At 67.4% G+C, this 55,664-nt stretch carries 54 protein-coding genes (1 of these 54 cut by a window edge); 21 read left to right on the forward strand and 33 right to left on the reverse strand.

Annotated elements, in window-relative coordinates:
* Nucleotides 1-1,341, forward strand: partial view of a PepSY domain-containing protein gene (locus EGM71_RS18565; protein ID WP_188486287.1) — the 3' portion only. 1,182 nt of this gene lie to the left of the window's left edge; only the last 1,341 of its 2,523 coding nucleotides appear in the window; its start codon lies beyond the left edge, outside the window; the stop codon is at nt 1,339-1,341.
* 45 nt (nt 1,342-1,386) lie between these two features.
* On the opposite strand, the gene EGM71_RS18570 is transcribed toward EGM71_RS18565, so the two are convergent.
* On the reverse strand, nt 1,387-3,924 hold the full coding sequence (locus tag EGM71_RS18570) for a methyl-accepting chemotaxis protein (protein WP_188486288.1): 2,538 nt from the start codon (nt 3,922-3,924) through the stop codon (nt 1,387-1,389).
* A 202-nt stretch (nt 3,925-4,126) separates the two neighbouring features.
* On the opposite strand from EGM71_RS18570, the gene EGM71_RS18575 reads away from it, so the two are divergent.
* A complete protein-coding gene (locus EGM71_RS18575; protein WP_188486291.1) occupies nt 4,127-4,966 on the forward strand; it encodes an arylamine N-acetyltransferase family protein in 840 nt (279 codons plus the stop codon).
* An 80-nt stretch (nt 4,967-5,046) separates the two neighbouring features.
* Here the strand turns inward: EGM71_RS18575 and EGM71_RS18580 are convergent, their stop codons facing one another.
* Complete coding sequence (locus EGM71_RS18580; protein ID WP_188486292.1) at nt 5,047-5,418, reverse strand: VOC family protein; 372 nt, start codon at nt 5,416-5,418, stop codon at nt 5,047-5,049.
* Nucleotides 5,419-5,500: 82 nt separating this feature from the next.
* On the opposite strand from EGM71_RS18580, the gene EGM71_RS18585 reads away from it, so the two are divergent.
* Entirely contained in the window at nt 5,501-6,217 is a 717-nt protein-coding gene (locus EGM71_RS18585; RefSeq protein ID WP_188486294.1) for a transporter substrate-binding domain-containing protein, read from the forward strand.
* Between the two features lie 39 nt (nt 6,218-6,256).
* On the opposite strand, the gene EGM71_RS18590 is transcribed toward EGM71_RS18585, so the two are convergent.
* Nucleotides 6,257-7,156 (reverse strand): LysR substrate-binding domain-containing protein, encoded by a 900-nt coding sequence (locus EGM71_RS18590; RefSeq protein ID WP_188486296.1) that lies wholly within the window; start codon nt 7,154-7,156, stop codon nt 6,257-6,259.
* Between the two features lie 98 nt (nt 7,157-7,254).
* Between EGM71_RS18590 and EGM71_RS18595 the strand changes: the two genes are divergently transcribed.
* Nucleotides 7,255-7,434, forward strand: coding sequence for a hypothetical protein (locus EGM71_RS18595; protein WP_188486298.1), 180 nt, complete (start codon nt 7,255-7,257; stop codon nt 7,432-7,434).
* Here the strand turns inward: EGM71_RS18595 and EGM71_RS18600 are convergent.
* Together EGM71_RS18600 and EGM71_RS18605 are read right to left on the reverse strand one after the other, a co-directional pair.
* Nucleotides 7,431-8,978 (reverse strand): alkaline phosphatase, encoded by a 1,548-nt coding sequence (locus EGM71_RS18600; protein ID WP_188486300.1) that lies wholly within the window; start codon nt 8,976-8,978, stop codon nt 7,431-7,433. The two genes, EGM71_RS18595 and EGM71_RS18600, sit on opposite strands and share 4 nt — an antisense overlap.
* 136 nt (nt 8,979-9,114) lie before the next feature.
* Complete coding sequence (locus EGM71_RS18605; protein ID WP_188486302.1) at nt 9,115-9,864, reverse strand: hypothetical protein; 750 nt, start codon at nt 9,862-9,864, stop codon at nt 9,115-9,117.
* A gap of 175 nt (nt 9,865-10,039) precedes the next feature.
* Here EGM71_RS18605 and EGM71_RS18610 point away from each other — a divergent pair, with 175 nt between their 5' ends.
* Nucleotides 10,040-10,813 (forward strand): D-alanyl-D-alanine carboxypeptidase family protein, encoded by a 774-nt coding sequence (locus EGM71_RS18610; protein WP_188489907.1) that lies wholly within the window; start codon nt 10,040-10,042, stop codon nt 10,811-10,813.
* A 13-nt stretch (nt 10,814-10,826) separates the two neighbouring features.
* On the opposite strand, the gene EGM71_RS18615 is transcribed toward EGM71_RS18610, so the two are convergent.
* Both EGM71_RS18615 and EGM71_RS18620 read right to left on the reverse strand, forming a co-directional pair.
* Entirely contained in the window at nt 10,827-11,420 is a 594-nt protein-coding gene (locus EGM71_RS18615; RefSeq protein ID WP_188486304.1) for a TetR/AcrR family transcriptional regulator, read from the reverse strand.
* A gap of 16 nt (nt 11,421-11,436) precedes the next feature.
* On the reverse strand, nt 11,437-12,033 hold the full coding sequence (locus EGM71_RS18620) for an NAD(P)H-dependent oxidoreductase (RefSeq protein WP_188486306.1): 597 nt from the start codon (nt 12,031-12,033) through the stop codon (nt 11,437-11,439).
* A gap of 126 nt (nt 12,034-12,159) precedes the next feature.
* Between EGM71_RS18620 and EGM71_RS18625 the strand changes: the two genes are divergently transcribed.
* Nucleotides 12,160-12,693: a hypothetical protein gene (locus tag EGM71_RS18625; protein ID WP_188486308.1), complete on the forward strand. Its 534-nt coding sequence runs from the start codon at nt 12,160-12,162 to the stop codon at nt 12,691-12,693.
* A 73-nt stretch (nt 12,694-12,766) separates the two neighbouring features.
* Here EGM71_RS18625 and EGM71_RS18630 read toward each other — a convergent pair whose 3' ends face one another.
* Nucleotides 12,767-13,594: an isocitrate lyase/PEP mutase family protein gene (locus EGM71_RS18630; protein ID WP_188486310.1), complete on the reverse strand. Its 828-nt coding sequence runs from the start codon at nt 13,592-13,594 to the stop codon at nt 12,767-12,769.
* 156 nt (nt 13,595-13,750) lie between these two features.
* Here EGM71_RS18630 and EGM71_RS18635 point away from each other — a divergent pair, with 156 nt between their 5' ends.
* From EGM71_RS18635 to accC, 5 genes are all read left to right on the forward strand, one after another.
* Nucleotides 13,751-14,479 (forward strand): DOPA 4,5-dioxygenase family protein, encoded by a 729-nt coding sequence (locus EGM71_RS18635; RefSeq protein WP_188486312.1) that lies wholly within the window; start codon nt 13,751-13,753, stop codon nt 14,477-14,479.
* Between the two features lie 389 nt (nt 14,480-14,868).
* On the forward strand, nt 14,869-15,318 hold the full coding sequence (gene aroQ, locus EGM71_RS18640) for a type II 3-dehydroquinate dehydratase (RefSeq protein ID WP_188486313.1): 450 nt from the start codon (nt 14,869-14,871) through the stop codon (nt 15,316-15,318).
* Complete coding sequence (locus EGM71_RS18645) at nt 15,315-15,740, forward strand: lysozyme inhibitor LprI family protein (RefSeq protein ID WP_188486315.1); 426 nt, start codon at nt 15,315-15,317, stop codon at nt 15,738-15,740. The genes aroQ and EGM71_RS18645 overlap by 4 nt, the downstream gene beginning before the upstream one ends.
* Before the next feature lie 54 nt (nt 15,741-15,794).
* The gene (accB, locus tag EGM71_RS18650; RefSeq protein WP_049443248.1) at nt 15,795-16,274 is read left to right on the forward strand and encodes an acetyl-CoA carboxylase biotin carboxyl carrier protein; all 480 of its coding nucleotides are present in this window, start codon (nt 15,795-15,797) and stop codon (nt 16,272-16,274) included.
* Nucleotides 16,275-16,284: 10 nt separating this feature from the next.
* Nucleotides 16,285-17,652, forward strand: a complete 1,368-nt coding sequence (gene accC / locus EGM71_RS18655) for an acetyl-CoA carboxylase biotin carboxylase subunit (protein WP_006473295.1) — start codon at nt 16,285-16,287, stop codon at nt 17,650-17,652.
* 128 nt (nt 17,653-17,780) lie between these two features.
* Here accC and EGM71_RS18660 read toward each other — a convergent pair whose 3' ends face one another.
* Nucleotides 17,781-18,155, reverse strand: a complete 375-nt coding sequence (locus tag EGM71_RS18660; protein ID WP_005419699.1) for a hypothetical protein — start codon at nt 18,153-18,155, stop codon at nt 17,781-17,783.
* A complete protein-coding gene (locus EGM71_RS18665) occupies nt 18,152-19,117 on the reverse strand; it encodes a hypothetical protein (protein ID WP_188486317.1) in 966 nt (321 codons plus the stop codon). Before EGM71_RS18665 ends, EGM71_RS18660 begins: the two co-directional genes overlap by 4 nt.
* 163 nt (nt 19,118-19,280) lie before the next feature.
* Between EGM71_RS18665 and prmA the strand changes: the two genes are divergently transcribed.
* The 3 genes from prmA to fis all read left to right on the forward strand — a co-directional run bounded on the left by prmA (nt 19,281) and on the right by fis (nt 21,402).
* Nucleotides 19,281-20,201, forward strand: coding sequence for a 50S ribosomal protein L11 methyltransferase (prmA, locus tag EGM71_RS18670; protein ID WP_100474102.1), 921 nt, complete (start codon nt 19,281-19,283; stop codon nt 20,199-20,201).
* A 42-nt stretch (nt 20,202-20,243) separates the two neighbouring features.
* Complete coding sequence (locus EGM71_RS18675) at nt 20,244-21,011, forward strand: DUF3426 domain-containing protein (RefSeq protein WP_188486319.1); 768 nt, start codon at nt 20,244-20,246, stop codon at nt 21,009-21,011.
* A gap of 115 nt (nt 21,012-21,126) precedes the next feature.
* The gene (gene fis / locus EGM71_RS18680) at nt 21,127-21,402 is read left to right on the forward strand and encodes a DNA-binding transcriptional regulator Fis (RefSeq protein WP_005419706.1); all 276 of its coding nucleotides are present in this window, start codon (nt 21,127-21,129) and stop codon (nt 21,400-21,402) included.
* Nucleotides 21,403-21,644: 242 nt separating this feature from the next.
* Here the strand turns inward: fis and EGM71_RS18685 are convergent, their stop codons facing one another.
* The 6 genes from EGM71_RS18685 to EGM71_RS18710 are packed head-to-tail and all read right to left on the reverse strand — an operon-like array spanning nt 21,645 to nt 27,445.
* Entirely contained in the window at nt 21,645-22,640 is a 996-nt protein-coding gene (locus EGM71_RS18685; protein WP_188486321.1) for a phosphatidate cytidylyltransferase, read from the reverse strand.
* Nucleotides 22,637-23,266 carry a lysophospholipid acyltransferase family protein gene (locus tag EGM71_RS18690; protein ID WP_014038692.1) on the reverse strand — a complete coding sequence of 210 codons (630 nt, stop codon included), beginning with the start codon at nt 23,264-23,266 and terminating at the stop codon, nt 22,637-22,639. Before EGM71_RS18690 ends, EGM71_RS18685 begins: the two co-directional genes overlap by 4 nt.
* Before the next feature lie 13 nt (nt 23,267-23,279).
* Complete coding sequence (locus tag EGM71_RS18695) at nt 23,280-23,717, reverse strand: hypothetical protein (RefSeq protein WP_188486323.1); 438 nt, start codon at nt 23,715-23,717, stop codon at nt 23,280-23,282.
* Complete coding sequence (locus EGM71_RS18700) at nt 23,714-25,042, reverse strand: phosphatase PAP2/dual specificity phosphatase family protein (RefSeq protein WP_188486325.1); 1,329 nt, start codon at nt 25,040-25,042, stop codon at nt 23,714-23,716. Before EGM71_RS18700 ends, EGM71_RS18695 begins: the two co-directional genes overlap by 4 nt.
* Nucleotides 25,042-26,793 carry a bifunctional alpha/beta hydrolase/class I SAM-dependent methyltransferase gene (locus tag EGM71_RS18705; RefSeq protein WP_188486327.1) on the reverse strand — a complete coding sequence of 584 codons (1,752 nt, stop codon included), beginning with the start codon at nt 26,791-26,793 and terminating at the stop codon, nt 25,042-25,044. The genes EGM71_RS18700 and EGM71_RS18705 overlap by 1 nt, the downstream gene beginning before the upstream one ends.
* Nucleotides 26,794-26,827: 34 nt before the next feature.
* Nucleotides 26,828-27,445, reverse strand: a complete 618-nt coding sequence (locus EGM71_RS18710) for a CDP-alcohol phosphatidyltransferase family protein (RefSeq protein ID WP_188486329.1) — start codon at nt 27,443-27,445, stop codon at nt 26,828-26,830.
* Between the two features lie 224 nt (nt 27,446-27,669).
* On the opposite strand from EGM71_RS18710, the gene purH reads away from it, so the two are divergent.
* From purH to purD, 3 genes are read left to right on the forward strand one after another with little or no spacing between them, the layout of a single operon-like run.
* Nucleotides 27,670-29,253, forward strand: a complete 1,584-nt coding sequence (gene purH / locus EGM71_RS18715) for a bifunctional phosphoribosylaminoimidazolecarboxamide formyltransferase/IMP cyclohydrolase (RefSeq protein WP_188486331.1) — start codon at nt 27,670-27,672, stop codon at nt 29,251-29,253.
* 16 nt (nt 29,254-29,269) lie between these two features.
* Nucleotides 29,270-30,148 (forward strand): hypothetical protein, encoded by an 879-nt coding sequence (locus EGM71_RS18720; RefSeq protein WP_188486333.1) that lies wholly within the window; start codon nt 29,270-29,272, stop codon nt 30,146-30,148.
* A gap of 58 nt (nt 30,149-30,206) precedes the next feature.
* Nucleotides 30,207-31,490 (forward strand): phosphoribosylamine--glycine ligase, encoded by a 1,284-nt coding sequence (gene purD / locus EGM71_RS18725; protein ID WP_188486335.1) that lies wholly within the window; start codon nt 30,207-30,209, stop codon nt 31,488-31,490.
* A gap of 503 nt (nt 31,491-31,993) precedes the next feature.
* On the opposite strand, the gene rpoH is transcribed toward purD, so the two are convergent.
* The 6 genes from rpoH to rhlB all read right to left on the reverse strand — a co-directional run bounded on the left by rpoH (nt 31,994) and on the right by rhlB (nt 38,228).
* On the reverse strand, nt 31,994-32,869 hold the full coding sequence (gene rpoH / locus EGM71_RS18730) for an RNA polymerase sigma factor RpoH (RefSeq protein WP_006473441.1): 876 nt from the start codon (nt 32,867-32,869) through the stop codon (nt 31,994-31,996).
* A gap of 278 nt (nt 32,870-33,147) precedes the next feature.
* Nucleotides 33,148-33,861, reverse strand: a complete 714-nt coding sequence (ung, locus tag EGM71_RS18735; protein WP_188486337.1) for a uracil-DNA glycosylase — start codon at nt 33,859-33,861, stop codon at nt 33,148-33,150.
* A complete protein-coding gene (locus EGM71_RS18740) occupies nt 33,858-34,700 on the reverse strand; it encodes a response regulator (RefSeq protein WP_099604709.1) in 843 nt (280 codons plus the stop codon). Before EGM71_RS18740 ends, ung begins: the two co-directional genes overlap by 4 nt.
* Before the next feature lie 7 nt (nt 34,701-34,707).
* On the reverse strand, nt 34,708-35,655 hold the full coding sequence (gene ftsX / locus EGM71_RS18745) for a permease-like cell division protein FtsX (RefSeq protein ID WP_087923798.1): 948 nt from the start codon (nt 35,653-35,655) through the stop codon (nt 34,708-34,710).
* 3 nt (nt 35,656-35,658) lie between these two features.
* Nucleotides 35,659-36,345, reverse strand: coding sequence for a cell division ATP-binding protein FtsE (gene ftsE / locus EGM71_RS18750; protein ID WP_005419728.1), 687 nt, complete (start codon nt 36,343-36,345; stop codon nt 35,659-35,661).
* 158 nt (nt 36,346-36,503) lie between these two features.
* Nucleotides 36,504-38,228, reverse strand: coding sequence for an ATP-dependent RNA helicase RhlB (gene rhlB / locus EGM71_RS18755; RefSeq protein WP_188486338.1), 1,725 nt, complete (start codon nt 38,226-38,228; stop codon nt 36,504-36,506).
* A gap of 511 nt (nt 38,229-38,739) precedes the next feature.
* Here rhlB and trxA point away from each other — a divergent pair.
* The 3 genes from trxA to EGM71_RS18770 all read left to right on the forward strand — a co-directional run bounded on the left by trxA (nt 38,740) and on the right by EGM71_RS18770 (nt 42,824).
* The gene (gene trxA, locus EGM71_RS18760; protein WP_005411275.1) at nt 38,740-39,069 is read left to right on the forward strand and encodes a thioredoxin; all 330 of its coding nucleotides are present in this window, start codon (nt 38,740-38,742) and stop codon (nt 39,067-39,069) included.
* Between the two features lie 228 nt (nt 39,070-39,297).
* Nucleotides 39,298-41,040 carry a transcription termination factor Rho gene (gene rho / locus EGM71_RS18765; RefSeq protein WP_188486340.1) on the forward strand — a complete coding sequence of 581 codons (1,743 nt, stop codon included), beginning with the start codon at nt 39,298-39,300 and terminating at the stop codon, nt 41,038-41,040.
* 209 nt (nt 41,041-41,249) lie between these two features.
* Nucleotides 41,250-42,824, forward strand: a complete 1,575-nt coding sequence (locus EGM71_RS18770; RefSeq protein WP_188486342.1) for a sensor domain-containing diguanylate cyclase — start codon at nt 41,250-41,252, stop codon at nt 42,822-42,824.
* A gap of 39 nt (nt 42,825-42,863) precedes the next feature.
* Here EGM71_RS18770 and EGM71_RS18775 read toward each other — a convergent pair whose 3' ends face one another.
* The gene (locus EGM71_RS18775) at nt 42,864-43,754 is read right to left on the reverse strand and encodes an energy transducer TonB (protein WP_188486344.1); all 891 of its coding nucleotides are present in this window, start codon (nt 43,752-43,754) and stop codon (nt 42,864-42,866) included.
* Nucleotides 43,755-43,834: 80 nt separating this feature from the next.
* On the reverse strand, nt 43,835-45,565 hold the full coding sequence (gene aceK, locus EGM71_RS18780) for a bifunctional isocitrate dehydrogenase kinase/phosphatase (protein ID WP_188486346.1): 1,731 nt from the start codon (nt 45,563-45,565) through the stop codon (nt 43,835-43,837).
* Nucleotides 45,566-45,795: 230 nt separating this feature from the next.
* On the opposite strand from aceK, the gene EGM71_RS18785 reads away from it, so the two are divergent.
* On the forward strand, nt 45,796-46,533 hold the full coding sequence (locus EGM71_RS18785; protein WP_223224501.1) for a KilA-N domain-containing protein: 738 nt from the start codon (nt 45,796-45,798) through the stop codon (nt 46,531-46,533).
* A 75-nt stretch (nt 46,534-46,608) separates the two neighbouring features.
* Here EGM71_RS18785 and EGM71_RS18790 read toward each other — a convergent pair whose 3' ends face one another.
* The 9 genes from EGM71_RS18790 to EGM71_RS18830 form a co-directional block, all read right to left on the reverse strand.
* Nucleotides 46,609-46,968, reverse strand: a complete 360-nt coding sequence (locus EGM71_RS18790) for a hypothetical protein (RefSeq protein WP_005419760.1) — start codon at nt 46,966-46,968, stop codon at nt 46,609-46,611.
* A 53-nt stretch (nt 46,969-47,021) separates the two neighbouring features.
* The gene (locus EGM71_RS18795) at nt 47,022-47,438 is read right to left on the reverse strand and encodes a roadblock/LC7 domain-containing protein (protein ID WP_049446748.1); all 417 of its coding nucleotides are present in this window, start codon (nt 47,436-47,438) and stop codon (nt 47,022-47,024) included.
* Complete coding sequence (locus EGM71_RS18800) at nt 47,431-47,979, reverse strand: GTP-binding protein (protein WP_188486350.1); 549 nt, start codon at nt 47,977-47,979, stop codon at nt 47,431-47,433. The genes EGM71_RS18795 and EGM71_RS18800 overlap by 8 nt, the downstream gene beginning before the upstream one ends.
* A complete protein-coding gene (locus EGM71_RS18805; protein ID WP_188486352.1) occupies nt 47,972-48,937 on the reverse strand; it encodes a hypothetical protein in 966 nt (321 codons plus the stop codon). The genes EGM71_RS18800 and EGM71_RS18805 overlap by 8 nt, the downstream gene beginning before the upstream one ends.
* 308 nt (nt 48,938-49,245) lie before the next feature.
* Nucleotides 49,246-51,468, reverse strand: coding sequence for an NADP-dependent isocitrate dehydrogenase (locus EGM71_RS18810; protein WP_188486354.1), 2,223 nt, complete (start codon nt 51,466-51,468; stop codon nt 49,246-49,248).
* A gap of 363 nt (nt 51,469-51,831) precedes the next feature.
* Nucleotides 51,832-52,344 (reverse strand): hypothetical protein, encoded by a 513-nt coding sequence (locus EGM71_RS18815; protein ID WP_032130280.1) that lies wholly within the window; start codon nt 52,342-52,344, stop codon nt 51,832-51,834.
* Nucleotides 52,345-52,386: 42 nt separating this feature from the next.
* Nucleotides 52,387-52,680, reverse strand: a complete 294-nt coding sequence (locus EGM71_RS18820) for a LysM peptidoglycan-binding domain-containing protein (RefSeq protein WP_005419771.1) — start codon at nt 52,678-52,680, stop codon at nt 52,387-52,389.
* A gap of 215 nt (nt 52,681-52,895) precedes the next feature.
* The gene (gene queF, locus EGM71_RS18825; protein WP_188486356.1) at nt 52,896-53,714 is read right to left on the reverse strand and encodes an NADPH-dependent 7-cyano-7-deazaguanine reductase QueF; all 819 of its coding nucleotides are present in this window, start codon (nt 53,712-53,714) and stop codon (nt 52,896-52,898) included.
* Nucleotides 53,715-54,264: 550 nt separating this feature from the next.
* Nucleotides 54,265-55,584 (reverse strand): M20 family metallopeptidase, encoded by a 1,320-nt coding sequence (locus tag EGM71_RS18830; RefSeq protein WP_188486358.1) that lies wholly within the window; start codon nt 55,582-55,584, stop codon nt 54,265-54,267.
* Nucleotides 55,585-55,664: the final 80 nt, after the last annotated feature.

The following is a 55,664-nucleotide window of genomic DNA, read 5'->3' on the forward strand; positions in this document are numbered from 1 at the left end:
GAGCAGCTGGCCTGGCGTGCGGCGGCGCAGCTGCAGGCGGCCGGCCATGCGGTGCAGGTGCTGCCGCTGGCGCGCATCGATGCCGCGCACCTGCTGCGTGCATCGAACGCGCTGTTCGTGCTGAGCACCTTCGGCGACGGCGAGCCGCCCGACGCCGCCCGGCGCGCAGCGCGGCAGTTGCTGGCACAAGCGCTGGACCTGTCGGGCCTGCAGTTCGGCCTGCTCGCGCTGGGTGACCGCCAGTACCCGCATTACTGCGGCTTCGGCCGCCAGGTCGATGGCTGGTTGATCCGCAACGGCGCGCACGCACTGTTCGAGCGCATCGACGTCGATGCCGCCTCGGTCCCGGCGCTGCGCCAGTGGCAGCAGCAGCTGGGTGCGCTGACCGGCATCGCCACCGATGACAGCGTGCTGCCTGCCGCTACGCAGATGCACGAGTGGCGCCTGCTCGGCCGCGATCGCCTCAATCCAGGCAGCGTTGGCGGTGCCATCTGGCGCATCCGTCTTGCGGCACCGGCCGAGGTGCAGTGGCAGGCCGGCGACATCCTGCATATCGCCCCCCGCCACAACGCGCGGCATGCCAGCGCGGTGTTGAAGGCCCATGGGCTGGATGCGCAGCAACCCCTGCTGGTCGACGGCCATCCGCGCACGCTGTTGGCACTGGCCAGCGAACGCGAGCTGCCCGATGCCGATGCCGCACTGGCGGTGCAGGATGCCTGCCTGTGGCTGGGCGGGCTGCCGCTGCTGCCGGGGCGCGAGTATTCGATCGCTTCCACTGTCGACGATGGCGCGGTGGAGCTGGTGGTGAGGCTGGTGCATGACGCCTCCGGTCGTGCCGGGCTGGGCTCGGGATGGCTGTCACTGCATGCACCGATCGGTGCATGCATCGTTGCCCGCGTGCATCGCAACCCCGGTTTCCATCGCGTCAGTGGTGTGCCGATGGTGCTGATCGGCAACGGCACCGGCATCGCCGGCCTGCGCAGCCTGTTGCGCGAAGCCGCCCACGCAGGCGACCACGGGCACTGGCTGCTGTTCGGCGAACGCCAGCGTGCGCACGATTTCCTGTTCGCCGAAGAGATCGAAGCGTGGCAGGCCCAGGGCCATCTCGCGCGGGTGGACCTGGCGTTCTCGCGCGATGGCGACGGCGGGTATGTGCAGGATCGCCTGCAGGCGGCCAGCGATACGCTGCGCGACTGGATGCAGCGTGGTGCGGTGATCCACGTCTGCGGTTCGCTGCTGGGCATGGCCGAAGGCGTGGACCAGGTGCTGCGTACCGCGCTGGGCGATGAAGTGGTGGAAACGCTGCTCGAGGACGGGCGCTACCGCCGCGACGTGTACTGAGCCATTCGGTGGTGCCGGCCAGCGGCCGGCACTACTGGGGCAGATTCAGGCCGCCGCGCGCGCCTGGGGCATCGACTGCAGGCGGAACGCGCCCACCGCTTCGGCCAGAGCGTGCACCTGGGCCTGCATCTGCGCCGTCGAGGCACCGGCCTCTTCCACCAGGCTGGCATTGCGCTGGGTGCTGGCCTCCATCTGCACGATGGTCTGGTTCACCTGCGCGATGCCGGCATGCTGGTCCTGCGACGCACTGCGGATACCAGCCAGCAGGTCGGCCAGCTGCTGCACGCTGCCGACGATCTCGCCCATCGTGGTGCCGGCCTGCTCGGCCTGCTGGTTGCCCTGCCCGACGCGCGCCACCGAATCCTCGATCAGTCCCTTGATCTGCTTGGCCGCCTCGGCACTGCGCTGCGCCAGCAGGCGTACTTCCGCAGCCACCACGGCGAAGCTGCGGCCCTGCTCGCCGGCGCGCGCCGCTTCCACCGCCGCATTGAGGGCAAGGATGTTGGTCTGGAAGGCGATGCCGTCGATCAGCTGGGTGATGTCGCCGATCCGTCGCGAGGCCTCGCTGATGCCCTGCATGGTCGCGACCACCTGGCCGACGGCCTCGCCCCCCCGCTGGGCCACCACTGCCGCACCCTGCACCAGGGCATCGGCGCGACCTGCTGCATCGGCGTTGCGGCCGACGGTATCGGTCAGCTCGTGCATCGACGCCGCAGTCTCTTCCAGGTTGGCGGCCTGCTGCTCGGTGCGCTGCGACAGGTCGTGATGGCCGGCAACGATCTCGCCGACACCGGTATCGAGGCTGGACGCAACGTGCTGGATGCGGGTGACAATGCGGCCCAGCTGCGCGACGGTGGTATTGGCATCGTCGCGCATGCGTGCGAACACACCCTGCAGCTCCCCCTCCATGCGCACGCTGAGATCGCCACGGGCCAGCGCGGCCAACAATGCCTGAAGGTCGCCCAGGTTGGTTTCAAAGGTGGCCAGCAGGCGGTTGATGCTGGTCGACAATGTGCGCACGAAGCCCTGCTTGCCCTCCAGCACGATGCGGCCATGCAGGTCGCCGTGTGCTGCAGCATCGACCAGGGCAGCCACTTCGGTTTCCAGCAGCGTTTCCAGCGCACGACTGCGCCATTCCACCGCGACGCCGAGGAACTGCCCTTCGTCGATGACGGGGTTGGCAATCAGCTGGTAGCGCACACCGGCATGACCGATCTCGCGCTCCTCGCGCTGGCGCACGTCGGCCAGGCTGGCCAGCGCCGGATGCAGGCGCACTGCATCGCTGCCCACCAGATCTTCGACCTCGCGCTCGAGTTGCTGCAGCAGTGCCGGATTGACGTAGGCCACCTGGCCCTCGGCATCGATCACCATCAAGCCGGTCTGCGCACTGTCCAATGCCTGCCGCACACGGGTGTTGCCGCGTGCCAGGGCACGCTCGGTCCCGATGCGCGCGCGCAAGCGCTGCTGCATGTCGACCAGGCGCTGGGCCAGCTGGCCGATCTCATCATTGGCGTTGTAGACGCGCAAGGTGGTGTCGAGGCGATCATCGGCGATGTCGCTGGCGAAGCGCAGGGTGTCCTCGATCGGCTGGCGCACCGCACGCAGCACCAGCACCAGACTGGTGATCAACACACCGGCGACCAGCAGCAGGGTCACTGCAAACAGCACGCTCATGGTGCGCGCACCGGCCTGCTGGCGGGCCTGGGCATGGGCCAGCGCCGCTACCTGCGCCTGCTGGAACGCAGCCAGTGCCGGCGCCACGCCGGCAGCGGCATCCAGCAGCGACTGCGCTTCCACATCCAGGCCGACGCGGGCAGCGGTGTAGCCCAGCAACGCGATCTGATAGCCGTCCATGCCGCTGCGCAGGGTGTCCTGCACGTCGGCAGGCAACCCGGTCAATGCGAGGTCGAAGGGCAGCTTTTCCTCGCTGGCGCGGTCGGCATGGGTGGAGTCGCCGTCAAGCAGCAGCAGCGCCTCCTGCCTGCGCATCTTCTGCAGAGACAACGCCAACGGAGGCCGCTGCAGCGCATCCACCTGCGCCTGCAGGGTGTCGGCCGCCTGCTGCAGCTGCGCAGCGAGGCCCGCATCACCACGCCCCATCTCATCGACGCGTTCGAACAGCGCGGCCACACCCTGCGAGAACGCGTCGGCGGCTTCGGTCAGTGCCTGCAGCGCCTGGCGCCGGCCGGCATCCATCGGCATCGCGCGCAGCGCCTGCAGATCGATCTGCAACGCCTTCTGCGTTGCCAGCAGCTGCGCGCGGTCGGCATCGTCGAAACTGCGTGCATACTGGGTCTGCAGACGACGCGCCTCGGCCACCCGCGTGGCCAGGCTCGCGGCCAGGTCACTGCCACGCTGGTAGCTGGCCTGGCTGCGTGCAGCCTGGGTGTTGGCATGGCCGGTCCAGCCGTAGACGGCAGCGATCGCGATCAGGCCCAGGCCACAGACCCACAAGGTCGCCTTGAGCTTGTTGGCCACGCTCAGCCGGTGCGGTTGCAGCCACAGCAGCAGGCCGGGGGACGCCGAGCGCAGCGCGGCAAGCCGCAGGCGCAGGGACCGGAAGTGGGGGACGACGGCCGACATGACAGGCTCCAGGCGGAAGGACGCACCTGTATCGGCTGGATCTGGAGCAACTTTAGGGATTTTTTGGGCCAGCCCCACCGATGGCTGGCGGACGCGGCCTTTGTACCCGGCACAGGCGACGGGGGCATGACACCCGCGCGGTGCTTGACCTCAACCCCGGTTGGGGGAGCACAGTGGACTCCCTCCCCCGCCCGGTGCCTCCATGACGACGCTCGATGTCCCCCGCTACCTGCAACGCCTGCAGCTGGATGCCCCGCCACCGCTGACGCTGGCGGGTCTGACGCTGCTGCAGCAGCGCCACAACGCACTGCTGCCGTTCGAGACCCTCAGCTGCCTGTTGCGCGATGCGGTACCGATCGACCTGGACAGCGTGCAGCGCAAGCTGCTCGACGACCGCCGTGGCGGTTACTGCTTCGAACTCAATGGGGGCCTGCTGGCGCTGCTGCAGGCCTTGGGCTTCGATGCGCAGCCGTTGAGCGCGCGCGTGCTGCTGGCCGCCCAGGACGGCGAACTGACCGCGCGGACCCACCTGCTGCTGCGCGTGCAGGTGGACGGCGATGACTGGCTGGTGGATGCCGGTTTCGGCAGCCTGACCCCGACCGTACCGCTGCGCCTGCACGACCCGCAGCCGCAGGCCACGCCACACGAGCGCTACCTGCTGCAGCGCCTGCCCGGTGGGGGGGATTTCGTGCTGTCCGCCGAATCCGCCGACGGCTGGCGGGCGATGTACCGCTTCGACCTGCACGCGCCCGCGCCGATCGACAACGTGGTGGGCAACTGGTACGTGTGCACCCATCCCGATTCCAGTTTCCCCGGCCAGCTGCGCGCGTCGCTGACCGGGCCGGACTGGCGACGCACCATCGGCAGCGGCAACTACACCGAGTACCGCCCCGGCAAGGCACCGGACAAGCGCCCGCTGCATGATGTTGGCGACGTGCGCGAGGTATTGCAGCAGCGCTTCGGCATGCAGCTGCCGGACGACCGACGACTGGATCCGGCGATCAACGACTGGCTGCAGCGCTCGCGTGCCCCGACGGAGTAGCCGCTGCACGTGTAGCGTCGAGCCAAGCTTGACGGGTGCATTGGCGGCGTAATCAACAGCAGCCGAGCATGGGCCCGTCTCTATGGATTCGTGCGCGCCTGCAGCGCAATGCGGTTGCCTTCGCTGTCGGCAATCTCGGCCACGCGCCAGTCGCCGGCATCGGCCGGGCCGAAGCGCAGCCCAGCGCCCGCCTTCAGCGCGCGATCGACGCTGGCGTCCAGGTCATCAACCCCGATGTAGATGCGCGCGCCGTGTTCGGAAGGCAGATAGTCCGCACCCTGCACCAGCGCCATGCTGGCACCGACGACCTCGTCGGCAAACGGAAGGTAGGCCATCCTGCAGTCGTGCAGCAGGATCGGTTCGTCCACCGCCACCTGCAGCCATTGCTGGTAGAACGTGATGGCCCGGGCCAGGTCAGTGACCGGTATCTCAACGTGCAGGATGGGGTTCATGTCCGCAGGATAACCGGATACTGACACGGCCTTGCAGGGCGGCACTGGCATGCTGGACCGCCCTTTCCCCGCGGAGTCCTGCATGTCCCTGGCCGATCATCGTAGTGCGCTGGCGCCGCTGGGCTTCCTGCGCGTGGCCATCAACCTGGGCAATCCAGTGCTGGCGCAGGGCGATGCGAACGCCCCGCGCGGCCCCTCGCTGGAACTGGCCACGGCATTGGCGCAGCGGATGGGCGTGCAGGCACGCTTCAGCTGCCACGACGCCGCAGCCTCGGTGGTCGCTGCAGCCAGCGAGGATGCCTGGGACCTGGCCTTCCTGGCCATCGATCCGGCGCGCGCCGACCGCATCGCCTTCAGCGCCCCCTATGTGGAGATCGAGGGCACTTACCTGGTGCGCGAGGACAGCCCTGCGCAGCAGGTGGCCGACCTGGACCGCGATGGCCTGCGCATCGCGGTCGGTCGTGGCGCGGCCTACGATCTGTTCCTCAGCCGTGAACTGCGCCACGCCAAGATCGAGCGGGCCGAGACGTCGGCGGCGGCGATCACCCTGTTCGAGCAGCAGCGCCTGGATGCCGCCGCCGGCGTGCGCCAACCGTTGGCCGGCTGGGCGCAGACGCATCCCGGCCACCGCGTGCTGGCCGACCGCTTCACCGCGATCCAGCAGGCGGTCGCGGCGCCGGCCTCGCGCCCGGCCGATGCCTTGCAGGCGCTGTTCAACGAGGTGGAGGCGATCAAGGCCGGCCCGTTGCTGGAAGCTGCGTTTGCCCGTGCGGGACAGGCGGTTACGCTGGTCCGGTGACTGTAGGGTCGAGCAGCAGCCGTCGAGCGTGGCTCGACGCTACAACTGCGCGTCTGCCATGTGCCGCACGTGCTCGGCAGCCTGCGCGTGCAGCCAGTCGCGGAAGGCGAGAAAGCCGCGATGGCGGGTCGAACGCTGCGGGTAAACCAGCCAATGCGGCCAGGCGGTTTTCAGGCGGAGGCTGGACAGCGCTACCAGTTGGCCGGAATCCAGCAGCAGGCGCGCGCGCGTCACCCGCCCCAGCGCCACGCCCACCCCGTCCAGCGCCGCACGGTGGTGTGCCTCCGAATCATCCAGCACCGCCACGAAGCGCGGCGGTGGGCTCTGCCCGCTCAACGCGAACCAGGCGCCCCACGCGCCATCGGGATCACCCAGCAGCGGCCATCGGTTCAACGGCACACGTTCGACGCCTCCCATGCGTTCGATCAGTGCCGGGCTGGCCATCGGCAGCAGCCACTCGTCGAACAGCGGCTCCACCACCAGGCCCGGCCACTGCCCGCTGCCCAGCCGCAGCGCGGCGTCGAACTGGCGCTGCCGCTCGAAATCAATCAGGCGTTCACTCGACTGCAGGTTGATCTCGATCTGCGGGTGCTCAGCCACGAAGTGACCCAGCCGCGGCACCAGCCAGGCCGACGCCATCGACGGTACCGCGCTGATCGTCAGCACGTGCTCGGCGCGTGCGGCATAGGGCTGGAAGGCTTCGTTGATCGCATCCAGATGCGGGGCGACCTGGTCGAGCAGGCGCTGCCCCTCCAGCGTGAGGGTGACGCCACGCGGCTGGCGGACCAGCAGCGGCTGCCCCAGCCGCTCTTCCAGCTGGCGCATCTGGTGGCTGAGCGCACTGACGGTCAGGTTCATCGACGCCGCCGCGCGCGACAGGTTGCCGAGCCGGGCGGCAGCCACGAAGCCTTGCAGGGCATGAAGGGGCGGACGGGACATAAGGCTTGAATTCCTCTCAAGACACGCTTGCGGAAATGTCGCTTTTTGCCCGTCCATGCTGCCCGTATCGTGCAATCCACTCAAGTGGAGGCACGCTCATGAACATCTTCGGCAGCCTGTTGTTCCTGCACGGCCACGTCGCCAACGCCGAGCTGGCTCGGCAGCTGGCCAGCCCGGTCCCGCCACCCAGCAGCACTCCGGGTAGTGCCGGCCGCTGGCCGGCAGCTTCGCCAACCGGGCAACCCGCAGCTGCCGGCCGCTGGCCGGCACGCCCCTAACGCTGCAGCGCCTCCTGCACCGCCACAGCCACGTCGGTGTTGTCGATGTAACTGCCATCATTCCAGCGCACATGCTGGCGATAGCCGGCATCGACACCCCGCACGCGCTTTCCAAGCAGCTCCGCGCCAGCGCCCTTGGCCCACAGCGGCACCAGCGCGTTGGAGTGGTTGCCGGTAGGGCGGAAGCTCATCCCCGGCATGCGGCCTCGACCGTTGTTGCGCACCGGCGCGAAGGCAACGTCCTGTGCATCCGGGCCCATCGGCATGCTGTTGTCATGGTCGGTGGTGACGATCAGCAGGTTGCGTTCCCAGCCACCGTTGCGTTCGATCCATTCGACCACCGCCGTCACCGCATCATTGAACTCCACGGTTTCCTCGATCAGCCGGCCGTACTGCGGCTGGTCGCTGCACTGGCCGTAGTGCCATTCGGTGCCACAGGCGCTGGTATGCGCCGCCCAGTCGGTGGCGCCGCCTTCCACCATCAGGAACAGGCCCCTGGTCGAACGCTGCTGCAGGAACTGCAGTGCGCCACGCGTCATGGTCGCCAGGTCCGGCACGCTGTCGATCTTCCTCACGCCGGAGGGCGTGCTCGCATCCTTGCCCAGCACCTGCAGCTGGCGCGCCTGCTGCAGCGTATTGGCCACGCGCGGCACGCCGATCAGCGGCCGATCGGCCGGCAGCCGTCCCTGCGCCAGTGCGGCGAACTGTTCCTTGCTGCGGATCAGGCGCCACGGCCCCGCCGGATTGCCGGCAATGGCGTTGCCCGCCTCCAGCTGCTGCCAGTCCTGCTGCGCGATCCACTCCCACGGGTTCGCGCAGCCCTCGGCCTTCGCCGCGCCGACACCCTCGTCACAGGCGCGACCATCGACGCTGTAGCCGGGACCGCCGGTCCCCATCACCAGGTCCATGTGGCCCTGCGCCAGCATCTGGTGCGCAATGGCGTGATAGTTGTTGCGCGATTCGTTCTGCGCCGCGAACGCGGCCGGCGTGGCATGCGCGAACGGCACCGAGGTGACCACGCCGGTGGCCATGCCCAGGCGCTTGGCGCGCAGCGTGTTGAATTCGACCGGATTGCCATCGTTGTTGTAATTGATGGCGTTGTTGTAGGTCTTGATGCCCGAGGACAACGCGGTGCCCGCCGCCGCGCTGTCGGTCGCGACCGCCGCCAGGTACTGGTAGCCGGCAAACGGCAGGTCCGGCGCCGGCACCGGGGTGTCATCCCACGCCCTGGCTGCGTCGTAACCCAGGGTCTGCGCGCTGTCGCGGGTCGGCTGGCTGCTGGCGTTCAACGGGAAGGTCGCCACCGCCAGGCGCTGCGGGAAATCCGCATACGGTGCGCCCTCGCGGCTGCCGTACTGCCAGTAGGCGGCGGCATCCCAGGTACCCCAGCCGGCGCCGTCGTTGATCATCACGATCACGTTGTGCGGACGGGCTTCGGCAGGGGGAACAGCATCGGCGCGCAGATTCGGCTGGCAGCCGCTCAGGGTGGCCAGTACGGCCAGGATCGACGGGCACAGCCAACGTCGCGCAACGGGTCGGGTCATGGGCTCCTGCAGACGGATCAGCGACGGATCGCGCCGCTTTTGCAACGTTATAGCATTGCTATATTGCAGGAGTATGCGGGCGCCACCGCGGCAGCGCCCAAGGGGCCGGACCCGCCGCCGGGTCCGGCCGACGGCCTCAGGACGCCGCGTCCTGCGGCAACGTCAGCGAGCTGCCATCAACGAACACCACGGCTTCCGGCGTCCACACCACCGTGTACTTGCTCTCATCCAGGCTGGCCAGCTTGCGGTCATTGCTCTTGGCCTGGGAGAAACGCACCGAGCGACTGCCCTGCCAGATCACGCTCTGGCCAGCCGGAATGGTCACGTCATTGGTGATGGCGAATCCAGAAATCTCCTCGCCGAACAGATCGCGTACCGACACATAGCCCTTCACGCCGGCGATGTCCTTGCCGGTGTTGTTCTGGTACCCGAAATCCACGACCAGCAGTTCGTCGGTGGTGATGCCGTGCGAACGCTGCACTTCGATGTCCTTGGACACCACGGTGACGGTGACCGCCTCGCGCAGCGGCTTCATCGCCGCTTCGCGACGCGCTTCAAGTTCCGCCTTCAACGCGGCCTGGCGCGCTTCCTCGGCCTTGCGCTCTTCGACGAAGCGGCGCTGCTCTTCCACGGCCTTGCCCAGCGTCATGCCCGCTGGAATTCCCTGGCCTTCCTTGCCGCCGAACACGCCGGCCATCTTCGACGTCAGGGTCACACGCACGATGTAGGCTGCAGCCAACTGCTGTTCTTCAGGGGTAAGCTTCTCCAGCTCGGGCTTGATCGTGGCCAACTGGTCCACGTCCTGCGGAATCACGGTGTTCTTCGGGTTGGCGCATGCCACCAGCATCAGGCAGGCCAGGCCGGTGACGATCAGACGCTTCTTCATGGATGTCCCTTCGCTACTGAAAAATCGGGCTTTCCGGCCCGGCGGAGGCGCAACGTTAGCGTACTTGCTGGCACATTCGTACGGGTCGACGAACAGGCAAGATTCATGCCGGAGGCCGATCCACGCACCCGTGATCCGCTATCCTCGTGCGGCGTTCCCGTACAGCCTTGCCGACATGCCCGCACCGCCGACCGCGCTCTCCTCCATCACCATCGAAGCCAATACCTTCGCGGTGATCCACCAGTACAACGCTGAAACCGCGCGGCAACCCGCATCGCTGACCAAGCTGATGACCGCCTATGCCGCCTATGCGTGCGTCGAAGAGAACGGACGCACGTGGGACGAGACCGTGACCATCGTCGACGACGATGTGCATGCCGTGGCCGATGATGAAACGCGCATGGGTCTGGTGCCCGGCGAAACAATCACCCTCGCGCGCCTGCTCGAAGGGTTGATGGTCGTCTCCGGCAATGACGCTGCGCTGGCGATCGCGCGCCACCTGGACGGATCGCAGACCGCATTCCTGGACCGCATGAACCGGCATGCGCGCCAGCTGGGCCTGCGCAGCACGTGGTTTGCCAGCGTCTCCGGCATCACCACACCGCACCATGCGTCCAGCGCGCGCGACATGGCGGTGTTGGCCGCCTGCCTGTTGAACGACCATCCGCAGATCCTGGCGATCACTGCGCAGCGCGCGTTCGCGCATGGCAGCTTCAACCGCAACAACCAGAACGCCCTGCTTGGCAAAGACGGCGTGGATGGATTGAAGACCGGCTACACCCAGGCCGCAGGCTTCTGCCTGGCTGCCACTGCATGCCGGTCAGTGCCCGGGCGGGACCTGCCGGTACGCCTGATTACCGTGGTGTTGGGCTCTGGAAGCCGCGACGCACGCGACGCACTGGTGCGCGATCAGTTGGCGGCAGGATTCGCCGCGCTGGCCGGCAGCTGACCGCTCGCGCGGCTCAGCGCCGCTTGACTGTCGCCACGATCAAACGCTGAAGCTCGGCCTCGGCACCGGCCTTGTCCAGCGCGCCGGCAGCCACGCCCTCTGAAAGAGTTTCAGCCGCACCGAGGATGGCCCAGCGTCCGGCCAGTGGCACCGTGCCATCGGCCGCAAACGGGCCCAGCCAGGTGTCGCAGTTGTCGATGAAATCCTGCTGGTAGCGCCGCCGCACCTCGTGAAGTTCAGGTGCACCGACCAACGCGGCAAGGATGCCCTGTACTTCACTGCCCTGGCTGAGGATGCAGTCGATGTAGCCGGAGGCGATGGCCGCAGCACGATCGACCAGTTGCGCCCGGGCGCGGCCGATGCGCTCGTTGAAGACCAGCGTCTGGCGGCCGTCGTAATCATCGTAGAGCGCGGCCAGCAGCCCATTGCGGGTCACGAAGTGATCGTAGGCCACCGGCTTGGTCACACCCGCAGCCTCGGCCAGCCGCCCCAGCGTAAGCGCGTCGGTGCCTTCGTCGCCGACCAGCGCCCAGGCCACGTCCAGCAACTGGCGGGCGCGTTGCTCACGGGTCAATCGGCGGCGCGTGGGTGCGGCGTTGGCAGGCATCGGCGGAGCACGGCGGTCAGCGCATCGGAGTACCGATTTTACGGCCGATCGCCAGCGCGGTCTGCAGATGCGCTTCGGCTGCACCGGAATCGGCGTCCAGCAGCAGGTCGGACGACAGCACGCGCGCACCGCAGTAGTCGAAGATGCCCATGTCGATCTGGGTCTTCATCGCCGCACCGTAGCCGCGCCGTTCGATCATGTCCGCGCCGGCCCCGCCGATGCCGACCAGGTGCACGCGCAACCGCTGCAGCTTTTTCTGCACCTTGCCATCGGCACCGTCCTGGTAGGCCCAGCCCTGGGTGAACACACGATCGATCCAGCCCTTCAGCAACGCGGGGAACGACCACCAGTACAGCGGGTAGACCAGTACCAGTGTGTCGGCAGCCTCCAGCCGCGCCTGCTCGGCGGCGACGTCGGCTGGAGTTGCGCCGGTGCCACGGAACAGCGCCTGGTCCTGCATGTTGAAGCGCGGATCGAAGCCTTCGGCCATCAGATCGGCGTGGGTCACGCGGTTGGCGGCGTCCGACGCGGTGATGGCTTCGCCGATGCGCCTGGCGATGGCATGGGTCAACGAGGCGGATTCAGGATGAGCGGTAACGATGAGGGTGTGCATGGGGGATGTCCGGAATTCACTAACTACCAATAGTAAGTAGTGACGCCCGGGATACCAGCACCATGCGTGGGACGCTGTTTCCGCATCCACCGTATAGTGCGGCGGTTCCCGCTGAGATACCCGACGATGCACCGATATCTGCTTGCCCTTCTGCTGGCCCTGTCGATGGCAATGGCCGTTGCGCCAGCGCTGGCCGGTGAACTCAGTCCGGAAGACTCGGCTGCATTGCGCAAGGAGGTGCAGGCGATGATGGACGCCTTCGCCCGGGGCGATACCGAGCAGATCATCGCGCGCACCCATCCCAGCCTGAAGCAGCTGGCCGGCGGCGACGAGGCCTATGCGCGGGCGACCCGCGACACGGTGAAGGCGCTGCGCAAGGCCGGCGTCACCATCATCAGCGACGAGGCGGGCGTGCCGGGCCGCACCTATGCGGCCGGTGACGAGGAAGTCTGCTTCGTACCGCGCCAGTCACTGCTGCGCGTGCGCGAAGCGCCGATGCGCAGCACGTCATTCATGGTTGCTGTGCGCCGCGTTGGTACCACGCAATGGCGCTATCTGGATGGCGCCGCGCTGCCGGACAACCCCGGGCTGTTGCAGTTGCTGCTGCCCGACCTGGAACCGGACGTGGTCCTGCCCGAGAGTGAGACGGAAGCGCTGTAGGCGTAGGCGCATCCATCCACGCATGGCGTGGATCTACTGTCCCTGCTGGCCAGAGTTCGCACCGGGGTTTCCCTCAACGGAACAGCGCGTTCAACACGGCCCCGGAAACCGCCTGCTGCAGGCCATCGAAGCGCCCGTCCTGCACGATCGGCTGGGTCGCCTGCATCAGTCCACCCCATGCGGCACGCGCCAGCGCACCGCCCAGGCTGACCCGGCGAACGCCAAGTGCCGCGATGTCCTGCAGGCTCAGCGACGTCGGTCCACCGATCAGCAGGTTCACCGGCTTCGACCCCGCAGCGGCGACCACCGCGCTGATCTGCTCGCGCGTACTGATGCCCGGTGCATACAGCACATCGGCACCGGCCTCGGCATACGCACGCAGGCGCCGCAGGGTGTCCTGCAGATCCGGCACGCCAACGAAGAAATTCTCGGCTCGCCCGACCAGCAGCACGTCGCCGCCAGCGCGGTCGATGGCCGCACGTGCCGCACGCAGTCGCTCGACCGCCTGGTCGATGGGTCGCAGCGGTGCATCGGCCACGCCGCTGGCATCCTCGATCGACAACGCCGCGATGCCGGTATCGAGCGCCGCGGCCACCGCCTCCTCCACCGCCTGCGGCGTGGCGCCGAAGCCATCACCGAAGTCGGCATTCAACGGCAACGAGGTCGCTGCCGCCATCAGGCGCAGATGCTCCAGCGTGGCCTGCAGCGATACCGCGCCGTCCGGCCGCCCCTCACTCCAGGCGCAGCCGGCACTGGTCGTGGCCAGGGCCTCGAAGCCCTGCCGTTGCAGGTAGCGCGCACTACCGACGTCCCACGGGTTGGGCAGCACGAAGCACCCTGCTGCATGCAACTGGCGGAAGGTCGCGCGCTTGCGCGGGGTGTCGGCATCGAACGAGGTCATGGCGGGCTCCACGGCGGCAGACCTGCACCCTAGCCCGCGGTCCTGTCGCGCTCAAGGCGGCGCTGCATGAGGTGATGCTGGCTGCTTATTGGACGCCACCGGCAGCCCTGCCCGAGCGTGCTTACCTGCCCACACAGTGCCGCCACGGAGCCCTCCATGCACCCGGACCCGCAGACCCTCATCGACGCCGGCGACGATGACGCCCACTGGGCCGACCTGCTCTCGCCCGCACGGCGGCGCCTGATCGCTTCGGCCGGACTGGCCGCCGGCGGCCTGGCCAGCGCATCGACCGCCACCGCAGCCGCGCGCAGCGACAACGCCGTGAACACCACCGAACCCGGGCGGCCCGGCTTCCGCGCCATCGTTCCGCCGGCGCCCGAGGGCCGCAGCCCCTGGGGCCAGGCCACCGCCAGCGAGCCGACCCCGCGCCCGGCCAGCGTGCGCCCCGGCGAGGCCACGCTGCCTGCCACACCGCGCGCCTACACCGCCATCAAGAGCTATCACGCGCACATCTACTTCGACGAGGACACCTTCGAGAAGGCCGCGCTGCTGCGGCGCTGGGCGGCCGAGCGCTTCCCGGTGGAGTTGGGCAACTGGAACCTGGAGCCGCGCGGCCCCCACGTCACCCCATCGTTCTACTTCGGCTTCACCAACGACCTGCTGCCGGTGCTGGTGCCCTGGCTGCAGCTCAACAGCCTGGGCCTGACCATCCTGATCCACCCCAACACCGGTGATGGCCGCGCCGACCATCTGTATTACGCGTTATGGGTGAACCGCGCGCAGCCGGTGAACGCCTACAACTGGCCGGCGCCGAAGCCGGGGGAACGGGAGCCGCTGGAGGAAGTGTTCCCGAACGTAGTGCCGACCGTGCCGCTGGAGACCTGAGCGGGTGTGTGGTGGGGGCGGTGGGTCGTGTGCAGCGCACCTTGGGCAGCCCCCTCGGTGGGTGCGTAGCTTGCTGCGCACCGAACTTCCCTCATCCACGCATGGCGTGGATCTACTGATCGGTGGCCTCATCCACGCATGAGGTGGGTTTACCGCCTCGCAGGCCATTGCGGCATCCGCCATTGCCCGGCCTTGCCACTATCGTCGGCCTACGTGCACGCATCCCCGGCCAGCACGGCGTTCAGCGCGCCTTGATCCAGCGCCCGCCATACGGCGACAAGCACTTCGGCGAATTTCAAACAATCGATTGAAACGCTGCAAACTTCGCCGAACTGGACAGCATCCGCCGGTTCCGCCAGACTGCCGCCCTTTCCCGTCTTCCGGATCCCATGGCGAAGCTGCTGGTCCTGCACGGCCCCAACCTCAACCTGCTCGGCACCCGCGAGCCGGAGGTCTACGGCCACACCACGCTGGCCGACATCGACCAGGCCCTGGCCACCCAGGCATCGGCCGCCGGGCACAGCGTGGAAAGCCTGCAGTCCAACGCCGAGCATGTACTGGTGGACCGCGTGCAGGCCACGCGCAACGACGGAACCGCTTTCATCCTGATCAACCCCGCCGCCTTCACCCACACCTCGGTGGCCCTGCGCGATGCGCTGGCGGCGGTGGCGGTGCCGTTCATCGAGATCCATCTGTCCAACCCGCATACCCGCGAACCGTTCCGCCAGCACAGCTACTTCAGTGACAAGGCGGTGGGCGTGGTGTGCGGCTTCGGTGCCGACAGCTATCGTTACGCGATGGACGCGGCGCTGCTGCGCGTGCAGGCGGCCCGCGCGTGAAGCTGCTGCCGCGCGTGCTCGCCGGCGTTGTGGCGTGGGCCGGCATCTGCGGCGCCGCCACAGCGTTCGACCGCAAGGACGAAGGCATCGACTGCGCCCATCCGGTCACCACGATGGAGAGCGACCTGTGCGCCTCGGACGTGGCCGCGGCCGCTGATGCCGAACTCAATACCGTCTATGCACAGGCGCGTCGCCAGCTGCGCACACCGGCCAGCGGCGGCACCTGCAGCTACTGCGGCAATGCCGAGCAGGAGCTGGTACTGGCGCAGCGCGCCTGGATGCAGCTGCGCGACCACGACTGCAACGCGGTCTATGCCCTCAATTCCGATGGCACCGCGCGCAACGGCGCACAGATGCGCTGCCTGACCACCCTCGCGCGCGACCGTACGCGGCAGCTGCGCGAGTTCTACGAACTGCTTTGACCCGGGTGCGACCGCACTCTCCACCACACTGACATCAAGAGCAAAGAGGCCACCATGGATCTCCGCAAAATCAAGAAGCTGATCGACCTGCTGGAAGAGTCGAACCTGGCTGAAATCGAAATCAAGGAAGGCGAAGAGTCGGTGCGCCTGTCGCGCGCCCCGGTGGCCGGCTATGCCGCCCCGATTGCGGCCCCGGTGTATGCCGCTCCGGCCGCTCCGGCGCCGCAGGCGATGCCGATGCAGTCGCCGACCGAAGCCTCCACCGGCGGCACCGCCAAGCCGGGCCCGGCGCTGCCGGAAGGCCACGTGCTGCGCTCGCCGATGGTCGGCACCTTCTACGCCTCGTCCGCCCCGGACAAGCCGGCCTTCGTCACCGTTGGCCAGCAGGTCAAGGAAGGCGAAACCCTGGCCATCATCGAAGCGATGAAGATGTTCAACCCGATCGAAGCCGACAAGTCCGGCACCATCGTCGCCATCCTCGGCGAGAACGGCCAGCCGGTGGAATTCGACCAGCCGCTGTTCGTGATCGGCTGAGGGGCACGCCATGCTCGACAAAGTCGTCATCGCCAACCGAGGGGAGATCGCGCTGCGCATCCTGCGCGCGTGCCATACCCTCGGCATCCGCACGGTGGCCGTGCACTCCACGGTCGACCGCAACCTCAAGCACGTGGCCATGGCCGACGAGTCGGTCTGCATCGGCCCGGCACCGTCGCCGCAGAGCTACCTCAACATCCCGGCACTGATCGCCGCGGCGGAAGTCACCGACGCTCAGGCCATCCACCCGGGCTACGGCTTCCTGTCGGAGAACGCCGACTTCGCCGAGCGCGTGGAAGAATCCGGCTTCATCTTCATCGGCCCCAAGGCCGACACCATCCGCATGATGGGTGACAAGGTCGAAGCCATCCGCGCGATGAAGTCCGCCGGCGTGCCGTGCGTGCCCGGCTCGGGCGGCCCGCTGGGCGAGGACATCGTCGCCAACACCAAGATCGCCCGTGAGATCGGTTATCCGGTCATCATCAAGGCGGCTGGCGGTGGCGGTGGCCGTGGCATGCGCGTCGTGCACGCCGAAGCCTCGCTGAAGACGTCGATCGAAACCACCAAGAGCGAGGCCAAGGCCGCGTTCGGCAATGGCGAGGTCTACATGGAGAAGTTCCTGGAGAATCCGCGCCACGTGGAGATCCAGGTGCTGGCCGACGGCCAGGGCAACGCCATCCACCTGGGTGAGCGCGACTGCTCGATGCAGCGCCGCCACCAGAAGGTGGTGGAAGAAGCACCGGCACCGGGCATCAGCGCCGAGCAGCGCGAGCAGATCGGCAAGGTGTGCACCGAAGCCTGCGTGCGCATCGGCTACCGCGGTGCCGGCACGTTCGAGTTCCTGTACGAGGACGGCCGCTTCTACTTCATCGAAATGAACACCCGCATCCAGGTGGAGCATCCGGTCACCGAAATGGTCACCGGCATCGACCTGGTGGCCGAGCAGCTGAAGATCGCCGCCGGCCAGAAGCTGTCGATCAAGCAGAGCGACGTGGTGCTGACCGGCCATGCCATCGAATGCCGCATCAACGCCGAAGACGCTGAAACCTTCGTGCCGAGCCCGGGCACCATCACCGGCTTCCATCCGCCGGGCGGCCCCGGCGTGCGCGTGGACACCCACATCTACAGTGGCTACCGCGTGCCGTCGAACTACGACTCGATGATCGGCAAGCTGATCGTGCACGGTCCGGACCGCGAAACCGCCATTGCCCGCATGCGGGTGGCACTGAGCGAGATGGTGGTCGATGGCATCAAGACCAACATCGCCCTGCAGCAGCGAATCATGCGCGACAAGGGCTTCCAAGCCGGTGGCCAGAACATCCACTACCTGGAAAAGCGCCTTGCCGAGCGCAAGAACAAGCCGATCGCGCTGACCTGATCGGCGCCAGGTGCTGGACATGAAAAGGGCGGGGATCTCCCCGCCCTTTTCTGTTTCTGTAGAGCCGAGCCCATGCTCGGCTTGCCGGAAAGCACAGCCGGGGCCTGCCCGGCTCTACCCAGGCAGGCTCAGCGCGCGTCCGCCGCCGTCGCCGGGATCTGCGAATTGGCCAGCGGCCGCACGCCATTGGGCGAGGTCGGATCGACGATCACCATGGTTTCGGTGGAACCATCCGGCCACACCACCTGGAAGGTGCTGCCGGCCGGCAGTGAGGCGAACGGCATGCCCGTCTGCGCGCGATAGACCGCAGCGACCTGGCTGGCACCGGCACGGCGCACGTCTTCCTGCGCCTTCACCGTGGTCAGTTCCACCTTCGACAGATGCCGGTAGCGATCCTCGTAGGTATCGATCATCAGCAGGCCGACCGCACCGGCCGAGTAGGCCACGAACAGCGCCACCCAGAACCAGAACTTGGCCCCATGCAGGAATCGACGGTAATTCATCGCCCGTCCCTCTTTCCAACCAATCGCTTGATCCATTCCTTCATTTTCCCAGCACCTTGCCGCGATACCGCAGCGTCATACACGAAATCCCGGAAATCCTGCGCTCCATCCTGCGAACAGATCCCTCCGTTCGCACAAAAACTGTTGACCAGCACGCTGTCCGCTCCACACGGTAGACCGAGTTCGCAGGCCGCAAGCCGCCATGCAAGTTCACTGAGCTGCTCGCCCGCCACCAGGCCGTCGAGCGCGTTGTCACCCGCCGCCCGCACGCCCATGCCCGGCGCAATGGCCATGTAGGCCTCCGGGTCGCGCGAGGTGCGCACGCGCTCGACCAGGTCACGGCGGTACTCGGCACTGTCATGCAGCGGCTCACCCTCGGCGAACAGCGATGCTTCTGCGGCCAGGTTGCCCTGCGCGGCCGCCTTGCGGCGTTCGGCCAGCACCAGCGCCGCGCCCAGCTTGTCGCCCGGCACGAAACCGCCACACCGCTGTGCCACGCGCTCGCGTGCCTCGATCATCGCCGGCGCCGCGGTCAGGCCCAACCCACTCAATACGTTGTTGTCCAGGCGGTAGCCGCCCGGATCGAGCGCGTACTGCGCGCAATAGTCGTAGACGCGGCTGAGCATCCAGCGCGCTTCATGGTTGCCGGTATCGGCCTGGACGCGCAGGCGCTGGGCGTAGGCATACAGATCGCTGGCGTCCTCGATGTCGGCGCGAAGGTCCAGCGGCAGGCCCGACGGCAGCATGTTGCCGCGCTCGAAGGTGGCCAGCCGCCGCGCCAGCGCTTCCGGTACCACCGGCAGCGGCGCTCCGCTGTCACGGCTGGCCACGGCGGTCGGCAGGTCCGGCGACGGTGATGCCACGCCCGCAGCATGCCCGCTGGCCCGATACCCGGCCACGCCCAGCACGGCCACCGCCGGCAGCACGAGCAACCAGGTTTTCAGGGTCGGAGCGAAGGCCATCGGCGGGTGTGAGCGTTCACGGCGCACAGGAAAGGGCCGAGTTTAGCAAGGCCCGGCAGGCCTGTCTGAACTGCCCTCGTTCATCTCAGAGCAGCATCTCAGGCAATACGGAGACGCCCCGATGGTCTAGCATGGCCCCTTTCCCGCGATTGCCCCCACCGCCATGCCGTTCCTGGAACTGACCCTGCGCTGCACCGAAGCCACCCAGCCCCGCTATGAAAATGCGCTGGAGGACGTCGGCGCACTGGCCGTGACCCTGCTCGATGCCGAAGCCGACACCAGCAACGAACAGGCCATCCTCGAACCCGGCGTGGGTGAAACGCCCCTCTGGGACACCCTGGTACTGAGCGCACTGTTCCCCGCCGACAGCAACGCGCTGTTGCTGCTGGCCGCGCTGGAGTCGTTCGACCCGGAACTGGACTGGAGCAACGGCAGCTTCCGTGCCGTCGAGGATGAAGACTGGGAACGCGCCTGGCTGGACCAGTTCCAGCCGATGGATTTCGGCAGCCGTACCTGGATCGTGCCGTGGAACCATGAACTGCCGGACGCCGCGCAGGCCGCCGATGCCGCCGTGGTGCGTCTGGACCCGGGCCTCGCCTTCGGCTCGGGCACCCACCCGACCACCGCACTGTGCCTTCGCTGGCTGGACCAGCTGGCCGTGGACGGCCAGCTGCAGGGCCAGCGCGTGCTCGACTTCGGCTGCGGCTCGGGCATCCTCGCGCTGGCCGCGTTGAAGCTGGGTGCCGCCGAAGCGATCGGCGTGGACAACGACCCGCAGGCGCTGGTTGCCACCGCCGACAATGCCGAACGCAATGGCGAGCAGGCCCGCATGCACGTGTACCTGCCGCAGGACGAACCGGTCGCCACCTATCCGGTGGTGGTTGCCAACATCCTCGCCTCGGCGCTGGATGCGCTGGCCGAACTGCTGGCCGCGCGCGTCGCCGCCGGCGGCCGCATCGCCCTGTCGGGCATCCTGCATGGCCAGGAAGGCGAACTGCTGCAGCGCTATGCCGCATGGTTCGACGATCTGCAGGCCACCCAGGATGGCGACTGGATGCGCATCACCGGCGTGCGCCGCGCCTGATCGTGATTGAATGACCGCTGGATCCGAGCCCGCGCCCTGAGCATGTCCGAGCCGAACCCGCCGCGCCGCCCTCTGGCCACCTTCCTGCGTCCCGCGTCGGAAGGCGAGGCTGCACCTGCGACCGATGCGCGCACGCCCGACCCGGCGATGCATGACATCCCGGCAGTGGAAGTCCGCGCCCCGCTCGACGCGGCCATGCCGCCGATGGCGGAAACGCGACAGAGCGATGACATCGTCATCGTCGACGAAGCGGCCGTGATCGAACCCGTCCTTGCCGCCCCGGCCCCGCACGCCGTGGCCGGCGATGCGCCGAGCTTCCTGGGCACCTCTCGGCCACGCGCACTGCCGACACCGCGCTGGCACTGGATGCTGGTCGCCGGGTTGGCACTGTTGTTGATCCTGCAGAGCGTGCTGGCCGATCGAGCGCGACTGGCCGCCGACGCCGGCAACCGCGCCTGGCTGGGCGCACTGTGCGGCGTACTGCGCTGCAGCCTGCCGGCCTGGCACGAGCCCACCGCGTTCACCATGACCAGCCGCGAGATCCGGCCCCTGCCAGGCCAGGCCGGCGTGCTGCAGGTGCAGGCCAGCATCCGCAACGATGCGCGCTGGGCACAGGCCTGGCCGGACCTGCGCCTGTCGCTGTCCGATGCCGATGGCCGAGTGATCGGCAGCGGCGTGTTCGCACCCGCGCAGTACCTCGGCGAGAATCCCGGCGCGGCCCTGCTGGAGCCGGGCCAGAGCGCACGCATCGCGTTCCGCGTGCAGGAGCCCGCCGCATCCACCGTCGCATTCACCTTCGACTTCCTCTGACCAAGGTAGAGGCGACCAGCCGTGGCAGGTCGGGCACGCTCGCGCTAGACTGACCGCCACCACCTCGTCCGGCCGCGCGCTCCGCGTGCACGGGCCAACCGAATCGGGAACCCCCTTGAACGCTGTCCTCTCTCGTCCTGACAACAGTCGTGGCGCTCCCCGGCCACCGCTGCGTGAACACGTCGCCCAGTCCGTGCGCCGCTACCTGCGTGACCTCGATGGCTGCGACGCGGACGATGTCTACGAGATCGTGCTGCGCGAGATGGAAATCCCGTTGTTCGTGGAAGTGCTCAACCACTGCGAAGGCAACCAGAGCCGCGCCGCGGCGATGCTGGGCATCCATCGCGCCACCCTGCGCAAGAAGCTGAAGGAATACGGCATCAGCGCCTGAGCGCGCGCGGGTAGTGCCGGCCGCTGGCCGGCAACCTCATGAACGATGGCAGGATGTTGCCGTTGCCGGCCAGCGGCCGGCACTACCGGTAGATCCACGCCATGCGTGGATGCCACCCCCTGCGGAATCAACCGCCGCCCGTCCAGTAGATCCACGCCATGCGTGGATGGAAGCCCGGCAAAGTCAGCCGCCGCGCCCCCACCCGTAGATCCACGCCGTGCGTGGATGGAAACCCGGCAAAGTCAGCCGCCCCCGCCCGCCTTCCAGTAATACCGCACCACATGGAAGAACACCGGAGCGGCGAAGCACACCGAATCCAGCCGGTCGAGCATGCCGCCATGGCCCTCGATCATGTGGCCCCAGTCCTTGATGCCGCGGTCGCGTTTGATCGCCGACATCACCAGGCCACCCCAGAACCCCATCAGGTTGATCAGCAGCGACAGGCCGAACGCCTGCAGCGGCGTGAACGGGGTGATCCACCACAGCGCCGCACCCAGCGCACTGGCACTCAGCACACCGCCCACGAAGCCCTCCACCGTCTTCGATGGCGACAGCTTCGGCGCGATCAGGTGCCTGCCGAGCAGCTTGCCCCAGATGTACTGCAGCACGTCCGAGGACTGCACCACGATCACCAGGAAGGCAAACAACAACACGTTGCGCGAGGGGTCATGCCCGGGCACATGCAGGTTCAGCAGCAGCGGCACGTGCGAAATGCAGAACACGCAGATCATCAGCCCCCACTGCACCTTCGCCGTCCGCTCCAGGTAGTGCGTGGTGTCGCCGCCGATGGTCGACAGGATCGGCAGGAACAGGAACGCATAGACCGGAATCAACAGCGTGTACATGCCGTACCAGTCGATCCACACCAGGTAGTACTGCCACGGCAGCACGATGTAGAACGCTGCCAGCAACGCGTAGTAGTCGCCCGAGCGCGTCGGTGCCAGGGTGATGAACTCGCGCAGCGCGAACAGCGAGATGATCGCGAACAGCACGATCACCCCGGCACGGCCGAAGAACAACGCCAACCCGACCACGATCGCCATCACCCACCAGGCGCGGATGCGCGACACCAGGTTGGCGATCACCGCACTGGGCCGCTCGCGCTGGCGCCAGCGCAGGGTCTCGGCCACCAGCGTGGCCAGTACCAGCACCGCGCCGACACCGGCAAACAGCAGGCCGGTCTGCTGGCCGACGCTCTGCGTTGCCAGATCGCCAGATACATCCAGCACGAAACTCATGCACGACCTCCATTCGGCGCCAGGTCCAGCAGCGCCTGCCGGCTGCGGGCCAGGAAGGCTGCCTTATCCTCGTCGGCCTGCAGCCGCAGCGGCGTGCCGAAGGTGGCCGTGCACAGCAATGGCAACGGCAGGAACCGGCCCTTCGGCATCACCCGCTTCAGGTTGTCGATCCACACCGGCACGAACTCCAGCTCCGGCCGTTGCCGAGCCAGGTGGTAGATACCGCTCTTGAACGGCAGCAGCGGCTCATCGCCCACATTGCGCGTGCCTTCCGGGAACAGGATCAGCGAGCAGTCTTCGTCCACCGCATCGCGCAGCACCTGCAACGGGTCCTGCTGGCGATGGCCAGCCTCGCGCTCGACCAGTACGCCGTTGAACACCGCATCGATCAGGTAGCGGCGCAGGCCGTCGCGCTGCCAGTATTCGGCCGCGGCAACCGGGCGCACCTGGCGCCGTAGTGCGGGCGGCATCGACGACCAGATCAGCACGAAGTCACCATGGCTGGCGTGGTTGCCGTAGTACACGCGGCGTTCGCTGGACGGCGCACAGCCGATCCACAGCGCGCGGGCACCGGTCACCACATGGATCGCGCCACTGCAGGCGCGGGCAATCAGTTCGGCGAACATCGACCCCTCCGGTTCACGTCTGCGGCCACAACACGGCCAGCACCAGCAGTGCGACCTGCAGTGCCGTCAACAGGTACTGGCGCAGCAGCAGGCGGCGCATGCCGGCCCAGCGCACGTCCCAGCCGCGCAGCGGCGCGTCGGGCTGTGTGCGGCGCAGGCCACTGTCGTGCAGCAGCTGGTCGATACGGCGCGCAGCGGCGTCGCCGTCCAGGCCTTCATCGCGCAGCAGCTGCAGCAGGCTGGCATCCAGCCCGACCCGCCATGCGTGGTAGGCCTGTGTGAGCCCGACGACGACGCTGACCAGCAGCAGGCCGGCAGCAACCATCGCCAGGCCCGGCTCGGTGCCAAGCAGCAGCAACGCCACCAGCAACAGGCCCAACGACAGCGACGCCGGCCAACGGCCCTGCCGCAGCAGCAGCTGCATGGTCGCCAGATCGGGAACCGTACTCACGTGCGTGCTCCCGCTGCAGCAGTGATGGCATGCAGATGCGCCGCGCCCAGCACGATACCGGGACGTGCCGCGCGCACGATCGCCACCGCGGCATCGGTATCGGCGGCACGACCACTGCGCAGCAGCCAGGCCGCCACACTGGCAGCACTGCGCGAATAACCCAGTGCGCAGCACACCAGCACAGGCCCCTGCGCCCGCAGCCGCTCGATGGCCTCGGCCGCCTCGCGCAACTGTTCCGGCGTGGGCACCACCAGGTCCAGCATCGGCACGCTGGCATACACCGCGCCCGGCGCGCGGCAGGACAGCTCGGCACAGGCATCGACCACGCCCACCAGCGGTGCCGGCATTGCCTCGGAGGGAATGCGCCCCAGCCACACGCCATCCATCACCGGCACCGGCTGCGGCGCACGCCGCGTCCATAGCCGCGAATTGATCCAGGCGGCGCCCAGGTACGGCGCCAGCAGCCAGCGTGCGGCCATGGTCAGGCGACCATCGGCACGCTTCTGGAACACCGCCGTACCGAGCCCGGCATAGGCCAGCGCCACCAGCAGCAACGACACCACCGGCCACAGCAGCCACAACGCCGCGCCACGCAGAAGCACCACCGGCACCAGCAATACAGCGGCCCCCAGCAGGTACAGCGCTGCCAATCGCCAGCGCCTGGCATCACGCGCAGTGCGCCAGGCGCGCAATGGTGGCGTGCCTTGCTCCGGCCATAGCCAGACGCACAGCCAACCGGCCAGCAGGCCGGTCGGGATATCAATGAAATGATGCTGGAACGTAGTCAGCACCGAGACACCGATCAGCAGCGCCCACACATGCAGCACCCAGCGCCAGGCACCGTGCAGGTACTGCGCGAATTTCACCCACAGCACGATCAGCAGCACGATGTGCAGCGATGGCGCCTGGTTGAACGGCTTGTCGAAGCCCAGCAGCACATCGAACAGCCAGCCGAACACGCCGCCGATCTCCGGCCGCTCGAAACTGAAGCGCAGCGGCCACAGCAGGAAGCAGCTCACTGCGATCAGCTGTGCACTGAACAGCCGCAGCGCGTGCCGGTCCAGTTCGAGGCGCTGACGGCACAGGAAGAACGAGACCGCGTAGAACAGGTCGATCGACCAGTACGGCACGATCGTCCACGGCACGAACGGAATACGTGCCTCCCATGCGAACGCCATCACCGGCAGCGTGGCGTGGCGGCCGGCCATCCAGTTGGCAAAGCCATAGCTGGCGAAGAAGAACGGGCCCAGCAAGGCCAGCCACAGCAGGGCGCGCCGCCAGGGGCGCCCTTCCGCGGCCAGCGGGGTTGCAGCGAGCGTCGCCATCACGCGGCCCGGCGAGCCAGCGACACGGTGAAGATGCCGAAGTCATCGATGCGCTGCGCCACCTTCTCGAACCCGGCCAGGCGCACCAGTTCGTCCATTTCCTGCTGGGTACGGCGGCGCATCACCCACGCTGCGCCACCCCGGTGGCTGGTCAATGCGCGTGCGATGAACTCCAGCTGCGGGTGCCAGGGCTGGCCGGTGTAGGCCAGGTAGCCACCCACCGGCACCGTTGCGGCGATGCCCTGCAGCGAGCGCAGCACGGCGTCGTTGTCGGGGAACAGTTCATACAGGCCGGACACCACCGCCAGCGTGGGCGACGGATCGACCTTGGCCAGCTGCGACGGATCGAACGCATCGCCCTGCTCGAAGCGTGCGATGTCGGCCGCACCGAGGCGCTCGATCAACGCCTGGCCCTGGGTCACGTTCAGATCACTGAAGTCGCGCAGCACGATGCGGTCGGCGCGCTGCTCGCCCTGGCCCAGAGCTTCCAGCACATAGCGGCCATGGCCAGCGGCCACGTCCAGCACACGCACCGGCGTGCCCTGCCCGCGCAGGCGCTGGGCAGCGTCGCGGAGCAGTTCCTGCAGGTGCTGGCCGCGAATGCGGATGCCGCGCCAACCGATCGCGTCCAGATAGTTGCGGTCGACCATGCGGCCCAGCGGACCCTTGCCACGCGCTTCGTCGCGATAGATGTAGTCGAGCGTACTGCCGGAATCGAAACCGGTCTGCAGGCCCAGCGCGATGCCTTCGGACAACGTCCCGCCGAAACGCAGGCCGCCACGTACCACGCGCCAGCGCAGGTCAGCCACGCTGTTGCGCTCCGGTGGCCAGGCCAGGATTTCCGATTCTTCGAAGGTCGGCCCATGGCGGTGCGCATCACGCCGTGACAGCTCACGCAGCGGCTCGGCGAAACGTGCCTGGATGAAACTGCGGATGCGCGCCAGCGCCGGCGCCCGATCGCGCTCGCCCAACGTGTCGTGGAAGAAGCCTGGCAGGTGCACGCGCTCCTTGATCGGACTGGACAGGCGCTCGTAGAAGCGGTCCTGCGGGCCACGGTGCACGACGAAGTCCGAGCCGGACACCAGCAGCTGCACCGGCACGCTGATCGCCTGCGCATCGGCAACGATGCGGTCAGCCGCTTCGTACAGGCCCAGCAGCACGCGCACCGAGATCGGCCGGGTGATCAGCGGGTCGGTGCGGTAGCTTTCCACCCGCGCCGGATCATGGGTCAGCCACTGCGGCTTGACGTAGCTGTTGACGAAGAAGTTGCCGCGCAGCTTCTGCATCAATGCCAGGCCCGGGCGCGCGAACGGTACGTACAGCTTCACCTTGAACGCCGGCGAAGCCATCACCAGCGCGCGCAGCCGTGGGGCGTAGTCGTGCACCCAGGTCGCGGCGACCACCGCCCCCACGCTCTGCGCGATCACCACGATGTCTTCCACCGCGATGCCATGCTCGGCGCCGATGTGGGCGATGAAGCTGTCCAGGTCGCGCACCAGCGCCGGGAAGCCCGGTGCATCGCCACGCGCGCCCGGCGACCGGCCATTGCCGCGCGCATCCCAGGCGAAGAACGCGGTGTCGGGCAGGTCCAGCTCATCGACAACGTGAGTGACCCGGCCGGAATGTTCATGGCCGCGATGCAGCAGCACGATGGCCTTGGTGGCCGGCGTTGCGGTGGTGCCCGCCCAGTACCGGTAGAACAGCGGTACCTGGTCGAAGCTGTGGAATTCCCGTTCCTGCGCCTGACGCATGCAATCTCCTGATTGTCTTTTTGTATCTGCTTGATTAATTCGGCGAAACCGCCGTTTCCCGCAGTCCGCGACGGACGCGGTTGATCATCGTCAACACGCACAGCACCGCCATGACCTCGGCCACGCCAGTGACCGTCATCGCGCCAACCCACTCAAACGCCAGCAGCAGGCCCAGCGCACCAATCACGAACGCGCGGTCGCTCTTGCCCATCGGGCCGTCATAGCGGCGGCTGGCACCGACCATCAGCCCCAGCACACCGGCGTACTCGCTCAGGGCCGCCGTCCAGGCCAGCAGCCACAGCACCTCCGGGCGTACGCCCGGCACGCTGAGCAGGCTCAGGTACAGCGCCGCGTCGGCGATCACATCGCACAGCTCGTTCAGATAGGCGCCCAGCCGCGACTGCTGGCCGAACTCGCGGGCCAGCATGCCGTCCACGGCGTTGAGCGCCATGCGCAGCAGCATCCACAGTGGCAGCAGCAGGTACAGCAGGGGCTGGGCCGGCGCGCAGCACCAGACGGCGGCGGCCACCAGCAACGAGACCACGGCGGCGGCCACGGTCACCGCATTGGCGGTGATCCCCATGCGGTACAGGCCGCGTACGGCCGGACGCAACAGGTCCTGGAAACGTCCTTTCAATGCATAGATCGACACGATCTGTACCCGCTAATCCTTGGCAGTGCGGGCACAGCCTACCCCATCGTCGGCAGATTCCGACAACCTGGCCCCGGCCCGCAGCCCAGTGCCCCGGATCGAGCCCGTTCGATGTGCTTGACCCGGCCATACACCGATTGCCGACGCCAATTGCCCCTTCCGGCGCCCGTCACCGGTCCCCACCGCCTACAATATCGGCCCCGCTCCGCTGCCGATTCTGTCCCATGACTGCTGATCTGTTGCCCGTCCGCCGGGCCCTCCTCTCCGTTTCCGACAAGACCGGTCTGGTCGAGCTGGCCACTGCGCTGGCGGCACGCGGCGTGGAGCTGCTGTCCACCGGCGGCACCGCCAAGGCGATCCGCGATGCGGGCCTGGCCGTGAAGGACGTGGCCGAGGTCACCGGTTTCCCGGAAATGATGGACGGCCGGGTCAAGACCCTGCACCCGATGGTGCACGGCGGCCTGCTGGGCCGTTCCGGCCTGGATGATGGAGTGATGGCCGAGCACGGCATCGGCGCCATCGACCTGCTGGTGCTGAACCTGTACCCGTTCGAATCGGTCACCGCCAAGGCCGACTGCACTCTGGCCGACGCGGTCGAGAACATCGACATCGGCGGCCCGGCCATGCTGCGCTCGGCGGCCAAGAACTTCGCCCGCGTGGCAGTGGCCACCGACCCGTCGCAGTACGCCGAGCTGCTGGCCTCGCTGGACGCCAACGACGGCCAGCTGTCAGCCGCCACCCGCTTCGCGTTCTCGGTGGCCGCGTTCAACCGCGTCGCCCAATACGATGCCGCGATCAGCAACTACCTGTCGGCGGTCACCGCCACCGACGCCGCCGTACCGGCCCGTGCCGAGTACCCGGCGCAGATGAACTCCACCTTCGTGAAGGTGATGGACCTGCGCTACGGCGAGAACCCGCACCAGAGCGGCGCGTTCTACCGCGACCTGTACCCGGTGCCGGGCACGCTGGCCACCTTCCAGCAGCTGCAGGGCAAGGAGCTGAGCTACAACAATCTGGCCGATGCCGATGCGGCGTGGGAATGCGTACGCCAGTTCGATGCGCCGGCCTGCGTCATCGTCAAGCACGCCAACCCGTGCGGCGTGGCCGTCGGTGCCGGCAACGGCGATGCCTACGAGCTGGCCTACGCCACCGACCCGACCAGCGCCTTCGGCGGCATCATCGCCTTCAACAAGCCGCTGGACGCCGCCACCGCCAAGGTGATCCTCGACCGCCAGTTCGTCGAAGTGCTGATCGCCCCGGACTACGAGCCGGCCGCGCTGGAATACGCGCAGAAGAAGGCCAACGTGCGCGTGCTGCGTATCCCGCATGGCGATGGCCTGAACAACTTCGACAGCAAGCGCGTCGGCTCGGGCCTGCTGCTGCAGTCGTCGGACAACCGCGGCATGACCCGCGACGAGCTGAAGGTGGTCAGCAAGCTGGCGCCGACCGACAAGCAGTTCACCGACCTGCTGTTTGCCTGGAAGGTAGCCAAGTTCGTGAAGTCCAACGCGATCGTCTATGCCAAGGACAACCGCACCATCGGTGTCGGTGCCGGCCAGATGAGCCGCGTGTACTCGGCCCGCATCGCCGGCATCAAGGCCGCCGATGCGAACCTGGTGGTCGAGGGCTCGGTGATGGCCTCCGATGCGTTCTTCCCGTTCCGCGATGGCATCGATGCCGCTGCCGCCGCCGGCATCAAGGCGGTCATCCAGCCGGGCGGTTCGATGCGCGATGCCGAAGTGATCGCCGCCGCCGACGAACATGGCCTGGCCATGGTGTTCACCGGCGTGCGCCACTTCCGCCATTGATCCTGGAGCGACACGGATGTCCACAGTTTCGATGAAATCGCTGGCCGCCCTCGCCCTCGCGGGTGCGGCCGTGCTGGCGGGCTGCAAGCCTGCTGCCGAGCCCAGCATGGCGCCGAAGGTGGATGCGCCTGTGGTGGCCGCCACCGCGCCAGAACAGCATGTCAGCCGCACCGCGCGGCTGCAGGCCTTCCTGGTCCAGCGTTACGGCAGCAACGCCAAGCTCTCCGGTGAATGGCGCGGCAGCTGGACCCAGGACGGCGACACCCATTCGATGGACTGGCAGGTCTGCGCGGAACAACCGGTGGTGAGCGGTGACAACTGGCATCAGCTGCTGGCCGTGTGTGGTGCGCTGGTCGATGGCGCGCACATCGACCCGGGAACCATCGAGTTCTTCGTGCTGCGCCCGAAAGGCGAGGGCTTTGAAGTGGCCAGCGAACTGACCGGCCAGCGCTTCGGCAGCGGTGGCCAGCCCGGCACCGCCAGCATCATCCGCGCCGGCAGCGACTTCTATGGCTTCCGCGTCGAGGACGGCTGGTTCGGGCAGGGTTTCTCGCTGCTCTCGCAGTCGCTGATCCTGCCCGGCCCGAACGGCCTGGTTGCCAGTGGCAGCGTGCGCAGCCATATCGACAATGACGCCCAGTACGAGTGCGACACGGTCGACGCCAGTACCGACCCCGACACGGCCAATGACTGCCGAACCCGCCGCTTCAGCATCGATTTCTCACTGCGTTTCGACGACAGTGACCGCAGCGCGCGCGTCTGGCCACTGCTGATCGAGGAAACCGGCAACACCTGCGGCGGCAAGCAGGTCCGGCAGGAACACCGCTTTACCCTGGACCCGAAGACCTGGGCCTATTCCTTCCCCGAATCGCTGCGACGCGAAGGCTGCGAGTGAGCCACGCGCGCCGCCGGGGATATCGATCTTCCCTTCCCACGCAATCTGGAATCTCGTGATGAACGTACTTGTCATCGGCTCTGGCGGCCGCGAACACGCCCTGGCATGGAAGCTGGCCCAGTCCTCCCGTGTCACCGAAGTGATCGTGGCGCCCGGCAACGCCGGCACCGCCAGCGAAGACAAGTGCCGCAACGTGGCGGTCAAGGTCACCGATATCGACGGCCTGCTGGCGCTGGCACAGGCCGAAGGCGTGGCGCTGACCGTGGTCGGCCCGGAAGTACCGCTGGTGGCCGGCGTGGTCGACCGCTTCCGTGCCGCCGGCCTGCGCATCTTCGGGCCGACCGCCGCCGCCGCGCAGCTGGAAGGCAGCAAGGCCTACGCCAAGGACTTTCTGGCCCGCCACAACATTCCCACCGCGTTCTACGCCGTGCACACCGACGTGGACGCCGCCCTGGCCTACATCCGCGAGAAGGGCGCACCGATCGTGGTCAAAGCCGATGGCCTGGCCGCCGGCAAGGGCGTGATCGTCGCAATGACCCTGACCGAAGCCGAAGACGCGGTGCGTGACATGCTCTCGGGCAACGCGTTCGGCGATGCCGGCGCCCGCGTGGTCATCGAGGAATTCCTCGACGGCGAGGAAGCCAGCTTCATTTCGATGGTGGACGGTGTGCATGCACTGCCGATGGCCACCTCGCAGGACCACAAGCGCGTCGGCGACGGCGACACCGGCCCGAATACCGGCGGCATGGGCGCCTATTCGCCTGCGCCGGTGGTGACCCCGGAGGTGCATGCACGCGTGATGCGCGAGGTGGTGAATCCCACCGTGCAGGGCATGATCGCCGACGGCATCCCGTTCACCGGCTTCCTCTACGCCGGCCTGATGATCGACGCCAGCGGCGCACCGAAGGTCATCGAGTTCAACGTGCGCTTCGGCGACCCGGAAACCCAGCCGGTGATGCTGCGCCTGCAGTCGGACCTGGTGGAGCTGGTGGAAGCCGCCATCGACGGCCGCCTGGACCAGGTAGAAGCGCAGTGGGATGCACGCCCGTCGCTGGGCGTGGTGCTGGCCGCGAAGCCCTACCCGGAAGCGCCGATCACCGGCGACGTGATTTCCGGCCTGGACGACGTGCCTGCCAGTGCCAAGGTGTTCCATGCCGGTACGGCATTGGATGCGCAGGGCCAGGTGCTCAGTGCCGGCGGCCGCGTGCTGTGCGTGGCGGCGCTGGGCGACAGCGTGCGCGATGCGCAGGCGAACGCCTATGCCGGCGTGGCCAAGGTGACCTGGACCAACGAGTTCCACCGCACCGACATCGGCTGGCGCGCGATCGCACGCGAGGGCTGAGGCAGGTGCGGTATCAGGGCATCCACGCATAGCGTGGATGGAAGCCCGACCTTGCTGGGCCTTTTCCGAATCACTGTCGTTGTGTTCAATCAGGTCGCGCCGTGGACGGCCGCGATTTCCTTACCTGCGAACTGTCGTGCTCGGGATCAGGCCCAAGACAATGTGCCTCGTAGATCTTCAAACGAGGCGTATCGATGACGCCATGACCGTGCAGGCTCACAGCTGCATCGTATATCGCCTGCAGTAGTGCTTCTTTTGAACGCATCCCCTTCGGAGCCATGATGAGTGAACACCTTCTGCGCTGTTTCGCATATCCCAGCAGAATCAGCTCGTCAGTTCGATAGCTGATCGCGTCAGACCATGGCTGTACTGCATCCACGCGTGGCGTGGATCTACTGGTTCTGCATAGCTGGGGTAGATCCACGCCATGCGTGGATTGAACACCTCGGAAAAGAAAAGGCCCGGCAATGCCGGGCCTTTTCATCGCTTCAACGCCACCCCGCTTACGCGGTGAACAGCGCCTTCATCTTCTTCAGCGCGTTCGCTTCAACCTGGCGGATGCGCTCGGCCGACACGCCGTACTCGTCGGCCAGCTCCTGCAGCGTCACCTTGCTGTCGGCATCCAGCCAGCGGCGGCGGATGATGTCACGCGAACGCGCATCCAGTTCCGCCAGGCCTTCGCGCAGCAGCTGCATCTGGTTATCTTCGCTGTCGGCACGTTCGTAGGCCATCGACGGGTCTTCGTCATTGGCGACCAGGAACGCAGCCGGCGACGGCGGCGCGTGCTCGTTGTCCTCGTCGGTCGGCGCATCGAAACCGATATCGCGACCGGACAGGCGCGACTCCATTTCCATGACCTCGCGCTCGGACACGTTCAGGTCCTTGGCCACCGCGCTGACTTCAGCCGCGTTCATCCAGCCCAGGCGCGTCTTCGACTTGCGCAGGTTGAAGAACAGCTTGCGCTGCGCCTTGGTGGTGGCGACCTTCACGATGCGCCAGTTCTTCAGGATGAACTCGTGCATCTCGGCACGGATCCAGTGAACGGCGAAGGAGACCAGGCGCACGCCCATGTCCGGGTCGAAGCGCTTGACCGCCTTCATCAGGCCGATGTTGCCTTCCTGGATCAGGTCGCCCAGGGCAAGGCCGTAGCCGTTGTAGCCGCGGGCCACGTGCACCACGAAGCGCAGGTGCGAATGCACCAGCTCGCGGGCAGCGTCCAGATCATTGCCGTCGCGGAAGCGACGGGCCAGGTCCTGTTCGTCATCGACCGACAGCACCGGGATCTGGTGCACGGCACCGATGTAGGCGTCCAGCGAACCGAGCGCACTGGGAATCGGGAGATTGTTTGCCACAAGGGCAGTAGAGGTGTTCTGGCTCATAGGCACCCATCTTAGCAGTCCGGCATTTGGACTGCTAAAGGAGGAAAAAGTTCCAGCGTCCCATTGGTGCAACACTGGTCCCAAACAGGACCCTACCGTAGCGCGAATTGATGACAGTGGCGAGCACGCTTTTCGGGATTCTCAATCCCTTGGAATTCAAGCAATTACCCACCAGAAACCGGCCGATTCCGGTCAAGCGGAGCTGAACGGGCCGTCCCGGAGGCCCATTCAGGCCAGGAAACGTTGCCCGGTGTTCAGGCCCAGCCGTCCGCCGATGCTCAGAGCGCCGAACGCGGCGGCAGCGACCAGTCGATTGGTGCCTGGCCGCGGCGGCGCAGGTACTCGTTGGCCATCGAGAAATGCTGGCAGCCGAGGAAGCCGCGATGGGCCGACAGCGGCGACGGATGCGGCGACTTCAGCACGCGATGGCGGCGGGTGTCGATGACCTTGCCCTTCTGCTGCGCATAGGCGCCCCAGAGCATGAACACCAGTCCTTCGCGTTCGCGGTTGAGCACATCCACCACGTGGTCGGTGAACCCTTCCCAGCCACGCCCCTGGTGTGCGCCGGCCTTGCCCTCTTCCACCGTCAACACGGCATTGAGCAGCAGCACGCCGCGCTGCGCCCACGGGATCAGGCAGCCGTGGTCCGGACGCGGGATACCGAGATCGCTCTCGATCTCCTTGTAGATGTTCAGCAGCGACGGCGGCACCGGCACGCCGGGCGCCACAGAAAAGCTCAGGCCATGGGCCTGGCCACGACCGTGGTACGGGTCCTGCCCGAGGATCACCACCTTTACCTGCTCGAACGGCGTGGCGTCGAACGCCGCGAAGATCTGCGGGCCCGGCGGGAACACCGCCGCGCCGCCCGCCTTGCGCTGGCGCAGGAAAGCAGACAGCTCGCGCATCTGCGGCTGCATCAGGTAATCGCCGACATGCTGCTTCCAGCTTGGCTCCAGCTGGATCGTCGGGGTGTCGGCTACTTCATCCATCATCGAATCAGGGGTCCATCGTTCAATCGGGCCAGGCGCAGCTGGAACAGCACCTTGGTGACCAGCAGCCGTTCTTCGATCGGCTTGAGCACCAGGTCGTTGGCACCGGACTGCAGCAGCCCGGTCTGGTTGTGCGGGTTGCCGTCGCCGGTCATCACCAGCACCGGCAGGCGGCGCTTGCCGTAACCGAAGTCCACGCGCACGCGTTGCACCACGTCGCGGCCGCTCAGCTCACCCTTCAGGGTAACGTCGGTCAGTACCAGGTCGATGCGATGACGGCTGCGGCCCAGCGACTCGGCGGTGAGCAGGGTGAACGCTTCTTCGGCGCTGACCACGTGCAGCACGTTCAACTGCTGGCGCTCGAGCATGCGCTTGGTGGCCTCGGCCACCACGCGGCTGTCCTCGATGTAGAGGATGGTGGCGCCGGGAATGGTCTGCGGCTGCACATAGCCACGGATGAAGGTCGCCAGTGCCTCATGGCCGAGCGATTTGTCGAAATAGTCGGTGACGTACTCGGTGAAGCGGCGCTGCTCCAGATGCTGCTGGGCATCGCCGGACACCACGATCACCGGCACATAGGCCTGGCCCGCGGCTTCGCGCACCATCCGCGCCAGTGCCAGGCCATCACCATCACGCAGGGTCAGCGAGGTGGTCACCAGATCCACCGGGCCCTGCGCCAGCGCCAGCTGCGCGTCCTCGATGCTGTCGCAGCCGATCACTTCCACGCCCGGCAGGTCGCGCTGCAGGACATCGGCGATCAGCTTGCGGACCAGCTTCGACCCATCGACCACCATCACCCGCGTCGCGGGCCCTTCAAGGTGCTTCAGCGCTTGCGGTTGCATGCCGGTCTCAGGTGTCGGTCGGTCGGGTCTGGCGGAGGAAGTGGCCGGTCACCAGCCACGCGCCCAGCCAGCCCAGCAACAGCGTGCCGAGCAGGACCAGGCCGCCGTGCAGCAGGTCCAGGCCGTGCAGTACGAACGGGCTGCCGTAGCTGCGCGAGAGTTCGGCCAGCGGCACGCGCAGGGCAGCGCCGGCAGCCCCGATCAGGGCCAGCGCCACCGCGCCGGCACCCAGGCCATACCACGCGCCCAGGTACAGGAACGGACGGCGGATGAAGCCATCGCTGGCGCCGAGCAGCTGCAGCACGCCGATCTCTTCGCGACGGGCCTGGATGTCCAGGCGCACGGTGTTGCCGACCACCAGCGCGGCGCCGACGCCGAGCAGTACCGACAGCACCTGCACCAGCCGTGCGCCGAACGCCAGCCAGGCATCCAGGCGCTGGCGCCACAGTGCGTCGTGCTGCACCAGGTCGGCCTCGGGCAGGCTTTCCAGCGCGCGCGCCAGGCGTGCGTCGTCCTTGCCCTGGCCGGGGGTGATCACCAGCAGCGAGGGCAATGGATTGTCATTGAGAGCGTCGATCGCCTCACCGAGGCCGGCATCGCGCAGTTCCTGCAGGCCCTGCTCGGGCGTGCGCACGTTCACTTCGGCCACGTCGTCGCGGTCGCGCAGCTGGCCCGCCAGGCGCAGCGCGCCGGGGCCATCGACGTTGCCCTTCAGGAACACGTTGATGTCGCGCGACTGCTGCACGCTGCCGGCGAACTGCTTGAGGTTGTCCAGCGCGATCGACAGCCCCAGCGGCAACGCCAGCGCCAGCGCCATGACCATCACCGTCAGCAGGGTCGCCCACGGCTTGCGGCAGGCGCGGCCAAGGCTGAACACCACGCTGTGCACGTGGTGCTGGAACCAGACCCCCACGCGCGACGGGGCGGCGGCTTCGCTGTTTTCGTTCTTGGCCATGGGTTACTCCGCCAGGTCCTGCGGCGAGATGTCATCCACCAGCCGGCCGTGGTCGAGGATCAGCACGCGCTTGCGCATGCGGCGCAGCAGCGGCAGGTCGTGGCTGACCACCAGCACGCTGGTGCCACGCGAGGGCAGCTCGGCGAACAGGGCCATGATCTCCGCCGCCAGGGTCGGGTCGAGGTTGCCGGTCGGCTCATCGGCCACCAGCAGCTTGGGCTCACCGACGATGGCGCGGGCGATGCCAACGCGCTGCTGCTCACCGGCCGACAGCTGCGAGGGCAGCGCCTTCTCGCGATGGCCCAGGCCCATGCGCTCGAGCACCGAGCGCACGCGCTTGTTGATGTCGCCACGGCGGGTACCGCGCAGGATCAGCGGCAGCGCCACGTTCTCGGCGATGGAGCGATCCATCAGCAGGCGGTGGTCCTGATAGACCGCCCCCACCGCGCGACGGTGGCGGGGCACGTCGCCACCGCGCACTTTCAGCAGGTTGCGCTCGTCGAACACCACCGCGCCGCGGCTGGGCCGCTCGTCCAGGTGGATCAACTTGAGCAGGGTGCTTTTGCCCGCACCGGAATGGCCGGTGACGAACAGCATCTCGCCCGGCGCAACCTCGAAGCTGACATCGGTCAGTGCCTCGTGGCCACCGGCGTACTGTTTGCTGACATTGTCGAAGCGCAGGACACTCATGCCCCGATTATGCAGGACCGGCGCGACGTCGTGGAGACGGTCGCGCGATCGGTAGTGCCGGCCGCTGGCCGGCAGCTGTGTGGGTTGCCGGCCAGCGGCCGGCACTACCCCACCCCATGGGGCAGTGCGGACCAAGGTCCGCACCCACCATCGGCGGCTTAGTTGCCCGACAGCATCCGGCGGATCTTGCGGCCGATGCGGGTCAGGAACGAATCGCCGGTATCGGCGGCCGTACGCACCGGCTTGGCCACCACCTGTACCGGGGTGACCGGGCTGGCGCCATTGCCGGCGGGGTTCTGCACGCCCTCGGCACCTTCGACCGGACGGCCGTGGCGACGACGACGACGCTTGCGCGGCTTGTGTTCACCGTCCACCGCACCTTCCGGTGCACCTTCGGCGCGCGGGGGGCGCGGCGGACGCGGGGCCTGGGCGGCGGCGCCTTCAGCACCGGCGGCCGGGGCGGCAGCGCCCTGCTCGCCTTCCACGCGCGGCTTGCGCGGGCCGCGCGAACGGCGTTCGCCGCTGCGCTCACCGTCACGGCCACCGCGGCCACCACCACTGCCGGAACGGCCGCCACTACGGCCACCGCCCCGACGCTCTTCCTCAGCGGCGCGGGCTTCGCGCGCTTCGCGGAAGATCTGGCCGACGCTTTCGTTGTCCTCGCCTTCCTCGCCTGCCGCCGGAGCCGGGCGTTCCGGGCGCGGCAGCGGGGTCAGCAGTTCCTTGGTAACCGGCTCGGACGGAATCTTCTGCTCGATGTAGGCCTCGATGTCCGGCAGGCCCATCGCGTAGCGTTCGCAGGCGAAGCTGATCGCATCACCCTCTTCGCCCAGGCGCGCGGTACGGCCGATGCGGTGCACGTAGTCTTCGGCATCGAACGGCAGGTCGTAGTTGTAGACGTACTTGATGCCGTCGATGTGCAGGCCGCGGGCGGCGACGTCGGTGGCCACCAGGATTTCCAGCTGGCCCTTCTGGAAGCGGTTGAGCAGGCTCTCGCGCTTCTTCTGCGGCACGTCGCCGGACAGCACGCCGACGCGGTAGCCGGCCTTTTCCAGCGAGCGGGCAACGCGCTCGACGAACACCTTGGTGTTGACGAACACCATGGTCCGCGCGCCTTCGCTGCGCGACAGCAGGCCCAGCAGCAGCGGGATCTTCTCGTCGTCGGCCGGGAAGTAGATGCGCTGGCGCACGCGCGCGGCAGTGATGGTCTCGGCTTCAACCACCAGCTTCTGCGGCTCGTTCATGTGCTCATAGGCCAGCTCCAGCACGCGGTGGCTGAGGGTGGCGCTGAACAGCAGGGTCTGGCGGATGGTGCGTTCCGGCATGCGGCGCAGCAGGAAGCGGATGTCCTTGATGAAGCCCAGGTCGAACATGCGGTCGGCTTCGTCCAGCACGCAGATCTCGCAGGCGTGCAGCGAAACCACCTTGTGCTGCTTGACGTAGTCGATCAGGCGGCCCGGGGTGGCGATGATCACGTCCACGCCCTGCTGCAGCAGCTCGCGCTGCTTGTCGTAATCCACGCCGCCGTAGACCAGCGCGAAACGCAGGCCCAGGTCGGAACCGAACTTCACCGCATCCTTGTGGATCTGGATGGCCAGTTCGCGGGTCGGGGCAAGGATCAGCGCGCGCGGATCTTCCGGCTTGCGGTCGGCCAGGGCCGGGCGGGTCAGCAGGCGGTTCACGACAGCGACCAGGAAGGCCAGGGTCTTGCCGGTGCCGGTCTGGGCCTGGCCGGCAACATCACCACCGGGCAGCGCGACCGGCAGGGTCAGCGCCTGGATCGGGGTGCAGCGGGTGAATCCGGCTCCTTCAAGGCCGGCCTGCAGGGCCGGATGCAGCTCGAAGGAGGAGAAGGTCAAATCGGTCAGCGGTTTGTCGCTCATGAGTCCGTCTTGGTATGGCCGCCGGCCCGTGGGGCGGCTGGCACTTCATCGTCTAGGGGCACCGTCGCAAACTGCGGCCCCTGCGGCGGGTTGGCAGGCTGGGACCACCCGGTCCGTGCGCCGCACAATGCCCCAGTTTAACGCACTCGGGCGCACATACCGGAATGCATCGTCTCACGAGCATGGGAGACGAGCGACCTTCACCCAGCCACACCGGACTTGAACGGCCCGGCCCGGGGCGCTGGTGTCGCCCACTGCCAGCCCCATGTACAGGAAGACAGTGAAATCCGACACATACCGGGCATCGAAGCGATCACGATACGCTGGGTTCCAGCCGGCGCCTGTCCCTGCCCTGCGATAGGGGTACACTGCCGGCCGTGAGCGTCCAGGCATCCCGCCGAACGCACCGTGGCAGTGCGCCACGAGGCAACGACGAGGGTCGCGCCACCGGGCATGGCCCAGTTCACCCACCTCCGGCATCGCCGGGTGCAATCCAAGACGAGAAACCAAGATGAGCGACAAGGTTGTACATGTCGGCGACGCCGACTTTGATAGCGCAGTGCTGAATTCCAAGGAACCGGTGCTGGTCGATTTCTGGGCCGAGTGGTGTGGCCCGTGCAAGATGATCGCCCCGGCGCTGGACGAACTGGCCGATGCCTACCAGGGCCGCGCCAAGATCGCCAAGGTCAACGTCGACCACAACCGTGCGCTGGCCGCCAAGTACCACGTGCGTTCGATTCCGTACCTGGTCGTGTTCAAGGACGGCGAGAAGGTCGGCGAGCAGATCGGTGCGGTGGGCAAGGCCCAGCTGGCCGGCCTGCTGGACAAGGCCCTGGCCTGATCCCGTGGTTCCCCGGCAGCCGCCGAGCGCGGCTGCCGGCGGGCGCACCGCGCCCATGATGAATGCTGTTCCCGGCGACCCTTGCATGGCGCCGCAGGCCGATGATAGTGTCGGCATATCCGGCCGCGTTCGCGTGCCGCACCCTCTGGACGCAGTTTCTTCCAGACCCATTCCCAACGTTCGCCGCCCCAGCCGGGCGCTCGCACCTTCAAGCGAGGAATAACGCTCTTGTCCGATAACACTTCCGAAACCGGCAGCGCTGATGCGCCCGCCGAAAAGCGCGTGCGCAAGCCCCGCGTGAGCAAGGCCGCCGCCCCGGCAGCCGCCGAAACCAGCGCCGCTCCGGCGCAGCCGACCCTGCCGCTGGCCGCCGCGCCAGAAGCACCGGCGCCCGCCCCCGCACCGAGCGCGCCCGCCGCCGAGGCCCCTGCCAGCAGTGGCGGTGGAGACGGTGGTGAGGGTCGCGAATCCGGCCAGCCGCGGCAGCAGAACCACCAGGGGGGCGGCCAGAACCAGGGCCAGAACCCATACAACCAGAACGGCCAGCAGGGCCAGGGGCAAGGTCAGGGCAACCGCCGCGACCGCTTCCGCAACCGCCGCGACCGTGACCGCAACAACCGCTTCCGCGACGATGGCCTGCCCAACGACGGCGGCGAGCAGCAGCCGTTCGTGCCGCGCCCGCACGCCAACGTGCCCGAGGGCTTCCCGGTCTACTCGCTGAGCGACCTCAAGCGCATGCCGGCACAGAAGCTGCTGGAAATCGCCGAGCAGCTGCAGATCTCCGAAGGCGTGGCCCGTGCCCGCAAGCAGGATGTGATCTTCGCCCTGCTGAAGGTGCTGACCCGCCATGGCGACGGCGTCGCCGCCGACGGTGTGCTGGAAATCCTGCCGGACGGCTTCGGCTTCCTGCGCGCGGCCGAAGCCAGCTACCTGGCCGGCCCGGACGACACCTACATCTCGCCCAGCCAGATCCGTCGCTTCAACCTGCGCACCGGCGACCACATCTCCGGCCGCATCCGCTTCCCGAAGGACGGCGAGCGCTACTTCGCGCTGAACATCGTCGACACCATCAACGGCGAGCCGATCGAAGCGTCGAAGAACAAGGTGCTGTTCGAGAACCTGACCGCGCTGTTCCCGCGCCGCCGCTTCACCCTGGAGCGTGGCAACGGTTCGTCGGAAGACATCACCGGCCGCATCCTCGACCTGATGGCGCCGCAGGGCAAGGGCCAGCGTTCGCTCATCGTGTCGCAGCCGAAGGCCGGCAAGACCATGATGATGCAGCAGGTCGCCACCGCCATCACCACCAACCATCCGGACGTGCACCTGATCGTGCTGCTGATCGACGAGCGCCCGGAAGAAGTGACCGAAATGCAGCGCACGGTGCGCGGCGAGGTCATCAGCTCGACCTTCGACGAGCCGGCCGCGCGCCACGTGCAGGTGGCCGAAATGGTCATCGAGCGCGCCAAGCGCCTGGTCGAGCACAAGAAGGACGTGGTGATCCTGCTCGACTCGATCACCCGCCTGGCCCGCGCCTACAACAACGTGGTGCCGAGCTCGGGCAAGGTGCTGACCGGTGGTGTGGACGCCAACGCCCTGCATCGCCCGAAGCGCTTCTTCGGTGCCGCGCGCAACGTGGAAGAAGGCGGCAGCCTGACCATCATCGCCACCGCGCTGGTCGACACCGGCTCGAAGATGGACGAGGTGATCTACGAAGAGTTCAAGGGCACCGGCAACAGCGAAGTGCACCTGAGCCGCCGTATCGCTGAAAAGCGCGTGTTCCCGGCCATCGACATCAACCGTTCCGGCACCCGCCGCGAAGACCTGCTGATCGAGCCGGAGCTGCTGCAGAAGATCTGGATCCTGCGCAAGCTGCTGCATCCGATGGATGAAATGGCCGCGATGGAGTTCCTGCTCGACAAGATGAAGAACACCAAGTCCAACGACGAGTTCTTCGGTTCGATGAAGCGCTGATCCACGGCATTGCATCGAAAAGAACCTGCCGCTCGCTGCGGCAGGTTTTTTTTTGCCTGCAGGGCGACCGACTTCACTTTGCCGCCGCTGACTTTTGGCGATAATTCGCCCGATACCCTGCCCGGCCCCAAGGGCGTGGCCACCGATTCCCGCTGTCGCCCCTTCCGGAGAACCGGTCGGGTCCAGCCTCCTGCCGGATCCGTCGACGCATGCGAACGCTGTCCCCCCGCCTCAACCTGGGCAAGCTGATCCTCGCCCTGGCCCTGCTCAGCGCCATCATCGCCCTGGCCAATACCCTGCTGGCCAGCTACCGCGTGCAGCGCGACCAGCTGGTCGGCAACACCCTGGAAGCCAACCGCGTCTATGCCACCAAGCTGGCCGAGACCACCCAGAACTTCCTGCTGGCCGCGCAGCAGGAGCTGGCCTACGCCGCCACGCGGCTCGGCCAGAGTGACCTCGATCCGGCACAGGCACAGGACGAGGCCAGCCGCCTGCAGCTGCAGACCAACAGCTTCAACTCCTCGCTGGTGGTCGACGCCGACGGTCTGGTGATCGCCACCTCGCCGCAGACCCTGCAGCTCCAGGGCGAGATCCTGCACAGCGTCGGCAACAACGCCGCATTGGCCACGCGCCAGCCGATGATCAGTGACCCGTACCAGTCGGCCACCGGCAAGCTGCTGGTCTCGCTGTCGCACCCGATCTTCGATCGCCAGGGCCACTATCGCGGCTACGTCAGCGGCACCCTGTACCTGCGCCAGCGCAGCGCGCTGCACACGCTGCTGGGCAAGCATTACTACCGCGACGGCTCCTACCTGTACGTGGTTGATCGCCATGGCCGCCTGCTGTATCACGCCGATGGCAAGCGGGTCGGCGACTACGTGGTCGGCAACCCGGCGGTGAAGGCGGTGGTGCGCGGTGAACGCGGTGCGCAGCAGGTGCGCAACAACCTGGGCGTATCGATGCTGGCCGGTTATGCGCCGGTACCGGCCACCGGCTGGGGCATCATCGCGCAGCGGCCGACCGAAGCCACGTTGCAGCCGTTGTCGCGATTGATGACCGCGGTGATCTGGAACGCGATCCCGCTCGGCCTGCTGTCACTGCTGATCACCTGGTGGTTCGCCCGGCGCATCTCGATGCCGCTGTGGCAGCTGGCGCGCAACGTGCAGGGTGGCGAGGACACCGGCAACGCGATCAACCACGTCAGCGGCATCCGCGCGTGGTACTTCGAGGTTGCCCAGCTCAAGCAGGCGGTGCTGCACAGCTTCAACGCCCTGCAGGACCGCATCGGCACGCTCAATCGCGCCAACCGCACCGATCCGCTGACTGGCCTGCTCAATCGCCGCGGCCTGCAGCAGGCGCTGGATGCGCTGCAGGTGCAGGGCATTCCGTTCGCGATCCTGGCGCTGGACATCGATCGCTTCAAATCGATCAACGACAGCCATGGCCATGACGTCGGTGATGCCGCCATCGTCCATATCGCCGACCAGATGCGCCGCTACTCGCGTGACAGCGACATCCTCTGCCGCGCCGGCGGCGAGGAGTTCCTGCTGCTGTTGCCGGGCATCAACACCGACTCGGCGCGCCAGGCTGGCGAGCGCCTGCGCCAGCACATCGCCGATCATCCGTTCGAGCCGGTCGGCACCATCACCGTATCGCTGGGCGTGGCCCACTTCCCCAGCTTCCATGTCGATGCCGAGCAGGCACTGCGGCTGGCCGACAAGGCCCTGTACATGGCCAAGGAACAGGGTCGCAACCGGGTGGTGGTCTACCCGTACGCGGACTGAGAAGCGGCCGGCCTGGCCGACCGCTTCACCGCGCCGGGCTCAGCGCTGGGCCAGCGGCGTCAGCAGGCGCAGGCCGCGCTGGGTGCCATCGACCATGTACACGCCCCCGGCGGGCAGCAGATCACTGCCCGCCTGTTCGACGGCATCCGGCTTGCGCCACGGTGCAGCCTGGCGCGGGCCGGGGATGAAGGCGCGCCAGCGGCCATAGCGTTCCGGCTGGCCGTTGCTGCTGTTGTTCAGGGCGAAGGTGACCGGCACACGCACGGTCCAGGAATCCAGCGTGCTGTCCTCACCGGTGGTCGGCGGAACGAAGGTCCACTTGCGGGCCCCGCTGATGCTGGCCTTGGCGAGGATGTCGCGCATCTTGGCCATGGTCCGTTCCGGTGCGACCACGGTCATGTTCACCTGCTCGGCAATGACATCGGCCACGGTGCCGTCGCGTGCGACCTTGACCAGCAGCAGTACGTCACCCTGCCCGCCATTGCGGAAGGCTTCCTCGGGGTAGCGCGGTGGCGGCATGCGCTTCTGGGTCACCGAATCGGTAGCCTTCGGATCATATTCACTGAAGTCGACACTGGTCATGCTGACCTGGTAGCTGCCGTCGTCCTGCTCCTTGCCACGCAGGCGTACCCGCAGTGGCGCGTGGACGGCCACCGGCTTGCCATCGTGCAGGGTCGGCTCGAACTGCCAGCCACGGATGGCGCCCTCCACGAACGACGCGATGCCTGGTGCGAGCATTGCCTGCTGGTCCAGGACCAGCTTGCTGACCGAACCGTCGGCCGCCACGTCGATACTGCCCGACAGTGCCATGCTCATCTCGGCCGTGGCACGCACGGCGCGCGCGTTCTGGGCGACGGCATCGGCCGGCAGCAGGGGGGCACCGGCAGAGAACGCCAGGGCCAGGGCAAGGAACAGGGGGGAACGCATCATTGCCGGATCCGTGGTGATGAAGTGAGCGCCGAGCGTACCGCAGTCCGGACCGGACCGGCAGGCGGTTCACGCCCATCCGTTCAGGCCAGGCGATGGGCCGTCGCGTAGGGCGGCGTATCCGGATAATCACCCTCGGCGAAGCGCACCTGCAGGCCCTGCCACCACGCCGGATCGAACAGGTGCCTGTAGTGCTCGCGCACTGCGGCCAGCTCTCCCGCCGGCAGCCCCATGAACGGGCCGAAGCGCTCGGGAAACACGTCGCGTGGACCGACATGGAACCAGGGTTCGTCGGCCATGGCCTCCTCCGGTGTCCGCGGCTGCGGCCAGGCGCGGAACACGCAGTCACTGACCAGGCACAGCTCGTCATAGTCGTAGAACACGGCCCGACCATGCCGCGATACGCCGAAGTTCTTCGGCAGCATGTCGCCGGGGAAGATGTTGTTGCGCGCCATGTCGGTGATCGCCTGCGCGTAGTCGAGTACCGCCGCGCGCACCGCCTCGCCGCCCTGCTCGCGCAGGTACAGGTTCAATGGACGGAAGCGACGCTGCACATAGCACAGTGCAACTTCCACCTGGTCGCCATCGACGCGAACGCTCTGCGCGCATTGCTGCAGCAACTCTTCCAGCAAGGCCGGTGCGAAGCGATCGCGCGGGAAACGCAGGTGGCGATACGGCTGCGCATCGAGCAGGCGGCCGACGCGGTCGAGATTGAACACCAGCGCGTATTTCTCTTCCACCTGCTGCCGCGACATCGCCTTGGGCCAGGCGAAGCGGTCGCGGATCAGCTTGAACACCAGCGGATAGCTGGGCAGGGTGAACACCGCCATGACCATGCCTGGCGTGCCTTCGGCGGGCACCAGCCGCTCCTGCGGATGTTCGTTGAAGTGGCGGAAGAAGGTCCGGTAGCGCTCGGTCTTGCCCTGCTTGGCGCGACCCAGCACGGTGTAGATCTCATCGATGGGCTTGCCCGGCAGCAGACTGCGCAGGAACACCACCGCATCGCCGACCGTGGCGAGGTCAGCCTGGAAGTAACTGCGCGATACACCGAACAGGTGGGCGACATCGCGGCGACGGGTCAGCACCGCATCGGCACGCAGGCCCTGGCCATCGTTGACCAGGGCAATCACGCACGGTGAGAAGCGGTGCTCGCCGAACACGCGTCCAACCAGATAGGCGCGGCGTTCGCGATAGAACACGGTATCCAGCAGTTCGATGCTGCGCACCGGCGTATCGCCCCAGTGGGCCAGATCGTCCTGCAGGCGAACGGCGATGGCCGCCGCGCAGCGAAGCTGGTGCGCATACGGAATGTCGAAGCGGTAATCGGCCAACACGCGCTGCAGGGCCTCCACCGGCCGCGTCGGCGAAACCGCGTAGGTATGCCGTGCGACTGGATGGGTGATCGCATCGGACGGCTCGACATCGAAGGCGATGAACTCCAGCGCCGGGTCCACGCCACGGGTGGAGAACAAGCGCCGCGACAGCGTGTTGTAGAACGTCTTGTACAGTTCGGCGTCGATCAGCCCCCGCAGCAACGCGCTGTAGCGTGCATGCACCTGCAGCCACAGCGCGCGCTCCCCGATCGCTTCGCCGGCGAGGCGGCGCAGCGCATCCATCTGTTCGGCGATGCACAGGTCGTACAACACGATGCGCTCGACCGCATCCTGGCGCGCAGCCGCCCAGTCGCGCTGCTCGAAACGCTGCCGAGCACGGGCGGTGATCGCCGCAAAGCGGGCGTGGTACTGCTCGAAGCCAGCGTGGATGGCGCCAGCGATGCGCGACGCCAGCTCGGCAGCGATGTCAGGCTCGGACATGCAGGGCTCACCCGGGAAGACCGGCTTCACCATACGCTGGCGTGGGGTGGCTTGTGTAGGGTCCGGGCCGTACTCGGCTGCGCCTGCCTGGACCCGCCGGGCACGGCCCGGCCCTACTGGGGCAGCGCCACTGCGCGCCGCGAAAGACGCAACGATTCCTACAGACTCGATGCCCCTGTGCTGCCTACCCTTTCAGGCCCAACAACGGCACCAGGTGACGCATGCAGCAAATGAGCTTTATTCCACGCGTGGAGGAAGGCAACGTAATCCCGCAGCGTGCCCGCGATGGCTACATCAGCGCTACCGCCCTCTGCCAGTCCGTCGCCAAGCGCTGGTCCGACTACCGGGCGCTGAAATCGACGGAGGAGTTCCTGCAGGAGCTCATGGCGCAGACGAAGCTGTCCGAGAATGAACTGATCCACGTGGTCTCCGGTGGGAACCCGGCAATGCAGGGCACCTGGATCCACCCGTACCTCGCCATCCACCTCGGCCAGTGGCTGTCGCGCAAGTTCGCAGTGAAGGTCTCGCAGTGGGTGGTGGAATGGCAGCAGGGTCGCGCCAACGCGGTGATGCCTGCGCATATCGACCGCTACATGCAGAACCGCGCAAAGGTGCCCTATACCCACTTTTCGATGCTCAACGAGCTGACTCTGAACCTGATCGCGCCGCTCGAGCAGGCAGGCTACACGCTCCCGCAGGAGCTGGTGCCGGACATCTCCGAAGGCCGCCTGTTCTGCAAATGGCTGAGGGATCATCGGGGTATCAACACCGATGCACTGCCCACGTATGACCACTCCTACCCGGATGGGCGCACGGTGCAGGCCAAGCTGTATCCCAACGAGCTCTACGAAGACTTCCGCCGCCACTTCAACGAAGTGTGGTTGCCCGAGAAGGCGCCGGCGTACTTCGCCAAGCGCGACAACAAAGCGCTTTCGTTCGTGACCACACTGCTGCTTCCGCCGCAGTGAGCGTAGCGCCGGACGTGCTCGGCTGCTTCGGCTGAAAGCAGCCGAGCATGGCCCGGCCCTACAGAGACCCGCCGCTCAGATCGCCAGTTCGGCCTCCACGTCCTGCACCTTGCGCCGGGCCAATGCCAGGTTGGACTTGGTACGGTCCAGCACGATGTAGAAGAACAGACCCTTCTTCTTCGCCACCGGGCGCATGATGTGGTACGCCTTGCCCAGCGAGATCAGGATGTCCTCGATGCTGTCGTTGAGGTTCAACGATGCGGCGGTCTTCATCTTGGCGCGGATCACTTCGGTGTTGCCGGCGGCGGCCACCTCCATGTCCATGCCGGCACCGGCTTCGCCCAGCAGCATGCCGCTTTCATAGTCGACCAGCGCCACTGCCTGCGCGCCGTCGATGCCCATCAGTGCGTTCAACGATTCATTCAATCCAGCCACGTCGCACCCCTTGTCGATGTTGGTTCGAGCCCCTCGTTCCCCTGCGGCTGGGCTCACGATCCGCCGAGTTCGGCCAGGATCGCCTGGCCACATTCCCTGCTCTGCCACAGCACCTGGCCGATCACGCTGCGCTGGTCGCAGGCCGCCATCAGCAGGAGTGGTGCGCGCCCGTCGGCCTGGATCGCCAGCATCAGCACTTTGCCGCCCGCCGCTTCCAGCATCAGTGTCTGTAGATCGCCCAGCACCAGTTCGCGCCCGACCGCCGCGGCCAGCGCCAGCATCGCGCTGGTCATCGCCGCCAACCGTTCGCCGCGCCCTTCGGCACCGGCGCTGACCAGGGCAAAGCCATCGACGCTGGCCAGCACCACCGTGCGCACCCCTTCGACCCGCTGCTGCAGGTCCTGCAGCAAGGGCTGCAGGCGCTCACGCTGGCCGGCATCGGGCAGTACCGCCATCTGCCCGTCAGCCATGCGCAGCCACCAGTGCGTGCGCTTCCATTTCGCTCATCAGTACATCCATCAGCAGCAGTCCCTGTTCGCGGTCACGGGCATCCACGGCCAGTAGCGGCAGCGGCTGGTCATCGAGGCAGGCACGGGCGGCCCAGTCATCCAGCGCGGCCTGTGGCGCCTGGTCCAGGTGGGTGACCGCCACGACCAGTGCCAGGGATGATGCGAACGGCTGCAGCACCTGCAGGTAGCCCTCCAGCTCGCTGGCTACGCCGGCGCGGCGCGCGTCCAGCAACAGCACCGCGCCACGCGCGCCCTGCAGCAGGATCGGCCATAGGAAATCGAAGCGCTGCTGGCCCGGCGTTCCGTAGAGACGCAGGCGTTCGCCGTTGGGCAGGTCGATGTCCGCATAGTCCAGCGCAACGGTGGTGGAGGCCTTGTCGGCGCCGAGGCGATCACTGTTGGCCACATCGGTATCGATCACCGCGCCGGCCGCGATGCTGCGCACCAGCGTCGACTTGCCACTGCCCATGCCGCCGAGCACGACCACCTTGTGCTCACGCATTGCGCTCGCTCCCGCGCAGGTGCCGCCACAAGCGGGCAAGCAATCCGTTGTCGGTGCCATTGCCGCGTAGTGCCGTCATCGGTGTCGCCGGGGCGCTCTGCAATTGCGCGTAACCGCAGAGATAGGCTGCATGGATGAAATCGCGCACCGCCGCAGCCGGCAACTCGAGCAGCATCGCGCATTCTTCAACCGTGCACGCGCGCTTGAGCAGCAGCGAGCACAGGCGGAAGCCATCGTGGTCGTGACCCAGTACGCGGAAATCCGGCCAGCGCAGCAGCTTCACCGAGGCGCCGCGCAGGCGTTCGTCCAGTGCCTGCCAATGGCGGCTACGTTGCGCCCATTGCCATAACAGCGGCCGCAGCGGCTGGCGTGGTCGCTCACCACCCAGCGCCTGCAGGCGCGCCGGTGTCAGTGCATCCAGCTGCAGGCGTTCGAAGGCATCGGCCAGGCGCTCCACCAGCGCGCTCGCGGGTTCCTGCAACAGCACGGCCTGGTCTTGCTCCAGATCCATCAGCAGCAGAGGCTCGCCTGCATCGCTCAACAATGCCTGCCCTTGCCTCAAAGGCAGCCGCTCGCGCAGCAGGCGGGTGATGGCGTGCGCGCCATCGGCCAGGCGGATCGGTGCGGGTGCGTGCATGGCCATGGGCTCCGGTGCCAACTGCATGCGGCGCAGCGCGCGGCCGATCGCACCATCGTCGAGCACATCCTGGTGCCCGTCGCCGTCACGCAGCTGGCCGCCGATGTCCTCGATCCAGCACTGCAATCGCGGGCGTTGCTGGCGCATGCGCTGGGCCGCGTTGCGCAGTGCCGGGGTATCGCGGATGACCAGCAGATCGCAATCGTCCAGATCCTGGCTGCGGCGGATCTGGCCGTCCGGCAGTGCCGACGCCAGACGCAGCCGTTGCAGCAGGGCCTGCTCGCCCTGGATGTCGGTTCCCACTACCAGCACGCGTGCCATCCGTGATCCCCGAGCGACCACCTCCCCGGTGGTCTCGCGTCGCCAAGGCTAGGGCATTGCCGGCGAGGGCCGTCGTGATCGACTGCTCAGATTGAGGGCGGCTGCAGACCGCCTCCTATCGGTTCTGCGACGGCCATCGCGGGCAAGTTTCATGCCCCTTTGACGGCTTTCCGACAGCCGACGGATGTCACGGTTTCATCGCCTGGGGTCAGATCCCTTTTGCGTGGCAAAAGGGATCTGACCCCAGAGCCAAAAAAGAAACCCGCGCCGAAGCGCGGGTTCCGGTGTCACGGCCGAACGGCAGTGGATCAGCCGCGCAGCTGCTCCAGCGCGGCGTTGAAGGTCGCGCTCGGGCGCATCGCCTTGCTGGCCTTGGCCACGTCCGGGCGGTAGTAGCCACCGATGTCCACGGCCTTGCCCTGCACTGCGATCAGCTCTTCGACGATCTTCTGCTCGTTGTCGGTCAGCGCCTTTGCCAGCGGGGCGAAGCGCGCCTTCAGTGCGGCGTCTTCGTCCTGCGCGGCCAGGGCCTGGGCCCAGTACAGCGCGATGTAGAAGTGGCTGCCACGGTTGTCGATGCCACCCAGCTTGCGCGACGGCGACTTGTCGTTGTCCAGGAACTGGCCGTTGGCTTCGTCCAGCGCCTTGGCCAGCACACGGGCGGCGGCGTTGTCGTAGCGGTTGCCCAGGTGTTCCAGCGACGCGGCCAGGGCCAGGAACTCACCCAGCGAATCCCAACGCAGGTAGTCCTCTTCAACGAACTGCTGCACGTGCTTCGGGGCCGAACCACCGGCACCGGTCTCGAACAGGCCGCCGCCGGCCATCAGCGGCACGATCGACAGCATCTTGGCGCTGGTACCCAGCTCCATGATCGGGAACAGGTCGGTCAGGTAGTCGCGCAGCACGTTGCCGGTCACCGAGATGGTGTCCTCGCCCTTGCGGATGCGGTCCAGCGAGAACGCGGTGGCTTCCACCGGCGGCAGGATGCGGATGTCCAGGCCGTTGGTGTCGTGGTCCTTCAGGTACTGCTCGACCTTGGCGATGACCTGTGCGTCATGGGCGCGGGCAGCGTCCAGCCAGAACACGGCCGGGGTGCTGCTCAGGCGGGCGCGCTCGACGGCCAGCTTGACCCAGTCCTGGATCGGCGCGTCCTTGGTCTGGCACATGCGCCAGATGTCACCGGCTTCCACGCCGTGTTCGAACACCACGGTGCCGGCATCGTCGGTGACCTTGACCACGCCATCGGCAGCGATCTGGAAGGTCTTGTCATGCGAGCCGTACTCTTCGGCCTTCTGTGCCATCAGGCCGACGTTCGGCACTGAGCCCATGGTGGCCGGATTGAACGCACCGTGCGCCTTGCAGTCGTCGATGACGGCCTGGTACACGCCGGCGTAGCAGCGGTCCGGAATGACGGCCTTGGTGTCCTGCAGCTTGCCTTCGGCGTTCCACATCTTGCCGGAGTCACGGATCATCGCCGGCATCGAGGCGTCGACGATCACGTCGCTCGGAACATGCAGGTTGGTGATGCCCTTGTCCGAGTTGACCATGGCCACGCCCGGACGCTGTGCGTACTCGGCCGCCAGATCGGCTTCGATTGCAGCGCGGGTGGCCTCGGGCAGCGACGGCAGGCGCGCAGCCAGGTCACCGATGCCGTTGTTGGCATCGAAACCGGCCTGCTTGAGCACGTCGGCGTGCTTGGCCAGCACGTCCTTGTAGAACTCGTTGACCGCCACGCCGAACATGATCGGGTCGGAGTCCTTCATCATGGTCGCCTTCAGGTGCAGCGAGAACAGCACGCCCTGGGCCTTGGCATCGGCGATCTGCTCAGCGATGAACGCGGCCAGTGCCTTGCGGCTCATGACGGCGGCATCAACGATCTCGCCCGCCTTCACTGCGGTCTTTTCCTTCAGCACGACGGTGCTGCCGTCGTTGCCGTGGAAGGTGATCTTCAGCGCACCGGCATTGGCCAGGGTGGCCGACTTCTCGCTGCCGTAGAAATCACCGGCGGCCATGTGCGCGACGTGCGACTTCGAATCCGACGCCCAGGCGCCCATGCGATGCGGGTGCTTGCGCGCGTAGTTCTTCACCGACAGCGGCGCGCGGCGGTCCGAATTGCCTTCGCGCAGCACCGGGTTCACCGCACTGCCCTTGACCTTGTCGTAGCGCGCCTTGTAGTCGCGCTGCTGGTCGTCGGCCGGGGTTTCCGGGTAATCCGGCAGCGGATAGCCCTGGTCCTGCAGTTCCTTGATGGCTGCCTTCAGCTGCGGCACCGAGGCGGAGATGTTCGGCAGCTTGATGATGTTGGCGTCCGGCGTGGTCGCCAGCTGGCCCAGCTCGGCCAGGTCGTCGCTGACCTTCTGCGCGTCGCTGAGCAGTTCCGGGAACAGCGACAGGATGCGGCCGGACAGCGAGATGTCACGGGTTTCCACCACGATGCCGGCAGTGGCGGTATAGGCGCCGACGATCGGCAGCAGCGACTGGGTGGCCAGGAACGGTGCTTCGTCGGTCAGCGTGTAGAGGATCTTGGACATGGGGGACTTGGACTCTGTAGCAATGCTCAGGGGAAGGCCGGCGCCAGCGCCGGGCCACGTGCAACCGTGTCGCGCGCGGGGCCGGGCCCCACGCTTTCCCCCGTCGCCGTCAGGGTGGGCGCGCGGCGGGGAAACCCCTGCATTGTCGCGTTTTCAGCCGCGCGGGGCAAAGCCGCGCCATACGCGGCGGTACTGCATGCCGGCAACGCTGTGATCCATCCACGCACGGTGTGGATGAAGCGCGGCCCGGTTGCCAGTAGATCCACGCCATGCGTGGATGGGGCCAACCGTCGCCCAATAAAAAAGGACGCAACCTCGCGGCTGCGTCCATCGTGAGCCCTGCCGGGAGAGAGTCGGCAGGACTTACTTGACCTCGAACTCCTGCGGCGTTCCGGCCGCCTTGCCATCGACGGTGACCTCGGCGCGGTACTTGCCGGCCGGCCAGCCCTTTGCATTCTTGAACGTGACGTTGGTGGTTTCCGCGCCACTGGTGTTCAGGGTGGCGTTCTGTTCGCCGGCCACCTGGCCGTCCTGGTAGGTCAGCTTCGCGCCAACGGTGACGTTGTTGGCAGCGCCGTCGGTCTTGACCGAGACGATGACGTCATCCTTCGGGGCGAACAATGCCGTCGTCGCAACCGACTTGTCGGCGGCTGCGGTCTTGCCCACGGTGACCGCCGAGACGCTGACTGCAGCGGCTTCGGCCATCGGCGGCGGTGCGCCGGTCATCGGGGCCGGTGCCGCCGGCTCGGCCGGGGCGGTGGCTGCCGGAGCGGCGTTGCTGTCGGTCGACTCTTCTTTCTTCTTGCAACCGACCAGGGCGACGCTGCCCAGCAGGGCGGCGATCAGGGCGGTCTGGAGCGGGGTGGTCTTGATCATTCGGGGTTCCTCCCAGGGATTGTCGGACGGCGTTCGGCCGGCTTACTTCGGCGGCAGTTTCAGGGTCTGGCCCGGGAAAATCTTGTCCGGGTCATCAAGCACATCGCGGTTGGCTTCGAAGATCTTCTTCCAGGCATTGGCGTCGCCCAGATGCTGCTTGGCGATCTTCGACAGCGAGTCACCCTTCTGCACGGTATAGGTGCCGCCGCTGACAACGTCTGCGGTGCTGTCCACCGAAGCGCTGACGCCGGAGAAGTCCGCCTTCGGCACCTGCTCGGCGGTACTGTCGACACTGCCACTGACGCCGGAGAAATCGGCTTTCTTCTCGGTACTCATCCACAACTCCCGTCTGCATGACTACGTGGTTCGCACGGTGCCATGGAGGTTGTTAAATGGGGATGGTGCAGATGTGAAGCCGCCCCCGGGGGCGGCTGAACAATCGGGGGAATGGACGCCCGGTAGTGCCGGCCGCTGGCCGGCTGTGCCAGGGGGATCCGGCCTTGGCCGATTGCCGGCCAGCGGCCGGCACAACGGGCAACCGCCTGCGGCGGTTACTGCCGCAGCTCGCGGTAGGTCGCAGCCGGGGCGGCAATGCCGGGGCTGGCCCGCCAGGGATTGATGTCCAGGCCACCACGGCGGGTATAGCGGGCCTCCACTTCCAGCCACTGCGGCTGGCAGCGGGCGGACACTTCGCTGAAGATCCGCTCAACGCACTGCTCGTGGAACTCGGCGTGCTCGCGGTAGCTGACCAGGTAGCGCAGCAGGCCGGCACGGTCGATCTTCGGCCCGCGGTAACGCAGGCTGACCGTCGCCCAGTCCGGCTGGCCGGTGACCGGGCAGTTGGACTTCAGCAGCGCCGAGACCAGGGTCTCCTCTACCACTTCATGCGCATCGGCGGTGAGGAAGTCCGCCTGCGGCGGACCGTAGCAGTCGATCTCCACATCCAGCCCGTCGACGGATTCACCGAGCGGCGTCTCGCGCAGGCCCGGCAGACCGAACTCGACCTGGACCGGCGCACCGGCGCAGGCTGACAGGTCAGCCACCAGACGCTCGCGCAGTGCCTCGGCGCTGTCGATGCGGGTGCTGTTGAGGGAGTTGAGGTACAGCTTGAACGACTTCGACTCGATCAGCCGCGGCGAGATGCACGGCACCTGCACGGTGGCGACGGCCACCTGCGGCTTGCCACGCGGGTCGAGCCAGCTCAGCTCGAAGGCATGCCAGCGGTCGTGGCCGACGAACGGCAGCGCGGCCTCATCGAGGCCGATCTCGGCGCGGGCGCCGCTGCGGGGGATGGGGAACAGCAGGCCGGGATCGTACTGCGACGGGTAACTGACCTCGCGACCGAGGCTGGAATCCTGTGGGGTGTTCATGGGGGTCATTGTATCGCGCGAAGGGCGGGCCTTCGGCCGGGCCGGCCAACGGCGGAGCCCCTCCGTGGTGGGTGTGTTGGTTGGTCGCGGAAGGCGGTCTATCGGCTTGGCCGGGTGGGTAGGCGGGTCGGGGGACGCCGTAAACCCATCCATGGGGGCTTGGCCGCGGCATCCATGCCGCGGACACCCCCGCCCCACCTACCCACCCGGCCCCTGACAGCTCCCTACGCGCGGCCGCCACCACGGGAAAGATCAGAAAATCAAAATCAGAATCCGATCCTTCAGACGTTCATGACGTCCGCCGTGCCGACCAACGGTCGGCACCCACCAACAGCAGCGGGCACCAACAGCCGCGGACAACTGTTGAAGGCGGGGTGGGTCCGGTTGAGGGGGTGTCCGCGGCATGGATGCCGCGGCCAAGCCCCCAGGGACGGGTTTACGGCGTCCCCCTCAACCGGACCCACCCCGCCATCCCACGGAATGCCCGCTTTTGACGTTGCCGTTGCCGTTGCTTCGGTGGGTGCAGGGCTGCAAGCCCTGCCTGAAACCCTCAGCCAGCAGGAGTGCCGGCACCGTGCAGGTAATCCAGGCTCACCTGCAGCAGCGCGCGGAACCCGACATCCAACGCCTTCTCATCCAGCAGGAACTTCGGCGAATGGTTGGCCGGCGCCGTTGCGGGGTCGATGCCCACGCTGGTCGAACCCACGAAGAAGAACATGCCCGGCACTTCCTTCGCGTACAGCGAGAAATCCTCCGCGCCCATCTGCAGCGGCGGCTCATACACGTTGTCCTTGCCCACCACGGCCTGCAGGCTCGGCAGCATCTTCGCGGTCAGTGCCGGGTTGTTCACCGTGGCCGGGTTGCCATCGGCCTCGTAGATCTCGGTCACCGCCTTCGCGCCGTGCGCGGCAGCGGTGTGCTCGGCCACGTTGCGCAGGTCGGCGAAGATCTGCTGGCGCATGCCTTCGTCGAAGGTGCGGATGGTGCCGACCATCTCCACTTCATCGGGAATGATGTTGTAGCGGATGCCACCGTTGATCGCGCCGAAGGTCAGCACCGCCGGCTGCTTGGACAGGTTGGCGCGGCGGCTGACGATGGTCTGCGCCGTTCCCACCAGGTCGGCGGTGGCGACGATCGGATCAACACCGTTCCACGGCGCCGAACCGTGCGTCTGGCGCCCGATCACCTTGATTCCGAACCGGTCCGAGGCGGCCATCAACGGGCCGCCGCGCACGGCGATCTGCCCTACCTGCACGCTGGAGAACACGTGCAGGCCGAATACCGCTTCCGGCTTGAAATCAGCGAACAGGCCTTCCTTGAGCATCAACGCGGCACCACCCTCTTCCGGCGGCGGTGCGCCCTCCTCGGCCGGCTGGAAGATCAGCATCACCTGACCCGGCAGGTCCTTCTTCATCGCGACCAGTGCTTCGGCCACGCCGAGCAGGGTGGCGGTATGCGCGTCATGGCCGCAGGCATGCATCACGCCCACGGTCTGTCCGCGGTACTGGTCAGTGGCCTTGGAGGCGAACGGCAGGCCGGTCTGCTCGGTCACCGGCAACGCGTCCATGTCGGCACGCAACGCGATCTTCGGGCCGGGCTTGCCGCCCTCGATGATCGCCACCACGCCGTGATGGGCGATGCCGGTCTTCGGCTTCAGGCCCATCGCGCGCAGGCGCTTGGCGACCTCGGCCGAGGTGCGCGCCTCGCGGTTGGACAACTCCGGATGCTGATGGAAGTCGCGGCGCCATTCGACCACCTTGGCCTGCAGCCGCTGCGCGGCGGCGGTCACCTCCGGGCGCTGCCCGTCCTGGGCGTGGGCAAGGGCCGGCAGGGCCAGCAGCAGGGCGGACAGCAGCAGCGAACGGCGCATCGCAATCTCCACAGCAGAAGGGTTCCAGCTGAATGTAGGGCAACACCGCCGCCACGGGAACCTCCGGCGCTGGATCCGGT

The organism is Stenotrophomonas maltophilia (genome assembly GCF_006970445.1).
GTDB lineage: Bacteria > Pseudomonadota > Gammaproteobacteria > Xanthomonadales > Xanthomonadaceae > Stenotrophomonas > Stenotrophomonas maltophilia_AU.

What these genes read in the sequence shown, in the direction of transcription:
- EGM71_RS18570 (WP_188486288.1), bottom strand. Translation starts at nt 3,924, where the DNA reads ATGTCGGCCGTCGTCCCCCACTTCCGGTCCCTGCGCCTGCGGCTTGCC.
- EGM71_RS18575 (WP_188486291.1), top strand. Translation starts at nt 4,127, where the DNA reads ATGACGACGCTCGATGTCCCCCGCTACCTGCAACGCCTGCAGCTGGAT.
- EGM71_RS18580 (WP_188486292.1), bottom strand. Translation starts at nt 5,418, where the DNA reads ATGAACCCCATCCTGCACGTTGAGATACCGGTCACTGACCTGGCCCGG.
- EGM71_RS18585 (WP_188486294.1), top strand. Translation starts at nt 5,501, where the DNA reads ATGTCCCTGGCCGATCATCGTAGTGCGCTGGCGCCGCTGGGCTTCCTG.
- EGM71_RS18590 (WP_188486296.1), bottom strand. Translation starts at nt 7,156, where the DNA reads ATGTCCCGTCCGCCCCTTCATGCCCTGCAAGGCTTCGTGGCTGCCGCC.
- EGM71_RS18595 (WP_188486298.1), top strand. Translation starts at nt 7,255, where the DNA reads ATGAACATCTTCGGCAGCCTGTTGTTCCTGCACGGCCACGTCGCCAAC.
- EGM71_RS18600 (WP_188486300.1), bottom strand. Translation starts at nt 8,978, where the DNA reads ATGACCCGACCCGTTGCGCGACGTTGGCTGTGCCCGTCGATCCTGGCC.
- EGM71_RS18605 (WP_188486302.1), bottom strand. Translation starts at nt 9,864, where the DNA reads ATGAAGAAGCGTCTGATCGTCACCGGCCTGGCCTGCCTGATGCTGGTG.
- EGM71_RS18610 (WP_188489907.1), top strand. Translation starts at nt 10,040, where the DNA reads ATGCCCGCACCGCCGACCGCGCTCTCCTCCATCACCATCGAAGCCAAT.
- EGM71_RS18615 (WP_188486304.1), bottom strand. Translation starts at nt 11,420, where the DNA reads ATGCCTGCCAACGCCGCACCCACGCGCCGCCGATTGACCCGTGAGCAA.
- EGM71_RS18620 (WP_188486306.1), bottom strand. Translation starts at nt 12,033, where the DNA reads ATGCACACCCTCATCGTTACCGCTCATCCTGAATCCGCCTCGTTGACC.
- EGM71_RS18625 (WP_188486308.1), top strand. Translation starts at nt 12,160, where the DNA reads ATGCACCGATATCTGCTTGCCCTTCTGCTGGCCCTGTCGATGGCAATG.
- EGM71_RS18630 (WP_188486310.1), bottom strand. Translation starts at nt 13,594, where the DNA reads ATGACCTCGTTCGATGCCGACACCCCGCGCAAGCGCGCGACCTTCCGC.
- EGM71_RS18635 (WP_188486312.1), top strand. Translation starts at nt 13,751, where the DNA reads ATGCACCCGGACCCGCAGACCCTCATCGACGCCGGCGACGATGACGCC.
- aroQ (WP_188486313.1), top strand. Translation starts at nt 14,869, where the DNA reads ATGGCGAAGCTGCTGGTCCTGCACGGCCCCAACCTCAACCTGCTCGGC.
- accB (WP_049443248.1), top strand. Translation starts at nt 15,795, where the DNA reads ATGGATCTCCGCAAAATCAAGAAGCTGATCGACCTGCTGGAAGAGTCG.
- accC (WP_006473295.1), top strand. Translation starts at nt 16,285, where the DNA reads ATGCTCGACAAAGTCGTCATCGCCAACCGAGGGGAGATCGCGCTGCGC.
- EGM71_RS18660 (WP_005419699.1), bottom strand. Translation starts at nt 18,155, where the DNA reads ATGAATTACCGTCGATTCCTGCATGGGGCCAAGTTCTGGTTCTGGGTG.
- EGM71_RS18665 (WP_188486317.1), bottom strand. Translation starts at nt 19,117, where the DNA reads ATGGCCTTCGCTCCGACCCTGAAAACCTGGTTGCTCGTGCTGCCGGCG.
- prmA (WP_100474102.1), top strand. Translation starts at nt 19,281, where the DNA reads ATGCCGTTCCTGGAACTGACCCTGCGCTGCACCGAAGCCACCCAGCCC.
- EGM71_RS18675 (WP_188486319.1), top strand. Translation starts at nt 20,244, where the DNA reads ATGTCCGAGCCGAACCCGCCGCGCCGCCCTCTGGCCACCTTCCTGCGT.
- EGM71_RS18685 (WP_188486321.1), bottom strand. Translation starts at nt 22,640, where the DNA reads ATGAGTTTCGTGCTGGATGTATCTGGCGATCTGGCAACGCAGAGCGTC.
- EGM71_RS18690 (WP_014038692.1), bottom strand. Translation starts at nt 23,266, where the DNA reads ATGTTCGCCGAACTGATTGCCCGCGCCTGCAGTGGCGCGATCCATGTG.
- EGM71_RS18700 (WP_188486325.1), bottom strand. Translation starts at nt 25,042, where the DNA reads ATGGCGACGCTCGCTGCAACCCCGCTGGCCGCGGAAGGGCGCCCCTGG.
- EGM71_RS18705 (WP_188486327.1), bottom strand. Translation starts at nt 26,793, where the DNA reads ATGCGTCAGGCGCAGGAACGGGAATTCCACAGCTTCGACCAGGTACCG.
- purH (WP_188486331.1), top strand. Translation starts at nt 27,670, where the DNA reads ATGACTGCTGATCTGTTGCCCGTCCGCCGGGCCCTCCTCTCCGTTTCC.
- EGM71_RS18720 (WP_188486333.1), top strand. Translation starts at nt 29,270, where the DNA reads ATGTCCACAGTTTCGATGAAATCGCTGGCCGCCCTCGCCCTCGCGGGT.
- purD (WP_188486335.1), top strand. Translation starts at nt 30,207, where the DNA reads ATGAACGTACTTGTCATCGGCTCTGGCGGCCGCGAACACGCCCTGGCA.
- rpoH (WP_006473441.1), bottom strand. Translation starts at nt 32,869, where the DNA reads ATGAGCCAGAACACCTCTACTGCCCTTGTGGCAAACAATCTCCCGATT.
- ung (WP_188486337.1), bottom strand. Translation starts at nt 33,861, where the DNA reads ATGATGGATGAAGTAGCCGACACCCCGACGATCCAGCTGGAGCCAAGC.
- EGM71_RS18740 (WP_099604709.1), bottom strand. Translation starts at nt 34,700, where the DNA reads ATGCAACCGCAAGCGCTGAAGCACCTTGAAGGGCCCGCGACGCGGGTG.
- ftsX (WP_087923798.1), bottom strand. Translation starts at nt 35,655, where the DNA reads ATGGCCAAGAACGAAAACAGCGAAGCCGCCGCCCCGTCGCGCGTGGGG.
- ftsE (WP_005419728.1), bottom strand. Translation starts at nt 36,345, where the DNA reads ATGAGTGTCCTGCGCTTCGACAATGTCAGCAAACAGTACGCCGGTGGC.
- rhlB (WP_188486338.1), bottom strand. Translation starts at nt 38,228, where the DNA reads ATGAGCGACAAACCGCTGACCGATTTGACCTTCTCCTCCTTCGAGCTG.
- trxA (WP_005411275.1), top strand. Translation starts at nt 38,740, where the DNA reads ATGAGCGACAAGGTTGTACATGTCGGCGACGCCGACTTTGATAGCGCA.
- EGM71_RS18770 (WP_188486342.1), top strand. Translation starts at nt 41,250, where the DNA reads ATGCGAACGCTGTCCCCCCGCCTCAACCTGGGCAAGCTGATCCTCGCC.
- EGM71_RS18775 (WP_188486344.1), bottom strand. Translation starts at nt 43,754, where the DNA reads ATGATGCGTTCCCCCCTGTTCCTTGCCCTGGCCCTGGCGTTCTCTGCC.
- aceK (WP_188486346.1), bottom strand. Translation starts at nt 45,565, where the DNA reads ATGTCCGAGCCTGACATCGCTGCCGAGCTGGCGTCGCGCATCGCTGGC.
- EGM71_RS18785 (WP_223224501.1), top strand. Translation starts at nt 45,796, where the DNA reads ATGAGCTTTATTCCACGCGTGGAGGAAGGCAACGTAATCCCGCAGCGT.
- EGM71_RS18795 (WP_049446748.1), bottom strand. Translation starts at nt 47,438, where the DNA reads ATGGCTGACGGGCAGATGGCGGTACTGCCCGATGCCGGCCAGCGTGAG.
- EGM71_RS18800 (WP_188486350.1), bottom strand. Translation starts at nt 47,979, where the DNA reads ATGCGTGAGCACAAGGTGGTCGTGCTCGGCGGCATGGGCAGTGGCAAG.
- EGM71_RS18805 (WP_188486352.1), bottom strand. Translation starts at nt 48,937, where the DNA reads ATGGCACGCGTGCTGGTAGTGGGAACCGACATCCAGGGCGAGCAGGCC.
- EGM71_RS18810 (WP_188486354.1), bottom strand. Translation starts at nt 51,468, where the DNA reads ATGTCCAAGATCCTCTACACGCTGACCGACGAAGCACCGTTCCTGGCC.
- EGM71_RS18815 (WP_032130280.1), bottom strand. Translation starts at nt 52,344, where the DNA reads ATGATCAAGACCACCCCGCTCCAGACCGCCCTGATCGCCGCCCTGCTG.
- EGM71_RS18820 (WP_005419771.1), bottom strand. Translation starts at nt 52,680, where the DNA reads ATGAGTACCGAGAAGAAAGCCGATTTCTCCGGCGTCAGTGGCAGTGTC.
- queF (WP_188486356.1), bottom strand. Translation starts at nt 53,714, where the DNA reads ATGAACACCCCACAGGATTCCAGCCTCGGTCGCGAGGTCAGTTACCCG.
- EGM71_RS18830 (WP_188486358.1), bottom strand. Translation starts at nt 55,584, where the DNA reads ATGCGCCGTTCGCTGCTGCTGTCCGCCCTGCTGCTGGCCCTGCCGGCC.